The 55,273-nt window shown below is 64.3% G+C and carries 55 protein-coding genes and 3 tRNA genes (1 of these 58 cut by a window edge); 37 read left to right on the top strand and 21 right to left on the bottom strand.

The window, feature by feature from the left end; all coding sequences use genetic code 11:
• The 4 genes from Q2M23_RS02870 to Q2M23_RS02885 form a co-directional block, all read right to left on the bottom strand.
• Nucleotides 1-266: transposase (locus Q2M23_RS02870; RefSeq protein WP_316394138.1), on the bottom strand; the 266-nt coding region annotated here is incomplete at its 3' end.
• Between the two features lie 208 nt (nt 267-474).
• Nucleotides 475-1,185, bottom strand: a complete 711-nt coding sequence (locus Q2M23_RS02875) for a hypothetical protein (protein ID WP_057016449.1) — start codon at nt 1,183-1,185, stop codon at nt 475-477.
• A 77-nt stretch (nt 1,186-1,262) separates the two neighbouring features.
• Entirely contained in the window at nt 1,263-2,348 is a 1,086-nt protein-coding gene (locus Q2M23_RS02880) for an enolase C-terminal domain-like protein (protein WP_168855912.1), read from the bottom strand.
• Between the two features lie 18 nt (nt 2,349-2,366).
• Complete coding sequence (locus tag Q2M23_RS02885; protein ID WP_316394371.1) at nt 2,367-3,716, bottom strand: multicopper oxidase family protein; 1,350 nt, start codon at nt 3,714-3,716, stop codon at nt 2,367-2,369.
• Between the two features lie 136 nt (nt 3,717-3,852).
• Here Q2M23_RS02885 and Q2M23_RS02890 point away from each other — a divergent pair.
• The 5 genes from Q2M23_RS02890 (at nt 3,853) to lon (ending at nt 10,805) form a co-directional block, all read left to right on the top strand.
• A tRNA-Leu gene (locus Q2M23_RS02890) sits at nt 3,853-3,937 on the top strand.
• Nucleotides 3,938-4,101: 164 nt separating this feature from the next.
• On the top strand, nt 4,102-5,460 hold the full coding sequence (gene tig, locus Q2M23_RS02895; RefSeq protein WP_316394139.1) for a trigger factor: 1,359 nt from the start codon (nt 4,102-4,104) through the stop codon (nt 5,458-5,460).
• A 240-nt stretch (nt 5,461-5,700) separates the two neighbouring features.
• A complete protein-coding gene (locus tag Q2M23_RS02900; protein ID WP_016847729.1) occupies nt 5,701-6,336 on the top strand; it encodes an ATP-dependent Clp protease proteolytic subunit in 636 nt (211 codons plus the stop codon).
• A gap of 442 nt (nt 6,337-6,778) precedes the next feature.
• Nucleotides 6,779-8,053: an ATP-dependent Clp protease ATP-binding subunit ClpX gene (gene clpX, locus Q2M23_RS02905; RefSeq protein WP_018271869.1), complete on the top strand. Its 1,275-nt coding sequence runs from the start codon at nt 6,779-6,781 to the stop codon at nt 8,051-8,053.
• Between the two features lie 322 nt (nt 8,054-8,375).
• Entirely contained in the window at nt 8,376-10,805 is a 2,430-nt protein-coding gene (gene lon / locus Q2M23_RS02910) for an endopeptidase La (protein WP_028333951.1), read from the top strand.
• 65 nt (nt 10,806-10,870) lie between these two features.
• Here the strand turns inward: lon and Q2M23_RS02915 are convergent, their stop codons facing one another.
• From Q2M23_RS02915 to Q2M23_RS02925, 3 genes are all read right to left on the bottom strand, one after another.
• Nucleotides 10,871-11,530 (bottom strand): glutathione S-transferase family protein, encoded by a 660-nt coding sequence (locus Q2M23_RS02915; RefSeq protein WP_316394141.1) that lies wholly within the window; start codon nt 11,528-11,530, stop codon nt 10,871-10,873.
• 133 nt (nt 11,531-11,663) lie between these two features.
• A complete protein-coding gene (locus Q2M23_RS02920) occupies nt 11,664-12,875 on the bottom strand; it encodes an MFS transporter (RefSeq protein WP_316394142.1) in 1,212 nt (403 codons plus the stop codon).
• A gap of 1 nt (nt 12,876) precedes the next feature.
• Nucleotides 12,877-13,545 carry a GntR family transcriptional regulator gene (locus Q2M23_RS02925; RefSeq protein ID WP_028340149.1) on the bottom strand — a complete coding sequence of 223 codons (669 nt, stop codon included), beginning with the start codon at nt 13,543-13,545 and terminating at the stop codon, nt 12,877-12,879.
• A 197-nt stretch (nt 13,546-13,742) separates the two neighbouring features.
• Between Q2M23_RS02925 and Q2M23_RS02930 the strand changes: the two genes are divergently transcribed.
• Together Q2M23_RS02930 and Q2M23_RS02935 are read left to right on the top strand one after the other, a co-directional pair.
• Nucleotides 13,743-14,153 (top strand): GFA family protein, encoded by a 411-nt coding sequence (locus tag Q2M23_RS02930; RefSeq protein ID WP_057016455.1) that lies wholly within the window; start codon nt 13,743-13,745, stop codon nt 14,151-14,153.
• Between the two features lie 63 nt (nt 14,154-14,216).
• Nucleotides 14,217-14,293 (top strand) — tRNA-Val (locus tag Q2M23_RS02935).
• 163 nt (nt 14,294-14,456) lie between these two features.
• On the opposite strand, the gene Q2M23_RS02940 is transcribed toward Q2M23_RS02935, so the two are convergent.
• Nucleotides 14,457-14,666 (bottom strand): hypothetical protein, encoded by a 210-nt coding sequence (locus Q2M23_RS02940; protein WP_016847733.1) that lies wholly within the window; start codon nt 14,664-14,666, stop codon nt 14,457-14,459.
• 248 nt (nt 14,667-14,914) lie between these two features.
• On the opposite strand from Q2M23_RS02940, the gene Q2M23_RS02945 reads away from it, so the two are divergent.
• The 3 genes from Q2M23_RS02945 (at nt 14,915) to Q2M23_RS02955 (ending at nt 16,468) form a co-directional block, all read left to right on the top strand.
• A complete protein-coding gene (locus tag Q2M23_RS02945; protein ID WP_038385060.1) occupies nt 14,915-15,196 on the top strand; it encodes a hypothetical protein in 282 nt (93 codons plus the stop codon).
• Nucleotides 15,197-15,219: 23 nt separating this feature from the next.
• Nucleotides 15,220-15,525, top strand: coding sequence for a YciI family protein (locus tag Q2M23_RS02950; RefSeq protein ID WP_141341002.1), 306 nt, complete (start codon nt 15,220-15,222; stop codon nt 15,523-15,525).
• A gap of 91 nt (nt 15,526-15,616) precedes the next feature.
• On the top strand, nt 15,617-16,468 hold the full coding sequence (locus Q2M23_RS02955) for a class I SAM-dependent methyltransferase (RefSeq protein WP_141341001.1): 852 nt from the start codon (nt 15,617-15,619) through the stop codon (nt 16,466-16,468).
• 161 nt (nt 16,469-16,629) lie between these two features.
• Here Q2M23_RS02955 and pepT read toward each other — a convergent pair whose 3' ends face one another.
• Together pepT and Q2M23_RS02965 are read right to left on the bottom strand one after the other, a co-directional pair.
• The gene (gene pepT, locus Q2M23_RS02960) at nt 16,630-17,886 is read right to left on the bottom strand and encodes a peptidase T (RefSeq protein ID WP_316394144.1); all 1,257 of its coding nucleotides are present in this window, start codon (nt 17,884-17,886) and stop codon (nt 16,630-16,632) included.
• A 171-nt stretch (nt 17,887-18,057) separates the two neighbouring features.
• Nucleotides 18,058-18,381, bottom strand: a complete 324-nt coding sequence (locus Q2M23_RS02965) for an HU family DNA-binding protein (protein ID WP_259171327.1) — start codon at nt 18,379-18,381, stop codon at nt 18,058-18,060.
• Between the two features lie 308 nt (nt 18,382-18,689).
• On the opposite strand from Q2M23_RS02965, the gene Q2M23_RS02970 reads away from it, so the two are divergent.
• A tRNA-Asp gene (locus Q2M23_RS02970) sits at nt 18,690-18,766 on the top strand.
• A 116-nt stretch (nt 18,767-18,882) separates the two neighbouring features.
• On the opposite strand, the gene Q2M23_RS02975 is transcribed toward Q2M23_RS02970, so the two are convergent.
• The 5 genes from Q2M23_RS02975 to Q2M23_RS02995 all read right to left on the bottom strand — a co-directional run bounded on the left by Q2M23_RS02975 (nt 18,883) and on the right by Q2M23_RS02995 (nt 21,888).
• Complete coding sequence (locus Q2M23_RS02975) at nt 18,883-20,187, bottom strand: hypothetical protein (protein ID WP_316394145.1); 1,305 nt, start codon at nt 20,185-20,187, stop codon at nt 18,883-18,885.
• A gap of 156 nt (nt 20,188-20,343) precedes the next feature.
• The gene (locus tag Q2M23_RS02980; RefSeq protein ID WP_076825345.1) at nt 20,344-20,535 is read right to left on the bottom strand and encodes a hypothetical protein; all 192 of its coding nucleotides are present in this window, start codon (nt 20,533-20,535) and stop codon (nt 20,344-20,346) included.
• A gap of 14 nt (nt 20,536-20,549) precedes the next feature.
• Nucleotides 20,550-20,750 (bottom strand): hypothetical protein, encoded by a 201-nt coding sequence (locus Q2M23_RS02985; RefSeq protein WP_028333962.1) that lies wholly within the window; start codon nt 20,748-20,750, stop codon nt 20,550-20,552.
• Between the two features lie 98 nt (nt 20,751-20,848).
• Nucleotides 20,849-21,493, bottom strand: coding sequence for a haloacid dehalogenase-like hydrolase (locus tag Q2M23_RS02990; RefSeq protein WP_057016462.1), 645 nt, complete (start codon nt 21,491-21,493; stop codon nt 20,849-20,851).
• Between the two features lie 191 nt (nt 21,494-21,684).
• The gene (locus Q2M23_RS02995; RefSeq protein ID WP_057016463.1) at nt 21,685-21,888 is read right to left on the bottom strand and encodes a hypothetical protein; all 204 of its coding nucleotides are present in this window, start codon (nt 21,886-21,888) and stop codon (nt 21,685-21,687) included.
• Nucleotides 21,889-22,087: 199 nt separating this feature from the next.
• Between Q2M23_RS02995 and Q2M23_RS03000 the strand changes: the two genes are divergently transcribed.
• Complete coding sequence (locus Q2M23_RS03000) at nt 22,088-23,101, top strand: TRAP transporter substrate-binding protein (protein ID WP_076825348.1); 1,014 nt, start codon at nt 22,088-22,090, stop codon at nt 23,099-23,101.
• A gap of 41 nt (nt 23,102-23,142) precedes the next feature.
• Here the strand turns inward: Q2M23_RS03000 and Q2M23_RS03005 are convergent, their stop codons facing one another.
• Complete coding sequence (locus Q2M23_RS03005; protein ID WP_316394147.1) at nt 23,143-24,354, bottom strand: MFS transporter; 1,212 nt, start codon at nt 24,352-24,354, stop codon at nt 23,143-23,145.
• A gap of 127 nt (nt 24,355-24,481) precedes the next feature.
• A complete protein-coding gene (locus Q2M23_RS03010; protein WP_253639750.1) occupies nt 24,482-25,672 on the bottom strand; it encodes an aromatic ring-hydroxylating dioxygenase subunit alpha in 1,191 nt (396 codons plus the stop codon).
• A gap of 130 nt (nt 25,673-25,802) precedes the next feature.
• On the opposite strand from Q2M23_RS03010, the gene Q2M23_RS03015 reads away from it, so the two are divergent.
• The 22 genes from Q2M23_RS03015 (at nt 25,803) to mtnK (ending at nt 46,482) form a co-directional block, all read left to right on the top strand.
• Entirely contained in the window at nt 25,803-26,318 is a 516-nt protein-coding gene (locus Q2M23_RS03015) for a MarR family winged helix-turn-helix transcriptional regulator (protein WP_057016467.1), read from the top strand.
• 214 nt (nt 26,319-26,532) lie between these two features.
• Complete coding sequence (locus tag Q2M23_RS03020; RefSeq protein ID WP_018271860.1) at nt 26,533-26,898, top strand: NADH-quinone oxidoreductase subunit A; 366 nt, start codon at nt 26,533-26,535, stop codon at nt 26,896-26,898.
• 50 nt (nt 26,899-26,948) lie between these two features.
• Nucleotides 26,949-27,494 (top strand): NuoB/complex I 20 kDa subunit family protein, encoded by a 546-nt coding sequence (locus Q2M23_RS03025; RefSeq protein WP_176936700.1) that lies wholly within the window; start codon nt 26,949-26,951, stop codon nt 27,492-27,494.
• A 10-nt stretch (nt 27,495-27,504) separates the two neighbouring features.
• Nucleotides 27,505-28,122 carry an NADH-quinone oxidoreductase subunit C gene (locus Q2M23_RS03030; protein WP_253639752.1) on the top strand — a complete coding sequence of 206 codons (618 nt, stop codon included), beginning with the start codon at nt 27,505-27,507 and terminating at the stop codon, nt 28,120-28,122.
• Nucleotides 28,119-29,315 (top strand): NADH-quinone oxidoreductase subunit D, encoded by a 1,197-nt coding sequence (locus Q2M23_RS03035; RefSeq protein ID WP_076825356.1) that lies wholly within the window; start codon nt 28,119-28,121, stop codon nt 29,313-29,315. The genes Q2M23_RS03030 and Q2M23_RS03035 overlap by 4 nt, the downstream gene beginning before the upstream one ends.
• Before the next feature lie 41 nt (nt 29,316-29,356).
• Nucleotides 29,357-29,968 (top strand): NADH-quinone oxidoreductase subunit NuoE, encoded by a 612-nt coding sequence (gene nuoE / locus Q2M23_RS03040; protein WP_029080758.1) that lies wholly within the window; start codon nt 29,357-29,359, stop codon nt 29,966-29,968.
• Nucleotides 29,968-30,180 carry a hypothetical protein gene (locus Q2M23_RS03045; protein WP_035631350.1) on the top strand — a complete coding sequence of 71 codons (213 nt, stop codon included), beginning with the start codon at nt 29,968-29,970 and terminating at the stop codon, nt 30,178-30,180. The genes nuoE and Q2M23_RS03045 overlap by 1 nt, the downstream gene beginning before the upstream one ends.
• 19 nt (nt 30,181-30,199) lie before the next feature.
• The gene (nuoF, locus tag Q2M23_RS03050; RefSeq protein WP_057016471.1) at nt 30,200-31,525 is read left to right on the top strand and encodes an NADH-quinone oxidoreductase subunit NuoF; all 1,326 of its coding nucleotides are present in this window, start codon (nt 30,200-30,202) and stop codon (nt 31,523-31,525) included.
• A gap of 5 nt (nt 31,526-31,530) precedes the next feature.
• A complete protein-coding gene (locus Q2M23_RS03055; RefSeq protein WP_143270708.1) occupies nt 31,531-32,022 on the top strand; it encodes a hypothetical protein in 492 nt (163 codons plus the stop codon).
• Between the two features lie 7 nt (nt 32,023-32,029).
• Complete coding sequence (gene nuoG, locus Q2M23_RS03060; RefSeq protein WP_316394153.1) at nt 32,030-34,105, top strand: NADH-quinone oxidoreductase subunit NuoG; 2,076 nt, start codon at nt 32,030-32,032, stop codon at nt 34,103-34,105.
• Nucleotides 34,106-34,115: 10 nt separating this feature from the next.
• Complete coding sequence (nuoH, locus tag Q2M23_RS03065) at nt 34,116-35,186, top strand: NADH-quinone oxidoreductase subunit NuoH (RefSeq protein WP_018271855.1); 1,071 nt, start codon at nt 34,116-34,118, stop codon at nt 35,184-35,186.
• A gap of 7 nt (nt 35,187-35,193) precedes the next feature.
• Nucleotides 35,194-35,688, top strand: a complete 495-nt coding sequence (nuoI, locus tag Q2M23_RS03070; RefSeq protein ID WP_018271854.1) for an NADH-quinone oxidoreductase subunit NuoI — start codon at nt 35,194-35,196, stop codon at nt 35,686-35,688.
• A 9-nt stretch (nt 35,689-35,697) separates the two neighbouring features.
• On the top strand, nt 35,698-36,336 hold the full coding sequence (locus Q2M23_RS03075) for an NADH-quinone oxidoreductase subunit J (RefSeq protein WP_028333975.1): 639 nt from the start codon (nt 35,698-35,700) through the stop codon (nt 36,334-36,336).
• Complete coding sequence (gene nuoK / locus Q2M23_RS03080; protein WP_016841823.1) at nt 36,333-36,641, top strand: NADH-quinone oxidoreductase subunit NuoK; 309 nt, start codon at nt 36,333-36,335, stop codon at nt 36,639-36,641. The genes Q2M23_RS03075 and nuoK overlap by 4 nt, the downstream gene beginning before the upstream one ends.
• 8 nt (nt 36,642-36,649) lie before the next feature.
• Nucleotides 36,650-38,722 carry an NADH-quinone oxidoreductase subunit L gene (gene nuoL / locus Q2M23_RS03085; RefSeq protein WP_076825360.1) on the top strand — a complete coding sequence of 691 codons (2,073 nt, stop codon included), beginning with the start codon at nt 36,650-36,652 and terminating at the stop codon, nt 38,720-38,722.
• Nucleotides 38,723-40,237: an NADH-quinone oxidoreductase subunit M gene (locus Q2M23_RS03090; RefSeq protein WP_016841819.1), complete on the top strand. Its 1,515-nt coding sequence runs from the start codon at nt 38,723-38,725 to the stop codon at nt 40,235-40,237. It begins immediately after the preceding gene.
• Between the two features lie 10 nt (nt 40,238-40,247).
• Nucleotides 40,248-41,684, top strand: a complete 1,437-nt coding sequence (nuoN, locus tag Q2M23_RS03095; RefSeq protein ID WP_057016475.1) for an NADH-quinone oxidoreductase subunit NuoN — start codon at nt 40,248-40,250, stop codon at nt 41,682-41,684.
• Between the two features lie 61 nt (nt 41,685-41,745).
• Complete coding sequence (locus Q2M23_RS03100) at nt 41,746-42,552, top strand: biotin--[acetyl-CoA-carboxylase] ligase (RefSeq protein WP_076825413.1); 807 nt, start codon at nt 41,746-41,748, stop codon at nt 42,550-42,552.
• A complete protein-coding gene (locus Q2M23_RS03105; RefSeq protein ID WP_316394163.1) occupies nt 42,552-44,222 on the top strand; it encodes a ribonuclease J in 1,671 nt (556 codons plus the stop codon). The genes Q2M23_RS03100 and Q2M23_RS03105 overlap by 1 nt, the downstream gene beginning before the upstream one ends.
• Before the next feature lie 71 nt (nt 44,223-44,293).
• Nucleotides 44,294-44,698, top strand: coding sequence for a methylmalonyl-CoA epimerase (mce, locus tag Q2M23_RS03110; RefSeq protein ID WP_057016476.1), 405 nt, complete (start codon nt 44,294-44,296; stop codon nt 44,696-44,698).
• Between the two features lie 6 nt (nt 44,699-44,704).
• Nucleotides 44,705-44,980: a DUF1467 family protein gene (locus tag Q2M23_RS03115; RefSeq protein WP_057016477.1), complete on the top strand. Its 276-nt coding sequence runs from the start codon at nt 44,705-44,707 to the stop codon at nt 44,978-44,980.
• A gap of 197 nt (nt 44,981-45,177) precedes the next feature.
• Nucleotides 45,178-46,482: an S-methyl-5-thioribose kinase gene (mtnK, locus tag Q2M23_RS03120; protein ID WP_253590128.1), complete on the top strand. Its 1,305-nt coding sequence runs from the start codon at nt 45,178-45,180 to the stop codon at nt 46,480-46,482.
• A 365-nt stretch (nt 46,483-46,847) separates the two neighbouring features.
• On the opposite strand, the gene Q2M23_RS03125 is transcribed toward mtnK, so the two are convergent.
• From Q2M23_RS03125 to Q2M23_RS03140, 4 genes are all read right to left on the bottom strand, one after another.
• Nucleotides 46,848-47,882 (bottom strand): ABC transporter permease, encoded by a 1,035-nt coding sequence (locus Q2M23_RS03125; RefSeq protein ID WP_038385101.1) that lies wholly within the window; start codon nt 47,880-47,882, stop codon nt 46,848-46,850.
• 94 nt (nt 47,883-47,976) lie between these two features.
• Entirely contained in the window at nt 47,977-49,479 is a 1,503-nt protein-coding gene (locus tag Q2M23_RS03130) for a sugar ABC transporter ATP-binding protein (RefSeq protein ID WP_057016479.1), read from the bottom strand.
• 9 nt (nt 49,480-49,488) lie between these two features.
• A complete protein-coding gene (locus Q2M23_RS03135) occupies nt 49,489-50,526 on the bottom strand; it encodes a sugar ABC transporter substrate-binding protein (RefSeq protein ID WP_253590132.1) in 1,038 nt (345 codons plus the stop codon).
• Nucleotides 50,527-50,614: 88 nt separating this feature from the next.
• The gene (locus tag Q2M23_RS03140; RefSeq protein ID WP_253590133.1) at nt 50,615-51,040 is read right to left on the bottom strand and encodes a globin; all 426 of its coding nucleotides are present in this window, start codon (nt 51,038-51,040) and stop codon (nt 50,615-50,617) included.
• A 457-nt stretch (nt 51,041-51,497) separates the two neighbouring features.
• On the opposite strand from Q2M23_RS03140, the gene Q2M23_RS03145 reads away from it, so the two are divergent.
• The 3 genes from Q2M23_RS03145 to Q2M23_RS03155 all read left to right on the top strand — a co-directional run.
• Nucleotides 51,498-51,869, top strand: coding sequence for a DUF2946 domain-containing protein (locus Q2M23_RS03145; RefSeq protein WP_283071450.1), 372 nt, complete (start codon nt 51,498-51,500; stop codon nt 51,867-51,869).
• An 82-nt stretch (nt 51,870-51,951) separates the two neighbouring features.
• Nucleotides 51,952-54,360, top strand: coding sequence for a TonB-dependent receptor (locus Q2M23_RS03150; RefSeq protein ID WP_316394174.1), 2,409 nt, complete (start codon nt 51,952-51,954; stop codon nt 54,358-54,360).
• Nucleotides 54,361-54,371: 11 nt separating this feature from the next.
• Nucleotides 54,372-55,273, top strand: the 5' portion of a protein-coding gene (locus Q2M23_RS03155; RefSeq protein WP_316394175.1) for a sialidase family protein. 325 nt of this gene lie beyond the right edge of the window; the window shows 902 of its 1,227 coding nt (coding positions 1-902); it begins with the start codon at nt 54,372-54,374; its stop codon lies off the right edge, out of view.

The raw sequence follows: 55,273 nt of genomic DNA on the forward strand, positions 1-55,273 counted from the left end.
TGGTAATAGGGGTTCTCGATCCAGCGAGCGCACAGCACCTCATCTGACAGGTTGTGCATGTGCTTCAAAATGAACAGCCCGGCGACTAGCCGCGTCGGCAAGCCCGGCTGTCCCGACCCTGCTTGGCACACCGAACTGAAGCGCTCATTCAGGATGTTCCAGTCGATCAGCGCTGCCAACCGCACCAGCGGATGACCCATGTCGATGATCTGATCAAGCGCCGGAAGCAACAGGTCTTTCTGGCGATCATCCCGCGGCTTGCTCATCGCATTCCCCAATGTCGACGACGCTGTCAGGGAATCACGAATCACCCAAAAGCAAAACCTAAAACGCAAGAAAGCGAGGTCCAATACCCCGCTTTCCTGCAAAATCGAATACTACATCAAGACCAATTCTGCTTATTTCTCAAGTCAATCCGCATTCTTCACGGACGACGACTGAGATTGCGCGCGGCGGACGGCATTCCGCCATGCCTTACGCCCTGAAGTTTCTCCGGTAGAGGTTCGGCTGCCGTCTGAGCTCGGTGCGGAGTTCGCCGACCCGCTTGGCGTCTTCCGCGGTGAACGGCGATGCCTGCGCGGTCCAGTCGTCTCGCTTGACGGGAATACATTGCGCGATCGGAGTCCCCTTGGGGAGGACGCCTCTGAAATTCCTGTCGTGCCAGTACGCCGGAAAGTGCACCCAATTGTCGGCATAGAGGTCGGAATTGACCAGGCCGCTGAGTGTGGTGAATGGCAGATCGAAGCGGTTGACGGGATGGGTGAAGTAGATCGCGTAGCCTTCCGGGGCTTCGACGGTCCACAAATTGTGGAATTTGAGAAAGAAGCGGCCCTCTTCAAACAGCGGAGTGCCGGTGACCTGACCCGGGTCGTGGAAGCCGATCGGTGAGCGTGGGAATTCCGGCGTGCCTCCCGGCGGCAGGTCCTGGTCCCAGGTGATTTCGCCGTCCTCGACCTTGAGATCGCAAACCAGCGGCAGCAAGAACCCGCAGGTCATCGCATCCACGAACGGCGGGCAGCGCTTGATGGTATCCTCGTCGTGCAGGTTGATCGAGGAGAAGGCCGTCGCCGGCATCGCCCTGAGCCAGTCGGGAACGCCCTGCGCCGCCGGTATCGGGGCCGGTATCAGTCCGTCAAGCTCCGTCGGGCAACGGAATTTGAGCGTCAGCTTGCTATTGGTCGACATTGGGCGCTCCGATTTCGGATCGACCTACATGAATGCGTCGCAAAGGTGAAGCGTGCGCTCACCGGCCAGGATCGCCGCTAGCTGACGAGATACTTCGCGACCGCCGGCTCGTTCCATTCGATGCCGAGCCCGGGACCCTTGGCGGTCACCGCGCCGTCGACGATTTCGGCGGGCCTTGTGAGGATCGCGCCGGCGAAGTCGAGGAACTCGAGCCAGTGCGCGGTCGGCGTCACCGCGAGCAGATGCGCGCTGACTTCCGCGAACAGATGGCTCGACATCGGGATCGAGGCGGCGTCGGCTTGTCCCGCGACTTGCATCCAGCCGGTGACGCCGCCGACCTTCATCACGTCGGGCATGATGAAGTCGGATGCGCCGGCCGCGATCGCTTCGGCAAAGCCGCGCGGAAACCACCAGTTCTCGCCGGCCTGGATCGGCGTCGGCGAGGTCTCGCGGACTTTTGCGTGGCCGGACAGGCTCTCCTGCGGCACCGGCTCCTCGATCCAGTGCAAATCGTAGGGCGCAAGGCGGGCGATGCGGCGGGTCGCCTCCGCCGGATCGAGCGACTGGTTGAAGTCGATCATCAACGCGATGTCGGGGCCGAGCAGGGCGCGCACGCCCTTCACGACGCGCTCGTCATTGGCGGCATCACCGTCGCCGCCTTTGATTTTTATACCGCGAAAACCCTGGTCGAGCGAGCAGCGCAGCGCGCGCTCATCGGCAACGGGATCGACCACGCCGTAGCTGTCATAGGCCTTGATCGGCTTCGCCGAGCCGCCAAGCAGTTCGACCAGCGGCCGGCCGGCGAGCTGGCCGAGCACATCCCAGTACGCCATGTCGAGTCCGGATACCGCCATGCCGACCAGGCCCTGCCAGCCGAGCAGCCGAAACTTGGCGTCCATTGCCTTGATCAGGTCGAACGGCGCGACCGGCTTGCCGATGAGCTCGCGGCCGATCTCCTCGATCAGATAGGCAAGAGGTTTAAGCGTGAGCTTGCTGTAGGCGAAGATGTAGGTGCGGCCGGTAACGCCTTGGTCAGTCTCGACATCGATCAGAACCAGCGGGCCGGAATCGATCACGCCGAAGGCGTTCTTCACAGGGCGCTTGAGCGGCACCACGACGCTTCGCGCCTTGACTGCGCGGATCGCTGCAACTGTCTGGCTCATGGACGTTTCCTCTTCTTGTTATTGGACACTGTACCATCGGACGAGCCGCGGCGCGGCCCAGTCGGTCGCGACCTGCTCGATCAGATAGCGGCCCGGATATTCGGCGAGGAAGGCGATGCGCTGGGTCTGGCCTGGCTCGATCGCGAGCGTGTCGAGCCAGAACGGCTTCCAGCCGTCGTCGAGCCGGTCGAGCAGACGGAAGTGATGGCCGTGCAGATGAAAGACGCTGGCGATCGGGCCGCGGTTGGTCAGCGCCAGCACCACCGGCCGGCCGGCTTTGGCCTGAAAGGCCGGCGCGGCCGATGGCTTGAAGTCCGCCGTGCGGAACCATTCGGTCGGCGTGCCGAGGGTTAGCTCGAACCTTGCGGCGCTCTTGAGATCGAGCTGGGCGGGCATGTCGTTGCCGGGCAGCGGCGGAGCCGGCGGGAACGGCGCCGGCCGCAGCGGCGGGTCGTTCGAGATGGCCAGCTTGCCGACCGGGCGGGCCTGCGTGCCGTCGTGCAGCAGGATCGGAAAGCTGGTTCCGGCCGGTCCGGCCGCGTCGACGAACACATCGGTGCGGCCGCCGGGAGCCAGTACCAGCGCACCGTTGCGGGCCGGAAACGGTTCGGCCGGCTGGCCGTCGATGGCCATCACACGGACATCGAGGTTCTCCAGCTTGATCGCCAGCACGCTGCGTTGGCTGCCATTGATGAAGCGGAGTCTGAGGCGGGCATTGGCCGGTGCCGAGATGTCGTATGAGGTTTTGCCGTTAATCGTATGAATTTGCGTCGAATCTTTTGGATCATTGCCGGCCGGGATTGCGCTTCCGTCCGGTCGCAGGCGCCACTCCTCGATCAGCAAGACCTCGTCGCGATCGACCGCAACCGGCGAGGTGCCGGTCACGATCAGCGGCCGCGGCCGTGCCGGCGCCGTGCTGCCATCGCCGATCAGCGGCTCGCACAGGAAGGTGCCGGCATGCCGAAGCGGCAGCTGGAAGCTATCCTTTGCCCCGGCGGCAAGCCGCGCCCGGGAGGCCAGTGGCTCCGCCGCCGCGACGCCGTCGAGCCCGCGGCAATCCAGCGCGGCCGCGACCGGCAGTTCATTGCCAAAGGTCACGTCGAGGACCTCGCCGCGCTTGAAGCGGAGGTCGCCGCTGCCGAGCGACCAGACCGGTATCTCCGGTCCGCCAGGACCCGGTCCGTCCGGACGAAGCGAGATGCGGTCAGGTTTGGCCTGGAGCGCGACCGCGATCCGGCCCTGCGCCGCGACGGTGGCCGGCAGAGCGGGGCAAAACGCCGCGGCGCCGAGGGCGGCGATCAGATCGCGCCGGGTGAGGGAAAATTCGGGACTTGCGGGAGGACTTGCCATCCAGCCGATGCGGACCATTTTCAAGAGTACCTGTCCAGTCGCGATCGGTCGCAGGGCGGGCTCAACAGCGGCCATTTTTTTACTGCGAACCGGTGGGCGCATGTTATAAGCCCGGCCGCCCGCGGCATCGCGGCCGGACTGGGATGCTTTTCGCGCGGGCGTGGCGGAACTGGTAGACGCGCTGGATTTAGGTTCCAGTGACGAAAGTTGTGGGGGTTCGAGTCCCTCCGCCCGCACCAAGCGCTTACAGCGTTTGCATGACGAATTCTTGGAGAACCTTTGGCCCCGATGGGGTGAGGGTTCGCCGAACCCACAGACGTTAGGCCGCAAGGCCCATCGTCGAACAGATTGAACACTGCCACGGCCGCTCGGGCCGCGGCAAAAGCGGAAGAAGATTGATACCATGCAGGTCACCGAGACCCTCAACGAGGGATTGAAGCACGAATTCAAGATCAGCGTCCCGGCATCCGATCTCGATGCCAAGGCGGACGCCAAGCTGGTCGACCTCAAGGACAAGGTCCGTCTCAACGGCTTCCGTCCCGGCAAGGTGCCGGTGGCGCATCTCAAGAAGATCTACGGCCGCTCGGTGATGGCCGAGACCATCGACCAGACCATCAGCGACACCAACCGGCAGATCTTCGAGGATCGCGGCTTCCGTCTCGCCGGCGAGCCGAAGATCACGATGCCGACCGAGAAGGACCAGGTCGAGGAATTGCTGTCGGGCAAGACCGACCTGACCTACACCGTCGCGATCGAGGTCGTGCCGCCGATCCAGCTCGCCGATTTCAAGTCGTTCTCGGTCGAGAAGCCGGTGGTCGACGTCTCCGACGCCGATGTCGACGATGCCATCAAGCGGATCGCGGAAGGCAGCCGCCCGTACAATGCCAAGACCGAGGGCGGGGCGGAGAAGGGCGACCGCGTCACCATCAGCTTCAAGGGCACCATCAACGGTGAAGCCTTCGAGGGCGGCACCAGCGAGGGCATCCAGGTCGTGATCGGCGCCGGCCAGTTCATCCCGGGCTTCGAGGAGCAGCTCATCGGCATCGGCACCAATGAGACTCGCACGCTGAAGGTCTCGTTCCCGAAGAACTATCTGAACGAGAAGCTCGCCGGCCAGCCGGCCGAGTTCGAGACCACCGCGACGCTGATCGAGGCGCCCGGTGAGACCACGATCGACGACGAGTTCGCCAAGACGCTTGGTCTGGAGTCGCTCGACAAGCTGAAGGAAGCCGCCCGCGAGCGTCTGACGGCCGAGTTCGCCGGCGCCACCCGCCAGAAGGTCAAGCGCGCGCTGCTCGACCGGCTCGACGAGAGCCACAAATTCGAGGCGCCGCCGTCGCTTGTCACCGAAGAGTTCAATCTGATGTGGAACTCGATCAAGGCCGAGATGGACTCGTCCGGCAAGACCTTCGCCGACGAGAACACCACCGAGGAAGCGGCAAAGGAGGAGTACCACAAGATCGCCGACCGCCGCGTCCGCCTCGGCCTCGTGCTGTCGGAGATCGGCGAGAAGAACAAGATTACCGTGACCGACGACGAGGTGTCGCGCGCCGTGATCGAGCGCGCGCGCCAGATGCCCGGCCGCGAGAAGGAAGTTTGGGACTACTACCGCAGCAACGCCCAGGCGTTGGCCCAGCTCCGCGCCCCGATTTACGAGGACAAGGTTGTCGACTTCGTCCTGGAGCTCGCCAATGTGACCGAGAAGAAGGTCACCAAGGAGGAGCTGTTCAAGGATGAAGACGCCGAGAAAACTGCCGCTTAATTTCGGCACCTCGCGTTAATGATGAACCGCGAAAGCGCGCCTCGCGACGGGTCCCGTCGCTAGGCGCGAAGACGCGAATCAGCTTGAAGGTCTGCGACCTGCCCAGGTGGCTAGTGCGGCGAGTTGACGGCCTTGTCGGCCGGAAATTGGCCCATATCTGGGTTAAGCCTTGAGGCAGTAGTCTTGAGCCAAGTAGTCTTGAGCAAAGTTCTGCATCACCCCTAACCCTTGGGTTCTTTCATGCGCGATCCCGTTGAAACCTACATGAACCTCGTGCCGATGGTCGTCGAGCAGACCAATCGCGGCGAACGCGCCTACGACATTTTCTCGCGCCTGCTGAAAGAGCGCATCATCTTCGTCACCGGTCCGGTGGAAGACGGCATGTCGACGCTGATCGTCGCGCAGTTGCTGTTCCTCGAGGCCGAGAATCCGAAGAAGGAAATCTCGATGTACATCAACTCGCCGGGTGGCGTGGTGACGTCGGGTCTTGCGATCTACGACACGATGCAGTTCATCCGTCCGCCGGTATCGACGCTGTGCACCGGGCAGGCGGCCTCGATGGGCTCGCTGCTGCTGGCTGCGGGCGAGAAGGACATGCGCTTCACGCTGCCGAATTCCCGCATCATGGTGCACCAACCCTCCGGCGGCTTCCAGGGTCAGGCCACCGACATCATGCTGCACGCGCAGGAGATCCTGAATCTCAAGAAGCGCCTCAACGAAATCTACGTGAAGCATACCGGTCAGACCTACAAGGCGATCGAGGACGCGCTGGAGCGCGACAAGTTCCTCACCGCCGAGGACGCCAAGGCGTTCGGCCTCGTCGACAAGGTCATCGACAAGCGTCCGGACGATCCGGCCGCCGCGAAGGCGGCCTGATCTGGGCAGGCATCTCGAGGCGTCGGTGTGATCTCCACATTGACGCCTCACATAACCGGCAAAAGCAGGGTGCTGGACCCGCCGGCGGGTGCATGCGCACAGCGGAAAGTTCCGCTTTCGTGCTCATATACCGACGTGGTAATCCCGCAACGTTCCGTGGATTTCGACGCGTATTCCACGTGCGATCGTTGAAAATCACGGTATTGTCACGGTCTTGAGCCGGCCATCCGATTAGCGAATTCTTGATAGTCGGGTGCCAGCATGGTTGGCTGTGATGCATCGGCTATGATCGCGGAGATTCGAATAAACCGTGATCCACACGGTCAGTATTGCGTAAGGGTCTTTTTTGGTACGGAATTTGCTCTATCTACCCAACAGCCCGGTTGTGTGCCGGATTGGGTCGATCTGGCAAACAAGATCGAACGGCGGACGGAGATAATGAATGAGTAAGGTCGGCACGAGCGACGCCAAGAACACGCTATATTGCTCGTTCTGCGGCAAGAGCCAGCATGAAGTTCGCAAGCTGATTGCCGGACCGACTGTCTTCATTTGCGACGAGTGTGTCGAACTGTGCATGGACATCATTCGCGAGGAGAACAAGTCCTCGCTGGTGAAGTCGCGCGACGGCATCCCGACGCCGAAGGAAATCTGCAAGGTCCTGGACGACTACGTGATCGGCCAGAGCCATGCCAAGAAGGTGCTGTCGGTCGCCGTCCACAACCACTACAAGCGGCTCAACCATCAGACCAAGCACAACGACGTCGAACTGGCGAAGTCGAACATTTTGCTGATCGGTCCGACCGGTTCGGGCAAGACGCTGCTCGCGCAGACGCTGGCCCGCATCCTCGACGTGCCCTTCACCATGGCTGACGCGACGACGCTGACTGAAGCCGGCTATGTCGGCGAGGACGTCGAGAACATCATCCTGAAGCTGCTGCAGGCCGCCGACTACAACGTCGAGCGTGCGCAGCGCGGCATCGTCTATATCGACGAAATCGACAAGATCAGCCGCAAATCGGACAACCCCTCGATCACCCGCGATGTGTCGGGCGAGGGCGTCCAGCAGGCGCTGCTGAAGATCATGGAAGGCACTGTGGCCTCGGTCCCGCCGCAGGGCGGCCGCAAGCATCCGCAGCAGGAGTTCCTGCAGGTAGATACCACCAATATCCTGTTCATCTGCGGCGGTGCGTTCTCGGGCCTCGAGAAGATCATCTCCGCGCGCGGCCGCTCGACCTCGATCGGCTTCGCGGCGCAGGTGCTCGCGCCGGAGGACCGCCGCACCGGCGAGATCTTCCGTCACGTCGAGCCGGAAGATCTGCTGAAGTATGGCCTGATCCCGGAATTCGTCGGCCGTCTGCCCGTCGTTGCGACGCTGGAGGACCTCGACGAGACCTCGCTGAAGAAGATCCTGACCGATCCGAAGAACGCGCTGGTGAAGCAGTACCAGCGGCTGTTCGAGATGGAGAACATCGAGCTGACCTTCGCCGACGAGGCGCTTGGCGCGGTCGCCCGCAAGGCGATCGAGCGCAAGACCGGCGCGCGCGGCCTGCGGTCGATCCTGGAGAGCATCCTGCTCGAAACCATGTTCGATCTCCCGGGCCTGGAAGGCGTCGAGGAAGTCGTGATCTCGCGCGAGGTCGTCGAGGGAACGGCGCGTCCACTCTACATCTACGCGGATCGTTCCGACCGCGCCGTCGAGAGCAGCGCGAGCGCCTAAACGGCGCTCGTCTCGACCCGCCAAAAATGCACGGCTGCCGGACGCTCCGGCGGCCGCCGTGGCGCAGCAGCGGCGCCCTTACGGCGTAGCAGCAAATGCTTGTTTAGCCTATATTTCCCGACACTTCTGAGACTTGACACCCCCCCGCCTGATAGCCACCTAATGCTATCGGTGAGGGATCTCATCCGTTGAGATTCGTCGCTTCACGATGCGGAATAAGCGGCTGCCGACGGCATTCTCATTCCGCATCACCAAGGCACCTTGTGGCGGTTGCGCAAGCAGGCGGACTGCGTGCAAGGGGGCACAACAAAAGGATTAGGCCATGACGACCTCAAAACCCCGGCCAACGATCGTCCACGGCGAAAGCCACTCCTATCCGGTGCTGCCGCTCCGCGACATCGTCGTCTTCCCGCACATGATCGTGCCGCTCTTCGTCGGCCGCGAGAAATCGATCCGCGCGCTCGAAGAGGTGATGAAGAACGACGCGCTGATCATGCTCGCGACGCAGAAGAACGCGTCCGATGACGATCCGGCACCCGATTCAATTTACGAGACCGGTACGCTCGCCAGCGTCCTGCAGCTCCTGAAACTGCCCGACGGCACCGTCAAGGTGCTGGTCGAGGGCCTCGAGCGCGCGCGCGTCGAGAAGTATTCCGACCGCAGCGAATATTATGAGGCGACCGCGGTCGCGCTCGCCGACACTGACGCCAACTCGGTCGAAGCCGAGGCCCTGGCGCGGTCGGTCGTGTCCGACTTCGAAAGCTATGTGAAGCTGAACAAGAAGATCTCCGCCGAAGTCGTCGGCGTGGTTCAGGCGATCACCGATTTCGCCAAGCTCGGCGATACCGTTGCCTCGCATCTCGCGGTCAAGATTGCCGATCGGCAAGCGATCCTGGAGACGTTGTCCGTCACGCAGCGCCTGGAGAAGGTGCTGGGCCTGATGGAGAGCGAGATCTCGGTGTTGCAGGTCGAGAAGCGCATCCGCTCGCGCGTCAAGCGCCAGATGGAGAAGACCCAGCGCGAGTATTACCTGAACGAGCAGATGAAGGCGATCCAGAAGGAGCTCGGCGACGACGAAGGTCGCGACGAGCTGGCCGATCTGGAGGAGAAGATCTCCAAGACCAAGCTGTCCAAGGAAGCGCGCGAGAAGGCCCAGCACGAGCTGAAGAAGCTGCGCCAGATGTCGCCGATGTCCGCGGAAGCGACCGTCGTGCGCAACTATCTGGACTGGCTGCTGTCGATCCCGTGGGGCAAGAAGTCCAAGGTCAAGAAGGACCTCGAGGCCGCGCAGGCGGTGCTGGACTCCGATCACTACGGACTCGAGAAGGTCAAGGACCGTATCGTCGAGTATCTCGCGGTGCAGTCGCGCGCCAACAAGCTGACCGGACCGATCCTGTGCCTGGTCGGGCCTCCCGGCGTCGGCAAGACCTCGCTCGGCAAGTCGATCGCGAAGGCCACGGGGCGCGAATTCGTGCGCGTGTCGCTCGGCGGCGTGCGTGACGAGGCCGAGATCCGCGGTCACCGCCGCACCTATATCGGCTCGATGCCCGGCAAGATCATCCAGTCGATGCGCAAGGCGAAGACCTCGAACCCGCTGTTCCTGCTGGACGAGATCGACAAGATGGGCGCCGATTTCCGCGGCGATCCGTCGTCGGCGCTGCTTGAGGTCTTGGACCCCGAGCAGAACTCGACCTTCAACGACCACTACCTGGAGGTCGACTACGACCTGTCCAACGTGATGTTCATCACGACCGCGAATACGCTGAATATTCCGGGCCCGCTGATGGACCGCATGGAGATCATCCGGATCGCCGGCTACACGGAGAACGAGAAGGTCGAGATCGCGCGCAAGCATCTGATCCCGAGCGCGCTCTCCAAGCACGGTCTGGACTCCAAGGAATGGTCGATCGACGACGCGGCCTTGCTCTTGATGATCCGCCGCTACACCCGCGAAGCGGGCGTGCGTAACCTGGAGCGTGAGCTCTCCACACTCGCCCGCAAGGCGGTGAAGGAGCTGATGATCTCCAAGAAGAAGTCGGTGAAGGTCACCGAGGCGAACATCGAAGAGTTCCTCGGCGTTCCGAAGTATCGCTTCGGCGAGATCGACGACGAGGATCAGGTCGGTATCGTCACCGGTCTGGCCTGGACCGATGTCGGCGGCGAGTTGCTCACCATTGAAGGCGTCATGATGCCCGGCAAGGGCAAGATGACCGTCACGGGCAATCTGCGCGATGTGATGAAGGAGTCGATCTCGGCGGCGGCGTCCTACGTCCGCTCGCGTGCGATCGTCTACGGCATCGAACCGCCGATGTTCGACCGCCGCGACATCCACGTTCACGTGCCGGAGGGCGCGACGCCGAAGGACGGTCCGTCTGCCGGCGTTGCGATGGCCACCGCGATCATCTCGGTCATGACCGGCATTCCGGTCCGCCACGATGTCGCGATGACCGGCGAGATCACGCTGCGTGGTCGCGTGCTGCCGATCGGCGGTCTGAAGGAGAAGCTCCTGGCCGCCGCCCGCGGCGGCATCAAGACGGTGCTGATCCCGGAGGACAACGCCAAGGATCTCACGGAGATTTCCGATGCGATCAAGGGCGGCATGGACATTATTCCGGTCTCGCGGCTGGATGAGGTCGTCGCCAAGGCGCTGGTCCGCGTGCCCGCGCCGATCGTCTGGGAAGAGGAGACCAGCAAGGTCGACGTCAAGCCCGATGCTTCCGATGAAGCGTCCGGCGGCCTGACGGCGCACTGAGCGAGCTCAGATCGACATAAGAAAACGGCGCCTTCGGGCGCCGTTTTTGTTTTCGCTGTTCGCGATCAGGTCGGGAAGGCTGCGGCTCTGTCCGCGGCGGCAAAGTGCGCCATCTGATCGGCATGCGCTTTTGCGAAAGCCGGCCGGGCCGTGGCGCGCGCAACGTAGTCGCGACACGCGGGATATTCCGCCAGTCCGTCGAAGCGGTCGACCAGGCGCAGCACATCCGCCATGAGAATGTCGGCGACGGAGAATGCCCCGGCCAGCCATTTGCGGCCCGCGAGCACCGGCTCCATGTGCCTGAGCCGGGATTGCAGGAAGCCGTCGAAGCGTGTCCATGCCGACGTGCCGCCGCTCTCGCCCGAGAATACCAGGAGCGACCAGGGCAGGCTCGCCATCTCGACCGAGTTGAGCGCTGCGAACAGCCATTTCAAAGAATCGTTGCGTTGGTGCGGATCGGTCGGCAGCAGCGCGTCGCTGCGCTCGCCGAGATGCAGCAGGATCGCGCCGCTCTCGAAGATCGAGATGTCGCCGTCGGTCAGCCACGGCACCTGGCCGAACGGCTGGTGCGCGAAGTGCTCGGCGCTCCGATCGCGAAATGGCACGCTCACGACGCGATACGGCAAGCGCGCCACTTCCAGTGCCCAGCGCACCCGGAGGTCGCGCACAAATCCCCGCGGCATCTCCGGAACCCAATCGAAGGTGGTCAGGGTCAGGTCGGCCATTGGGTATCTCCATTTGCTGGCTTCACAGGCAAAAGGACGAACGAATGGCGCGCGTTCCGACACCCCGACGGGCTTTTTCGTCGTTGCGGTACGGAACGATCGAGTTGCCGACGTGGGTACGCCGGCGCCGGAACTAGTCTTTCCTCTCGACGACGAAATTGCCGATCGCGCCGAGTGCCATCAGCACGCTGGTGCCGAGGAACACTGCGGGCATGCCGATATGGCCGCCGATGAAGCCGCCGCCGAGCGGGCCGATAACCTGGCCGGCATATTGCGCCGAGATCGAATAGCCGAGCATGCTGCCGGTGACCGCATCGGGCACGTTGTGCCGGATCACGCTCGCGATGCAGGGCAGGAGGCCGCCGAGCGCGAGCCCCATCAGGAAGCGCAGCAGGATCAACTGCCAGCCGCTGACCACGAAGGCCTGCGGGATCAACAGCAGCGCGGAGACAGCAAGGCAGATGGTGATGATCCGCCAGTGGCCGACCCGATCGGCCAGCTTGCCGAGATGCGAGGACGACAAGAGGCTGCCGAACGCCGCCGCCGACATCACGAGGCCCGCGACGAACGTCACCTGCGGTGCTTCGACCAATTGCGCGACATAGACCGTGATGATCGGCTCGATCGACATGTTGGCGGCCATCAGCAGCAGGCCGGTTCCCCACATCGCGACGACGGGGCGCTTGTCCGGGACCAGCGACCAGCCGCCACGCGCCTTGCCGCCTTTCGCGGTCTTCGGGCGTGCTTCCTCGCGGATCAAAAAGGTCGTGCCGAGGAAGGTGAAGAAGATGACGCCGCCGATCAGGAAGAATGTCGCGCGGATGCCGATCAGGCCCGGCAGCACGCCGCCGATCAAGGGACCGACCAGGCTGCCGGCCATGATGCCGGCCGACAGCACGCCGATCGCCCAGCCGGACCGCGCTTTCGGCGTCTGCGCCGCGACCAGCACGGTCGAACCCGACGCGTAGCCGCCGAGCAGGCCGGTCAGCAGCCGCAGGCCGACCAGCTCATAGACGTTGTGCGCCATGCCGATCAGCGACATCGCGATCGCCATGCCGAGGCTGGCGCGGATCAGCATCAGCTTGCGGCCGTAGCGATCGGCGAGCCGTCCCCACAGCGGCGCCGTCAGCGCCGCGCTGAAGAAGGTTGCGCCATAGGCGACGCCCGACCATTGCACGATCGCGGCATGATCGGTCACTCCGAGCTGCTCGACATAGAGCGGCAGGAACGGCAGCAGCAGTGTCATCCCCACGATTGTCGTGAAGGAGCCGAACACGCAGACGATCAAATTGCGTTTCCAGGGGCCCGCGTCGAGCAGGGCTTCGCGATCGACTTCGATGTTCATGTCAGCGCAGCCCGATCACGGCGAAGCCGCGCGCTCGCAGGCCGCGGCGATCCTCGTTCAGCGAACGCAGCAGGCGATCACGGGTATCGGTGATGTGGTCGGCGGCCTCGCGCGCGGCGGCCTCCGGATCGTTGGCCTTGATGAAGCCGAGGATGCGCCGGTGCTCGCGCCAGGCCTGCTCACGCGAGGGCTCGGTCCACACTTCCAGCCAGCGCGCCCGCGACAGCCTCGTCATGGCGCCGGCGATCGCCTTGACGATGAAGGGATTGCCGGAGAGCCGCGCGATCTCGACATGGAAATCGGTGCCGACCCGATGCCATTCCTCGCGCGGTGCGCCGGACTGGCAGGCATCCAGCATCTCCTCGACGCCGGCGATATCGGCTGCGCTCGCCCGCGCGCAGGCGAGGCGCACCGCCGTCGTCTCCAGCGGAATCCGGAACTCGGCCAGCGCCTCCAGCTCACCGAGGTCGATCGGTGCGACGATCCAGTTGCGGCCGTCGCGGCGCACCAGCTCTTCGCCTTCGAGCCGGACCAGCGCGGCACGGATCGGCGTGCGCGACCCCTCGAACCGGCTCTCCAGCCAGCGCTCGGTCAGTCGCTCGCCGGGCCCCAGGTCGAGCGACAGGATCATCTCCCGGAGCTGGTCATGAATCTGAAGCATCTGCGACATGGCGCCGTCCTTTGGCCGCTCGTTGGCGGCGCGGAATCTACATCAGGCGGCTTTCGTATCCCGATTTGGTATCCCAAACAAGGCGCCTATGGGATACCACGTTGCTCCGTTAAAGGAGGTGGGCCGAGAGCCAGGCCCTGGACGATGGAACCGCGCCCACGGCGGTTGCTTTGTTTGACGGAATTGGAGAGCGCTACATGCGTATCGACGGGCAATGCCATTGCGGGGCTATCACCTATCAGGCCGAGATCGACCCCGAATGCGTCTCGATCTGTCATTGCACGGACTGCCAGGCGCTGACCGGCTCGCCCTACCGCGTCACGGTGATCTGCGACGCCGAACAGGTGCGGCTGATCGGAGGTGCGCCGAAGGTCTACGGCAAGCGGGGCGATAACGGCCGAATCCGCTTCCAGCACTTTTGCGGCGATTGCGGTTCGCCGCTGTTTACGAGCGGCGAGGACGGCGGGCCCGACGACTGGGGCATCCGCTGGGGCAGCATTCGCCAACGCGGCCAATTGAGCCCGCGACGCCAGGTCTGGTGCCGCTCCGCTGCGCCATGGATCAATGATCTCAAGGAATTGCCAGCGCACCCCAAGGACTGGAGCTGACGGATTGAGGTTTTGCGGCCTTGCGCCTCGGGGGCAGGCGAGGCTAAAGAGGCGCGCAGGTAAGGGCGGCTAGCTCAGCTGGTTAGAGCATCTCGTTTACACCGAGAGGGTCGGGAGTTCGAATCTCTCGCCGCCTACCAGCCTTCGCACCTCACGGGCTACGGCTGGGCAAGCCAGCCTGTGAGCACGAATTCATCCGCTTGTTCGGTTCGCAGGGCGAAGGCTGTCGCACCGAAGCTCGAAGAGCGCAGGCGGACCGGCTGCCTGAATGTGCGGGCGTGCTTCCCCGTTTTGGATCCAGCCCTATGGCTGAAGCATCCTGATGGTCGCGATCGGCCACTTCCCGATGTGGCCCTTGATCGAGATGCGCAACCCATGAGATTCGTCGAGAAACACGCCCTCGACGGTCCCTGCGGTTCCATCGGTGAGAACCGCGGCTCGTCCGACCAGCTCGGCCTCCGCTTGCACATGCTCGCGCAGGATGACGGTGGCGCGGTGTTTCACGAGCTGCAAAGCGGCCTCTGGTTGATGAGCCCTACGGAGTAAGGCCATTGCATCGCTCTCGGTGAACGCGCGGAGAGGGCGCGATCCCGGCCGTGGAGTAGTCTCATGGGGATGGCCGGGACCGCGCTTGCTCCGCGCTGGCGTGCCGAATGTCATTCGATCCCCGATGGTGCGAAAGGTGCCGAAAGTCACGCGCTCCGATTTGATGCCGACGCTGCAGCGATGCTATTCTGTCCGCCTAACCGGGAACTTGATGCATGCGCAAACTCGCCGCGATTTTTCTTCTCACCATGATTGCCGGACCCGCATTCGCACAGTCGGATCACGTTCAGCGCTATCGCGAAGAGGTCGAGAAGTCGCCGGCCGATGCGGCCAACGAGGCGCGCCAGCAGCGCGCCTATCAGCGGGCGCTCAGTGGTGTGCCGGATCAGAAGCCGACCGATCCCTGGGGCATCGCGCGCAGCGACGGGCAGGGCGCGCCCAAGGCGAATGCCGCGAAGCCGAAACCGGCCAAGCCCACGAGCGCAGCCGCCAAATAGAGCTCCGAGCGCGGATCAGGTCGATGAAATACTACGTCTGCAAATTGACCGGACCGCGCCCGACCTTTCCTCAGGATATGGCGCCGCAGGAAGCCGCCATCATGCAGGCGCACGTCGCCTATTGCGGCGAACTGCTGCAGGCCGGCAAGGCGCTGGTGTTCGGACCGGTCGCCGATCCCGCCGGGGTCTGGGGACTCGGCGTGCTGCAGTTGCCTGACGATGCCGATCCGCAGGAGATCGTCGCCAACGATCCCGTCACCAAGGCCGATGCCGGATTCACCTATCAGCTGATGCCGATGCTGCGCGCCGCGACGCGCGAGACTTGCTAGGGCATGATCCGGAAAAGTGCGAAGCGGTATTCCGAAAAGGATCATGCCCAAGCATGAGACGACAGAAGCTTCCTAACGAGGTTTGGATCGCATGAACGCTGGCCATCCGCAGAACGCCGACCAGATTGCTTATTGGAACGGGCCGGGCGGTCAGCGCTGGGCCACACGGCAGGCCGCGCAGGATATCGTGCTGCAGCCGGTGCTCGACCTCCTGATCGATCGTGCCGCGCCGAAAGCCGGCGAACGCGTCGTCGATGTCGGCTGTGGCAGCGGCGCCTCGAGCTTCGCGCTGGCGGCCAAGGTCGCGCCCACAGGTCACGTGCTCGGCGTCGATGTCTCGGAGCCGATGCTGACGCGGGCGCGGCAGAGCGCGCCGCAGGGTTTGCCGGTCGAGTTCGCGCTGGCCGACGCGACCATCTATCCGTTTGTCAGCGAGAGCTTCGATCTGTTGGCCTCGCGCTTTGGCGTGATGTTCTTTGCCGATCCCGTGACGTCGTTCGCCAATCTGCGCAAGGCGATGAAGCCGACCGGCCGTCTCGCCTTCGTCTGCTGGCAGGAGCCGCGCGAAAATCCGTTCTTCATGACGCCGCTTGCTGCCGTCTACAAGCACGTGCCGAAACTGCCGCCGCTAGGGCCCGAGGATCCCGGCCCGTTCGCGTTCGCCTCCGAGGCCCGGGTGAAGCGGATCCTGGGCGAAGCCGGCTTCTCCGGCATTGCCATGGAGCCGTGCCGGGTTGAGCTTGATGTCGCGACCGGGCGCGGCATCGATGCCGCGATACAGGGCGCGCTCGAGATCGGGCCGGCCAGCCGCGCGCTGGAAGGGCACCCTGATGAGGTGCGCGCTGCGGCGATCGCCTCGATGCGCGAGGCGCTGGCGCCTTTCTTGAAGGGCGATGCGGTGCTGCTGCCCGGCGCGATCTGGATCGTGACCGCGCGGGCATAGAACTCTCGGGACCAAGCACTCCGTCATTGTGCGCGCGAGCAAGCAATCCATCGCGCCGCATATGTGCCAACATGGATTGCTTCGTCGCTTCAGTGCAAAATTGCTTCGCAATTTTGTCGCCGAGCTCCTCGCAATGACGGAAGAAAAAGGAGCCGCGACTCCTACGCCCGCTCTTCCCAGATCATCGCCAGGTGCACGATGGTCTGCACGGCTTTCTCCATGTCCTGCCGGCTGACCCATTCGAGCCGCGAATGGAACGCGTGCTCGCCGGCGAAGATGTTCGGGCAGGGCAGTCCCATGAAGGACAGCCGCGAGCCGTCAGTGCCGCCGCGGATCGAGGTCTTCACCGGCGTGAGGCCGGCGCGCTCGATCGCCTCGATCGCATAGGCCACGATCTGGGGGTGGCGATCGATCACGTCTTTCATGTTGCGGTACTGCTGCTTGACCTCCATGCGGTAGGTCGAGCGCGGATAGCCCTTCATGACATCGTTCACGATGTCCTCCAGCAGCGCTTCCTTCTGCTTCAGGCCGGCCTCGGTGAAATCGCGCACGATGAAGTCGATCCGCGCGTTCTCCAGCGCGCCGGAGATCGCGACCGGATGCAGGAAGCCTTCCTTGCCCTCGGTGGTCTCGGGCGAGCAGGTGTCCTTCGGCAGGCGATCGACGATCGCGGCGGCGATCTTGATCGCGTGCTCCATCTTGCCCTTGGCGAATCCCGGATGGGTCGCGACGCCTTCGATGATGATGCTGGCGCCGTCGGCCGAGAAGGTCTCGTCCTCGATATGGCCAGCGGTCTCGCCATCCATGGTGTAGCCGAAATCGGCGCCAAGCTTCTTGATGTCGACCTTGTCGACGCCGCGGCCGATCTCCTCGTCCGGCGTGAACAGGATCTTGACGGTGCCGTGCTTCACCTGCGGATTGGTGATCAGGAAATGCGCGGCATCCATGATCTCGGCAAGGCCCGCCTTGTTGTCGGCGCCGAGCAGGGTGGTGCCGTCGGTGGTGATGATGTCGTTGCCGATCTGGTCGGCCAGCGCTTCGTGCTCGGCGGCGCGGATCACCTGCGAGGCATCGGCGGGCAGCACGATATCGCCACCGCGGTAGTTGTTCACGACCTGCGGTTTGACGTTCTTGCCGGTGCAGTCGGGAGAGGTGTCCATGTGCGAGCAGAAGCAGATCACCGGCACTGTCTTGTCGGTGTTGGCCGGGATCGTCGCGTAGACGTATCCGTGCGGGTCAAGATGCGCGTCGGATATCCCCATCGCCTGCAGCTCGGCGACCAGCAGGCGCCCGAGATTCTTCTGCTTCTCGGTGGAAGGCGTGGTGGGTGAATCCGGATCGGACTGGGTGTCGATCACGACATAGCGCAGGAAGCGCTCGGTGACGGTGTGCTTGAAGTCGAGAGCCGGTGCCAGCATGAAAACCGCGCAAAAAACTGGAGAAAGGAACAATGCGCTTTGGCGAAGTTGGTTCGCGCGAGCAAACCGCGTCAAGGCGAGTTTCGAAGGACAATCCTATAACAGAAAAGCGCCACCCGGGGCCGCGTCACGAGCCGGAATGGCGCTTTGCCTTAACGGAGAGAGTAGGCGCTAGACGGCTTCCTTCAGCTCCTTGGCGGCGCGGAAGGCGACCTTCTTGCTGGCCTTGATGTGGATCTGTTCGCCGGTCGCCGGGTTACGGCCCATGCGGGCGGCGCGCTTGCGGACCTGGAGGATGCCGAGGCCGACGATCCTGATGCGCTCGCCCTTCTTGAGGTGCTTGGTGATCCTGGTGACCATGTCGGTCAGAATCGCCTCGGCCTGCTTCTTGGACAGCTCCTGCTCCTCGGCGATGGCCGCCGCCAAATGCTTCAGCGTGATCGTCGCCGGTGTCGCTGCTTTCTTCGCCATGTCTGGCCCTCCTCGTTGCTGAATGGCTGGATTGCTGCTTTTCACGCGAATGGCGCGCCGTTCGCGTCGGGAAAATGCGTCCGGAAAAGTCCTGAAAACCGCCGGTTCCGGGAACGGGCAGCGCCGGGCCGGCCACAGGAAACCCAGACGTATCAGGCCTTATTTGATTCGGGGCTTCGCTGACTACGCCGTTTCCCCTGAAAACAGGCGACAACCCGCGTACGCGCCGCGAAAATGCCGACGCTGTGCAGGAATCCGCAACGTCCTTGACTAACCGGATGCGGGCCTTTATGCCCTCGGTCCTGCGCGGATCAATCCGACGATCGGCATCCGCGGGAGTAGCTCAGTTGGTTAGAGCGCCGCCCTGTCACGGCGGAGGCCGCGGGTTCGAGTCCCGTCTCTCGCGCCATTTATTTCAATGACTTAGCAGCGTGTTTGGCCCGAAACCATTGGTCCCTCTGGACCGGTGCCATAACGAGTTGCCTGCCCTCCTGTTCACTGCACCTGGCGAACTGCCGCGACAGCTCAGGACGCCGCGAGGCCGACAACGCTGACGGGTTGAGCGGCCTGCTCGAGCCTGACTGATAATGCCACGCGCTGTTCGGGCGTCAGCCACCACAGCAGGAACAGCAGTGCTATCCCGTTCGACAGCAGGCCTGTCGTGAGCGGCACGTTCATGATCGCCTGAACTGCGATGCCGGACGAAACCGCGATGAAGCGCGGCGACAGGTGCTTTGAGACCATCGATCCCACCGACAGGATCAGGCCGCAGACGAAAGCCGACACCGGGGCGAGCGCAAGACCGACCGATGCGATGCCCTCGGTGGCGAGGAAGGACGCGTTGAAATTGCCGTCCTGATAAATCGCTCCGAGGGTCGGGCCGAGCTCGCCGTACGGGCAGGCGGTTATGTATCGCAGGACGGTGATCTGGCAGAACCGGGTGAGTTCGCGGTGCGCAAAGAAGTCGGCGTATTGATCGAGCGCGAGTGACGGGATCGCGACGAAGCGCAGATTGATGGTGCTGAACACGATGTAGGTCTTGTCGGACACGAGGACGGCGAAAGCCAAAAGGCCGACGATCATCGGGATCAGAAATGCGAGCACCGTGGCCAGCCGCGGGTCGAACCGGCCGTACAGCCAGAACAGAAACGGCAGCCAGATCGGCAGCAACAGGACGGTCTTGTTGTTGACGACGGGATAGAAGCAAAGCGCAAGCAGCAGCACCCCGGCTGCCGGCATCCATCGGCTGCGCGATGCGAAATGCGCGAACAAATAGGGCAGGACCGCGCCGGTCATGATTCCGGTGAGATAGTTCAACAGCGCCGGGCGCACGACGGCGGTGCGGGCTGCGCCATAGGGATTGCCAAGATTGGCCCCGTAGGAGATGTCGCCGATCAGCACGGCAAGGCACGACGCCAGCAGCAGAATCGCGATGCGCTTGACGGCCGCCTCGGACAAATCGGGCCGCCAAACCGGGATATTTTGTAACATCAGAGGGATCATCGCGGCGGCCAGCGCGGCGATCATGGCCCAGCGGGCGATGGCGTGCGGATAGTCGAAGGCGCTGAAGAAGCTGAGCCAGACGAAGCCGAACACGGCTGACAGCAGCGAGAAGCCGACCAGATAACCGAAGCTGAATCGTGCCGCGACGAACGCCGGGACGAACGCGACCATGATGGTGATGCCGAGGACGGCCTGCGCGGTGATGCCGGATCGCCAGACATGCATCGCCGGGAATGCGTGCCCACAGGCGATCATCGAGGCGACGCTGAGGACGAAGAACCCGGGGATCGTGACCCCGACAACCAGGTCACCGCGCGTCAATGTCATCGGTCCGTCCGCATCCGAAAGCTGCCAGGCAGCTAGCCGGTCGGCCCTGGACGAAGCAAGTTAAGCAATATCCCGGTCTGTGTTGTTATGTTTCTGCCTGGCCATTCGTCTCCGCGATGCCCTACGAATTCACACAACGGCAACGCCCTGCCTTGATCAGGCAAAGAATGCGGCGACCGCGTTGAGGTCGGATTGTCCCGGTGCATCGCCGCGCAAATTGGCGTCGATGATGCGGCGGCAGGCGTCAACCGTGTGGGTGTCGCCCAATTCGTTGGCGGCCTCGAGGATCGACCAGACCGTGTCCAAGGGAACGTCGCTCTGCGTGGTCGCCTTCGGGTCTGACAGCATTGGCGGGGCCGCGGTTAGAATTCGAACAGGTCGCGGCCGCGCCGCGCCAAATTGTGCAGGTCCGCCACCGTGCCGCGCACCGCGTTGCAGCGGCGGCATTCGATGATGGTGTCGCCGGATGCATGCGCCGGATCGGCGACCTTGATCGCCAGGCTGCCGCAATCCGTGCAGATGATCTTGAAGCCGGTTGAAATTACTTGCTGCTGCAAATTCATTGTGGCCTGCGCCTTTGTTGACGCCGACCTTAGCCGGGCAACTTTTAAGACTGGGGTCGCGGAGCGGATTGCAATCGAACAACCGCGTTAGGGCGCGGTTAAGATTTCGCTGCGGCCGCGCGGCCCTGCAAATGCAGCGTCGGCCTGCCGAGCCCGGTCGCGGCGGCGCGCACGGCATCGCGGGCATTGACGGTGATGATGCCGGCGGCGTGGGCCCAGACCGCGAGGTCGGAGGCGCTGTCGCCGGCGTAGATGAAGCCCCCGGGAAATGTCCTTTGCAACAGGTCGGCCTTGTTGGCGCCCTTGAGATTATGTTCGCCGTCGGAGGCAAGCACCTGGTCGATCCAAGGCAGACGCGACGCCAGCTTCTGAGCGAGCAGCGCGTCGGCCGCGGTTGCCAGCACGATGCGGCGGCCGGCCGCGTTCTCGCGCTCGGCCAATGCGACGACGTCCTGGTGCAGTTCGATCCGGCTCCAGTCGATGCGCTGGCGCTGTGCGAGCCGGCGCTTCAGCGCCGCGCGGCCGCGCGTCAGCCAGGCGGCGCATGACACGACGATCAGCGGATTGCGGCGCAGGATCGAGACGAAGCTCAGATAGAGCAGGTCGCCCGTGATCAGCGTGCCGTCGAGGTCGAGCACCAGCGGCAGCGATGCCGGGAGGCCGAGCAAAGGGGGCGACCCGTCAGTGCGGGAAGCATGCTGCGGCTTCGCAATGTTGTCGCCGGCGAGGCGAGGTTCAGTCATTCGCTGCGCTCAGCCGGGTTGCGACCTTGCACACGTCGATCGCGCGCACTCCGGTCTCGGTGGTCCACAATCGCCGTAGCCGAACCTGCTCGCAAAGGCCACACCGTCCTGGTCCGAGCTTGAGACGATCAGGACCAACAAGAAAGGCCGCCCAGGGGCGGCCGTTGTGTCTGCCGAGGCTTGAAAGCGTCTTAGCGGACCGTGGAGGTGCCCGACGAGGTGATCGCCACCGGCTTGCCAGCCTTGATGACCTGCGTGGACTGGGCAGTCTGGGTGAAATCCGCGTTGTTCCGGGCCGAAATGCCGAGCGCCGCGATCCCGATCCCCGCAATAAGGGCAACCACCACAATCTTGAGATGGGTCGCGCGGTCAGCTGAATGGATCGAGTGGTTCATGGTCGCCTCCGGGCGTCTGTGCGCCGTCTATGGCAGGTACTGGTAAGGCCCATCTGTTTCCGGATCGTTTCGTGAGTTCCGGGAAATGGTTTCGTGCCACGGGCGGATTGGTTTCACCGTGCCTTGCGTCACACTGCCGGCCGGCTAAAACTACCCCAGGCGCGGAAATGCGCTTGGGAGAAAAACAATAATGAAAACAATGAGACTAACCCGGCGCCGCGTCCTTGGAACCGGCTCCGCGGCACTCGCCGCCACGATGTTTGGTAAGCGCGCCGTTGCGGCGGCCGAGTTCGACTTCAAGCTCGGCGTCAACACTCCGGAAACCCATCCGCTAACAATCCGCCTGACTGAGGCCGCCAAGGCGGTCGGCGCGCAGTCGTCCGGCCGGGTCAACATCACGGTGTTCGCCAACAGCCAGCTCGGAGGCGATCCGGAGATGCTGTCGCAGGTCCGCGCCGGCGGGATCGAGCTGCTGGCCGCGCCCAGCATGACGCTGTCGACGCTGGTGCCGCTATCGGGGCTGCCCAGCATCGGTTTCGCCTTTCAGTCCTACGACCAGGTCTGGGCGGCGATGGACGGCGGCGTCGGCGACCTCGTGCGCGAGGCGATCACGAAGACCGGCGTCGTGCCGCTGAAGAAGGTCTGGGACAACGGCTTCCGTCAGATCACCTCGTCGTCGAGCCGGCAGCTCAACAGCGTCGACGATCTCAAGGGTTTCAAGATCCGCGTGCCGGTGACGGCATTGCTGACGTCGCTGTTCTCAGGGCTTGGCGCGCTGCCGTCGAGCATCTCCTACAGCGAACTCTATTCGGCGCTGCAGACCCACATCGTCGAAGGGCAGGAGAACCCGCTGGCGCAGGTCTCGACCGGCAAGCTCTACGAGGTGCAGAAATTCTGCGCGCTCTCGAACCATTGCTGGAGCGGTTACTGGATCCTCGGCAACCGCCGCGCGATGGCGGCCCTGCCGCCCGATCTGCTCGAGCTCATCAATGCCGCGTTCGACGCCGCGGCGGTGAAGGAGCGCACCGATCTGGTCGAGATGGACCGCTCGCTGCAGGCCGAGCTGACCGAGAAGGGCATGACCTTCAACAAGCCCGATCCCGTGCAGTTCAGGGCCGCGTTGGTGAAGGCCGGCTTCTACACGCAGTGGCAGAAGACCTACGGCGCGGACGCCTGGGCGGCGCTGGAGAAATACACCGGCAAGCTGACGTGAGCGCAGCCTGACATCACGCGCCGGCTCGGCTGAGACGGGTGCTAGCTCGCGCGCGCGATGTCGGCGCGGATCGCGCGTGCCGCCAACACGAACAGCAGGGCACCGAGCGTCGTCGTGAGCGCGGCCGACAGCAGCGAGTAGCGAACCGCATCGACGCCGTAGGTGCCTTTCAGCGCGTCATTGATCATGCCGACGGCGAGGGGGCCGACGCCCTGGCCGAAGCAGGTCGCGGTCAGCAGCACGATCGCCGAGGCCAGCGCGCGCATGCTGGGTTTTGCCACCGTCTGCGCAATCGCGAAGATCGGGCCGAGATGAAAGCCGACCATGAACGAGGTCAGCGCCAGCGTCGCGACCATCAGCGTGAAGCTTTGCGTCAGCATGCACAGCGCGAACACCGGGCCGGCGAGACCGGACATGATCGCGGGCGCCCACAGCTTCCAGCGGTCGTCGCGACGGCCGATCTGCGCCACCACGAGGCCACCGATCAGCGTGCCCGCCATGCCGGCGAGACCCTTGAAGGTGCCGGCATAGGTGCCGATCTCGGCGCTGGTGAGGTGATGGATCCGCGCCAGGAACGGCGGGATCCACACCGCGGTGGCGTAGTTGGTGTAGGTCGTCAGACAAGAGCCGATCAGCACGATGACGAAGCTCGGCTGCGATACCAGGAAACGCAGCGTCGGCCCCAGCGGCTCGGCCTTGAAGGTCTCGGCCATCGCGCCGCGCTTCGGCTCGGCGATCGTCAGCCACAAGACGGCGGCGAGCGCGATGCCGGGCAGGCCGGCGGTGAAGAACGCCATCCGCCAGCCATAGTGCTGGTTGACATAGCCGCCGATGAAATAGCCGAGGAAGACGCCGAGATAGGTGCCGATCGCGTAGATGCCGAGCGCGCGCGGTCGTTCGTTCTTGTCGAAGAGATCGGCGATCATCGATTGCGAGGCCGGCGTGCCCGCCGACTCCCCGATGCCGACGCCGACCCGGGCCAATGCCAGCGTCGTGAAGCTGGAGGCGAGGCCGCAGAGATAGGTCATCGCGCTCCAGAACGCGAAGGCGACCGCGACGATGTTGCGGCGGTTGAGGCGATCGGCCATCCGCGCGATCGGAATGCCGAGCAGCGAATAGAACAGCACGAAACCGAACCCGGCGAGCAGGCCCATCGTGGTGTCGCTGAGCGTGAACTCCTTCTTGATCGGTTCGATCAGCACGTTGAAGATGGTGCGGTCGAGGAAGTTGAGGGCGTAGATGATCGTGAGCAAGGCGAGGACGTAGTAGCGGCGCGCCGAGGCGCGGCCGCAGCTTGCGTTGGCGCGGCCGCCTGCGGTGCGACATCGACCATCACTTCCTCCCCCGATCTTCTTTGTTGTTGTTGCTTGCGCGCGGGCCTTACGCCTCGCGGATGTAATTCCCTGCCTCGAATTCGACCGGCCTCGTGTCGGCGTCGAACGACACCCCGATCGGGTCGCGGCCGGTGGCCATGGCCTCGAGCTGGTCAGCGAGCATCCGGCGGATCATCAGGATGCCGCGGTCGCTCTGGCCAAAATGCTCTTCGGAATGGATCGTCACCGCTCCCTGGCCGACCTGGGCCTCGTAGTCGCCGGGAAATTGCTGGTGCTCGGCCTCGGTCATGTCCCACCAGAACTTGCCGTTGAACTTCGAGCGCATCCGCCCGATATCGCCCGCGTTCTTGACCCGGCCGGCGACGTAGATGCGGAACGAGGTGTCGTCGATCGGCAAGGTCCAGCCGATCGATTCGACGCGCGCGAACTGCGCGACGCGCGGATTGGGCACGACGCGGAGTGTGGGGAGGGCGGCCTCGGTGACGCGATAGAACACCTTGCCGTCGTCCTGCCTGCGGATCGAACGCACCGTGATGCCGCGCGGCGACATCTCGAACTTCACGTCGGGCATCGAGGCCATCATGTTGGTGAACTGCGGCCCTGAGAACGAGCCGTGCAGCACCGGCACATGGTAGGGGTCGGCGACGTTCTCGAAATGCTGCAGCCAGTTGCAGGGGATCACGGCAGGGCCGCCGCCGCCGATCGAGGAATCGTCGGCCTCGACGAACTCGCCGTCGTCCATGTTTTCCAGGCACTCGTAGCGCGGCAGCACCGGCCTTTTCTCGGCCGGCCCCATATAGGCGAAGATCAGGCCGTAGCGTTCCTGCACCGGATACCAGGGCTGGCGCACCTTGTCCTTGAACAGGCCGCCGTCGGGCTCGCAGGGTTGTTCGAGGCAGCGGCCCTCGGTGTCGAATTTCCAGCCGTGATAGCAGCAGCGGATACCGTCTTCCTCGACCTTGCCGTAATAGAGCGTGGTGCCGCGGTGGCAGCAGCGCGCATGTAGCAGGCCGGCCCGGCCATGCCGGTCGCGGAACAGGATCAGGTCTTCGCCAAGTGCGCGGACTTTTCTGGGGATATCGGAGGCGTCACCGGTGAGGCCGACCGGGTGCCAATACCGGCGCAACAGCTCGCCCATCGGCGTGCCGCGGCCGACCGAGGTGAGCTCGGTCCGGGTGCTCGACGGCTTCATCGCATAGGCCGTGCCGAGATCGCGGTCCCGGTGGGTGATCGTCATGTTGTCCTCCCCGCCGCTGGTCGGGCGCCGGCGGCTGATCTATCGTTGACCAAGTCAACGATAGATAGATGACAATGTCAACGATATCGTTGAGCTTGGCAGCGCGCGGCTTTGTTGGCAGAGGTTGGTGATGACCGAGAAGCTCAGGACTGAGAGGGCCTTGCCGCCGGAGGCCGTTGTCGATTCCGAACTGGCGCCGATCACCGCGATGATGTCGTCGCGGCTGATGGTGCTGGCGAACCTGCTCAGGCGCGGCGCGATGCTGCGCTACAAGCGCCTGACCGGCCTGTCCTCGGTCGAGTTCGGTCTGGTCGCCTCGCTCGGTCGGCGGCCGCCGATGAGTGTGGTGCGGCTCGCCGAGGCCGTCGGCATGGACAAGGGGCAGATCAGCCGGGCGCTCGCCGAGCTCGTGGCGCGCAAGCTGGTGGCGAAGGCGGCCAATCCGCGCGACAACCGGGAGACCCTGGTCTCTCTCACCAAGGCCGGCCTGGCAGCCCATGATGCCATCGTGGCCGGCGCGCAGGAGCGAAACCGGCACCTGCTGGAACAGCTTGCGCCGGGGGATCTTGAGCTGCTGCTCGGACACATCGATCGGCTCACCCTGACCGCCGCCGAGATGCTCGCTGCCGAGCGGGGGCTGGGCTGATATGGGGAGAGCGCAGGGCACCGGATGGCCGCCGCGGCGTTGCCCATGGAGGCAAGCGCATCCGCCTGATGAGGCCAAGAGCCCGCGGGAAGGACGGTAAAAGCGTCAAAATAGCTTGTCTTGCGCCCCCTGTTGCGCTGCGCTAAAGCCTCAAGAACAATTCCAATCAACGAATCTGCGGCATGTCCGAAACCGCAGCAAGAAGGCCTCGCCGATGACCGGCATCCTGCAGAATTATCTCCCACTTGTGGTCTTTATCGGAGTCGCGAGCCTGATCGGTCTGGCACTCCTGATCGCGCCGTTCCTGGTCGCGTTCCAATCGCCGGACCCGGAAAAGCTGTCCGCCTATGAATGCGGATTCAACGCTTTTGACGACGCCCGCATGAAGTTCGACGTCCGGTTCTATCTGGTGGCGATCCTCTTCATCATCTTCGACCTCGAAGTGGCGTTCCTGTTCCCCTGGGCCGTGGCGTTCGGAAAGCTCGGCGCCACCGGGTTCTGGTCGATGATGGTGTTCCTGGCCGTGCTGACGGTCGGATTTGCGTATGAATGGAAGAAAGGCGCGCTCGAATGGGATTGAGCCCCACCGCCGCAACCTCCCAGCCGGCGATTGCCAAATCTGAGATCGCCATGGCTCCGAGGGGTATCCTTGATCCGTCGACCGGTAAGCCGGTCGGCGCCAATGATCCGTTTTTCCTCGAGGTCAATCACGAGCTGTCCGACAAGGGCTTCTTCGTCGCTGCAGCCGATGACCTCATCACCTGGGCGCGCACCGGCTCCCTGATGTGGATGACCTTCGGTCTCGCCTGCTGTGCGGTCGAGATGATGCAGGTCTCGATGCCGCGCTATGACGTCGAACGCTTCGGCTTCGCACCGCGCGCCTCGCCGCGGCAGTCCGACGTGATGATCGTTGCGGGCACCCTGACCAACAAGATGGCGCCCGCGCTGCGCAAGGTCTACGACCAGATGCCGGAGCCGCGCTACGTGATCTCGATGGGCTCCTGCGCCAATGGCGGCGGCTACTATCACTACTCCTATTCGGTGGTGCGTGGCTGCGATCGCATCGTGCCGATCGACATCTACGTGCCCGGCTGCCCGCCCACGGCGGAAGCGCTGCTCTACGGTGTGCTGCTGCTGCAGAAGAAGATCCGCCGTATCGGCACTATTGAACGCTAAGGTTTCAGGTATGGACGACGGCAAGCTCGACGCCCTTGGGCAGACGATCGTGAGCGCGCTTCCGGGCGCGGCCACGGCGCACTCGGTCGCGTTCAATCAGCTCACTATCGACGTCGAGATTGGCAGAATCGTGGAGGTCGCCAGGTTTCTGCGTGACGATCCCGGCTGCCGTTTCGTCAACGTCACCGACGTGACCGCGGTCGACTATCCGAGCCGCGAGAAGCGCTTCGACGTCGTCTACCATCTGCTGTCGCCGACGCTGAACGCGCGCGTCCGTTTGCGCGGGCAGGCCGACGAGACCACGCAGGTGCCGTCGATCATCGGCGTCTTCCCGGGCGCCGACTGGTTCGAGCGCGAGACCTACGACCTCTATGGCGTGATCTTCACCGGCCATCCCGACATGCGCCGCCTGCTGACGGACTACGGCTTCGACGGCCATCCGCTGCGCAAGGATTTCCCGCTCACCGGCTTCGTCGAGGTCCGCTACGACGACCAGGAGAAGCGGGTGCTGTATGAGCCGGTCCGGCTCAACCAGGAATTCCGCAAGTTCGATTTCCTTTCGCCCTGGGAAGGCGCGGACTATCCGCTGCCCGGCGATGAGAAGGTCAAGGCGGAGCCGAAGCCATGAATGAACAACCGCAAAACCTTCGTAACTTCACCATCAACTTTGGGCCGCAGCATCCGGCGGCGCACGGCGTGCTTCGTCTTGTGTTGGAGCTTGACGGCGAAGTCGTCGAACGCGTCGATCCGCATATCGGCCTGCTTCACCGCGGCACCGAGAAGCTGATCGAGCACAAGACCTATCTGCAGGCGATTCCCTATTTCGACCGGCTCGACTATGTCGCGCCGATGAACCAGGAGCATGCGTTCTGCCTCGCGGCGGAAAAGCTGCTCGGCATTACGGTGCCGCGCCGCGGCCAGTTGATCCGCGTGCTCTATTGCGAGATCGGCCGCATCCTGTCGCATCTGCTCAACGTCACCACCCAGGCGATGGACGTCGGCGCGCTGACCCCGCCGCTGTGGGGCTTCGAAGAGCGCGAGAAGCTGATGGTGTTCTATGAGCGCGCCTCGGGCTCGCGCATGCACGCGGCGTTCTTCCGCGTCGGCGGCGTGCATCAGGACCTGCCGCCGAAGCTGATCGACGACATCGAGGCGTGGTGCGATCCGTTCCTCAAGGTCGTCGACGACCTCGATCGGCTGCTCACCGGCAACCGCATCTTCAAGCAGCGCAACGTCGATATCGGCGTGGTGCCGCTCAAGGAAGCCTGGGAGTGGGGCTTCTCCGGCGTGATGGTGCGCGGCTCGGGCGCGGCCTGGGACCTGCGCAAGTCGCAGCCCTACGAGTGCTACGCCGAGATGGATTTCGACATTCCGATCGGAAAGAACGGCGACTGCTACGACCGCTATCTGATCCGCATGGAAGAGATGCGCCAGTCGGTGCGCATCATGAAGCAGTGCATCCAGAAGCTCAAGGCACCCGACGGGCAGGGCCCGGTCGTGGTCGAGGACAACAAGATCGCGCCGCCGCGCCGCGGTGAGATGAAGCGCTCGATGGAAGCGCTGATCCATCACTTCAAGCTCTACACCGAAGGCGTGCACGTGCCGGCCGGCGAAATCTATGCCGCGGTCGAGGCGCCGAAGGGCGAGTTCGGCGTCTACCTCGTCGCCGACGGCTCCAACAAGCCCTACAAGTGCAAGATCCGCGCGCCGGGCTTCGCCCATCTGCAGGCGATGGATCACATCTGCAGGGGCCATCTGCTGGCCGACGTTTCCGCCATTCTGGGCTCGCTGGACATCGTGTTCGGCGAAGTCGACCGGTGACGATGTCCGCATCCGAACCGCGCGCAATGAGAGTTTGATCGATGTCTGTCCGCCGCCTTGCCCCGAAGGAATTGCAGCCCGCGAGCTTCACGTTCACGGACGAGAATCTTGCCTGGGCCAAGAAGCAGATCGAGAAATATCCGCCGGGACGGCAGGCTTCGGCCGCGATCGCGATCCTGTGGCGCGTGCAGGAGCAGCATGACGGCTGGGTCTCGGAAGCCGCGATCCGCGCTGTCGCCGACCTGCTCGAGATGCCGCATATCCGCATGCTTGAGATCGCGACGTTCTACACCATGTTCCAGCTCTCGCCGGTCGGCAAGAAGGCGCATGTGCAGGTGTGCGGCACCACGCCGTGCCGGCTGCGCGGCGCCGCCGACCTGATCGAGGTCTGCCAGCACCGCATCCATCACGATCCCTTCCAGCTGTCGAAGGACGGCAACTTCTCCTGGGAAGAAGTCGAGTGCTTAGGGGCCTGCGTGAACGCGCCGATGGTGCTGATCTGGAAGGACACCTATGAGGACCTGACCAAGGAAAGCTTCGGCAAGGTGCTCGACGGCTTTGCCGCCGGCAATCCGCCGAAGCCGGGCCCGCAGGTCGACCGTCAGTTCTCGGCGCCCGCGGGCGGGCCGACGACGCTGAAGGAAACCACCTGATGCGGAGCTTTCAGGTGCTAGCAGATGAGACGGGAAGGGGCGCTGCGATGAAGGCCTGGCGCACGATCGCCCTGCATACCGTTGTCGCGGCGGGCTTCATGTTCCTGCTGCAACGCTACGGCCTGAGCGCCACGCTGGAATCCAGCCTGTTGTGGGCCATCGTGTTCGGCGGCTGCGCTGCCGGGCTCGCTTATTCGCAAGCCAATCGGTGATGTTCGGAAAGTTTTGAGCATGCTCGACGACAAGGACCGCATCTTCAAGAACCTCTACGGCCTGCATGATTGGGGCCTCGAGGGCGCGCGCCGCAGAGGCGCCTGGGATGGCACCAAGGGGATCATCGACAAGGGTCGCGACTGGATCATCAACGAGATGAAGGCGTCGGGTCTGCGCGGCCGCGGCGGCGCCGGCTTCCCGACCGGGATGAAGTGGTCCTTCATGCCGAAGGAATCCAAGGACGGCCGTCCGAGCTATCTCGTCGTCAACGCCGACGAGTCGGAGCCCGGCACCTGCAAGGACCGCGAGATCATGCGGCACGATCCGCATCTTTTGGTCGAGGGCTGCCTGCTCGCGAGCTTCGCGATGGGCGCGCATGCCTGCTACGTCTATATCCGCGGCGAGTTCATCCGCGAACGCGAGCGGCTGCAGGCGGCGATCGACCAGGCCTATGAGGCCAAGCTGGTCGGCAAGGACAATATCAACGGCTGGCCGTTCGACATCTATGTCGCGCATGGCGCCGGCGCCTATATCTGCGGCGAGGAGACCGCGCTGCTCGAGAGCCTTGAGGGCAAGAAGGGGCAGCCGCGGCTGAAGCCGCCGTTCCCGGCCAATGTCGGCCTCTATGGCTGCCCGACCACCGTCAACAACGTCGAGTCGATCGCGGTCGCACCGGACATCCTGCGCCGCGGCGCCGCCTGGTTCGCCGGCATCGGCCGGCCGAACAATGTCGGCACCAAGCTGTTCTGCATCTCCGGCCACGTCGAGCGGCCCTGCAACGTCGAAGAGGCGATGGGGATTCCGTTCCGCGAGCTGATCGAGAAGCATTGCGGCGGCATCCGCGGCGGCTGGGGCAATCTGAAGGCCGTGATCCCCGGCGGTTCGTCGGTGCGCATGGTGCCGGCCGAGCAGATCATCGACACGCCGATGGATTTCGACAGCCTGAGCAAGCTGCGCTCGGGCCTCGGCACCGCGGCGGTGATCGTGATGGACAAGTCGACCGACCTGATCCGGGCGATCGCGCGCATCTCCTATTTCTACAAGCATGAGAGCTGCGGCCAGTGCACGCCGTGCCGCGAGGGCACGGGGTGGATGTGGCGCGTCCTGACCCGGATGGCCGACGGCCGTGCCCACAAGCGCGAGATCGACATGTTGCTCGAGGTCACCAAGCAGGTCGAGGGCCACACTATCTGCGCGCTCGGCGACGCCGCCGCCTGGCCGATCCAGGGCCTGATCGCGCATTTCCGTCACGAGATCGAAGAGCGCATCGACCAATATTCGCACAAGGCCGATCTCGACGACCAGGGCATTCGCGATCCCATGCACATGGTAGCCGCGGAGTAATGTTGGTGATGACGCAACAGGCCGCATGGTGGCAGAAGTACGGGACGCTTGCGCAGATGGCGCAGGCGACCGTGGCGCTGCTCGGCTTTGTTGCAATCCTGCTGCAGATCAACGAAATCCGTACCTCGAACCGTGCTTCCAGCGCGCGTTCGGCGTTTCTCGGCTACACCGATCTCGCATTCCAGAATCCGAAATTCGCTCAGCCGGACTACGAGACCATCAAGGCCGCCGGTCGCGAAGAGCGGTCCCAATATGAGAGTTTTGTCTCGTATTTCCTCTATGCCTGCGAGGAGACCTTTGCCGCCTTCGCGGATAAGCGCGAATGGCAGGCATCGTGTGACTACGACCTGAAACCGCATCTGCCGTTCCTCTGCGAGAAGAACCAGGCGCAGCCTGCCTATCTCGCGACCTACGGCGCCGACACCCAGCAATGGGTGAAGACCTCATTGAAAACCGCGAGCGTCGCACCGCCCGACTGCAAGCTCGGAAAGACTTGAGACAGACATGAGCAAGATCATCGTCGATGGCAAAGAGATCGATGTGCCGCCGGAGTACACGCTGCTGCAGGCATGCGAGGCGGCCGGCGCAGAGATTCCGCGCTTCTGCTATCACGAGCGGCTGTCGATCGCCGGCAATTGCCGGATGTGCCTGGTCGAGGTGAAGGGCGGCCCGAAGCCGGTCGCGAGCTGCGCCTGGGCCGTGCGCGACTGCCGGCCGGGCCCGAAGGGCGAGCCGCCGGAAATCTCGACCCGTTCGCCGATGGTGAAGAAGGCGCGCGAAGGCGTGATGGAGTTCCTGCTGATCAACCATCCGCTGGACTGCCCGATCTGCGACCAGGGCGGCGAGTGCGATCTGCAGGACCAGGCGATGGGCTACGGCGTCGACACCAGCCGTTTCGCCGAGAACAAGCGCGCGGTCGAGGACAAGTATCTCGGCGCGCTGGTCAAGACCTCGATGAACCGCTGCATCCAGTGCACGCGCTGCGTCCGCTTCTCCGCCGAAGTCTGCGGCGCGCCGGAAATGGGCGCGACCGGCCGCGGCGAGGACATGGAGATCACCACCTATCTCGAGCAGGCGCTGAGCTCGGAGCTGCAGGGCAACCTCGTCGATATCTGCCCGGTCGGCGCGCTGACCTCGAAGCCCTACGCCTTCGCGGCGCGGCCCTGGGAGCTCGGCAAGACCCAGTCGGTCGACGTCATGGACGGCGTGGGATCTGCGATCCGCGTCGACACCCGCGGCCGCGAGGTGATGCGCATCCTACCGCGCATCAACGAGGCGGTGAACGAGGAGTGGATCTCCGACAAGACCCGCCACATCGTCGACGGCCTGCGTACGCAGCGCCTCGACCGGCCCTATGTGCGCGAGAACGGCCAGCTCCGGCCGGCGACCTGGCAGGAAGCCTTCGCCGCCATCGCTGCCAAGGCCAGCCGCAGCGACGGCAAGCGGATCGGCGCGATCGCCGGCGATCTGGCCGCGGTCGACGAAATGTATGCGCTGAAGGAAATGCTCGCGAAGTTCGGCTCGGTCAATCTCGCCGTGCAGGGCGGCGATGCGTTCGACGCCAAGGCCGGCCGCGGCTCCTACATCTTCAATCCGACCATTGCCGGCATCGACCAGGCCGACGCGATCCTGATCATCGGCTCGCATCCGCGCAAGGAAGCCGCGGTGCTGAACGCGCGGATCCGCAAGCGCTGGCGCACCGGCGGGCTCAAGGTCGGCATGATCGGCGCCAAGGCCGATTTCACCTATGACCATGAGTATCTCGGTGCGGGTACTGACACGCTGGCCGATCTCGTGGCGGGCAAGCACTCCTTTGCCGACGTGCTGAAGAATGCGCAGCACCCGATCATCCTGGTCGGCGCCGGCGCCTACACCAGGCATGACGGCGCTGCGGTGCTGGCGCAGGCCGCCAAGCTCGCCGTTAATGTCGGCGCGCTGAAGGACGGCTGGAACGGCTTTGCCGTGTTGCAGGATACCGCCTCGCGCGCCGGCGCGCTCGATATCGGCTTCTCGCCGGCGGCTGGTGGCCTGACCTCAGCGCAGATGACGACCTTCGGCACGCTCGACGTGCTGTTCCTGCTCGGCGCCGACGAGATCAAGGTGCCGGACGGTACCTTCGTGGTCTATATCGGCACCCATGGCGACCAGGGCGCGCATCGCGCCGACGTCATCCTGCCGGGCGCGGCCTATACCGAGAAGTCCGGCATCTACGTCAACACCGAAGGCCGGGCGCAGATCGCCAACCGCGCCGCATTCCCGCCGGGCGAGGCCCGCGAGGACTGGGCGATCATCCGCGCGCTGTCCGACGTGCTCGGCAAGAAGCTGCCGTTCGACTCGCTGCAGGCGCTGCGCCAGGCTATGTTCAAGGCCTACCCGCATCTGATGCGGCTCGACCAGATCGAGGCCGGCAAGCCCGACGACGTCAAGGCGCTGGCAGGCAAGGGCGGCAGCGTCGACAAGGCGGCATTCAAGCCGACCGTCGAGGACTTCTATCTGACCAACCCGATCGCGCGGGCCTCTGCCGTGATGGCGGAGTGCTCGCGGCTGGCGTCGGGCCGAATGCTGACGGCAGCGGAGTGAGCGTGACCTGATGGCTGAATTCTTCGCAAGCTCGTTCTGGACCGGCTTCCTCTGGCCGCTGATCATCATGGTCGCGGAGAGCCTGTTGCTGCTGGTCGTGCTCCTGATCGCGATCGCCTACATCCTGCTCGCCGACCGCAAGATCTGGGCGGCGGTGCAGATCCGCCGCGGCCCCAACGTGGTCGGGCCGTTCGGATTGCTGCAATCCTTCGCCGACCTCCTGAAATTCGTGCTGAAGGAGCCGGTGATTCCGTCCGGCTCCAACAAGGGCGTGTTCCTGCTCGCGCCGCTGGTGTCGTGCATCCTGGCGCTGGCCGCCTGGGCGGTGATCCCGTTCGATCTCGGCTGGGTGATCTCCGACATCAATGTCGGCGTTCTCTACATCTTCGCGATCTCGTCGCTGTCGATCTACGGCATCATCATGGCCGGCTGGTCGTCGAACTCGAAATATCCGTTCCTGGCCGCGCTGCGCTCGGCGGCGCAGATGGTGTCCTACGAGGTCTCGATCGGCTTCGTCATCATCACCGTGCTGCTCTGCGTCGGCTCGCTGAACCTGTCGGCTGTGGTCGAGGCGCAGAACACCCGCGGGCTTGCGCACCTGATCGGCCTGCCGCAGCTCACTATCCTGAACTGGTATGTGTGGCCGCTGTTCCCGATGTTCGTCGTGTTCTACGTCTCGGCGCTGGCCGAAACCAATCGTCCGCCGTTCGATCTAGTCGAGGCCGAATCCGAGTTGGTCGCCGGCTTCATGACCGAATACGGCTCGACCCCGTATCTTTTGTTCATGCTCGGCGAGTATGTCGCGATCACCACGATGTGCGCGCTGGCGTCGATCCTGTTCCTGGGCGGCTGGCTGCCGCCGGTCAATCTGCCGCCGTTCACCTGGATTCCGGGCATCGTCTGGTTCGCCCTGAAGGTGTTCTTCATGTTCTTCATGTTCGCGATGGCGAAGGCGATCGTGCCGCGCTACCGCTACGATCAACTGATGCGGCTCGGCTGGAAGGTGTTCCTGCCGCTGTCGCTGGCGATGGTGGTGATCGTGGCCGGCGTGCTGCAGTTCGCCGGCATCGCGCCGAAGTGAGGCCGTCATGAGTGTCAATGTCAACGCAACCGCCCGCTCGCTTCTGCTGTCGGAATTCGTCTCGGCGTTCTTCCTCGCGATGCGCTATTTCTTCCAGCCGAAGCCGACGCTGAACTATCCCTTCGAGAAGGGCCCGATCTCGCCGCGCTTCCGCGGCGAGCACGCGCTGCGCCGCTATCCGAACGGCGAGGAACGCTGCATCGCCTGCAAGCTGTGCGAGGCGATCTGCCCGGCGCAGGCGATCACGATCGAGGCCGGCCCGCGCCGCAACGACGGCACCCGCCGCACGGTGCGGTACGACATCGACATGGTGAAGTGCATCTATTGCGGCCTGTGCCAGGAGGCATGCCCGGTGGACGCCATCGTCGAGGGACCGAATTTCGAATTCGCGACCGAGACCCGCGAGGAACTGTACTATGACAAGGCCAAGCTGCTCGCCAATGGCGACCGCTGGGAGCGCGAGATCGCGAAGTCGATCGCGCTCGACGCGCCATACCGGTGAGGTGAGGGCATGATCCTTCCGGCGCTGTTCTTCTACCTGTTTGCTGCGGCCTGCGTGGCCTCGGCGGTGATGGTGATTGTCTCGCGCAATCCCGTGCACTCCGTGCTGTTCCTGATCCTGGCCTTCGTCAACGCGGCCGGGCTGTTCATCCTGATGGGCGCCGAGTTCCTCGGGATGATGCTGATCGTGGTCTATGTCGGCGCGGTCGCGGTGCTGTTCCTGTTCGTGATCATGATGCTCGACGTCGACTTCGTCGAGCTACGCGAGGGCTTCATCCAGTATCTGCCGATTGGCATCGTGATCGGCGGCATCTTCATGTTCGAGCTGCTGCTCGTCGTCGGCGCCTGGGTGATCAACCCGGCCGTGACCAAGACGATCACCGCGGCGATCCCGACCAATGTCAGCAACACCGAGGCGCTCGGCCTCGTGCTCTATACGAAGTACATCCATTACTTCCAGCTCGCCGGCATGGTGTTGCTGGTCGCGATGATCGGCGCCATCGTGCTGACGCTGCGCCACAAGGCCAAGGTCAAGCGGCAGAACATCAACGTGCAGAACGCGCGCACGCCCGAGATGGCGATGGCGATGCGCAAGGTGGCGTCGGGGCAGGGCCTGCAGGATGCCGACGCGGCGGAGTGGGTGAAATGACGATCGGGCTCGGACACTATCTCGCGGTCGCCGCGATCCTGTTCACGCTCGGGATCCTCGGCATCTTCCTCAACCGCAAGAACATCATCGTCATCCTGATGTCGATCGAGCTGATCCTGCTGTCGGTCAACATCAACCTGGTGGCGTTCTCGACCTTCCTCGGCGACATCGTCGGCCAGGTGTTCGCGCTCTTGGTGCTGACGGTGGCCGCCGCCGAGGCTGCGATCGGTCTCGCCGTGCTGGTGGTGTATTTCCGCAACCGCGGTTCGATCGCGGTTGAAGACGTCAATCTGATGAAGGGCTAGGCGCAGTTATGGTTCAGGCAATCGTATTCCTGCCTCTGCTGGGCGCCATCCTCGCAGGCATTATCTCGCTGGTCGGTGCCCATGCGCGCTGCCCGAGCGGCGATACCGTCGACCATCACGACGATGCGCATGGCGACGCCCATGCCTCCGCGGCCCATGACGATCACGGCCATGATGACCATGGCCATGACGATCACCATGTCTCCGAGCCGGCGGCCGCCGGCTCGCGCCTTGCCGAGCTGATCACCACGGGCCTCTTGTTCGTGTCGGCGGCGCTGTCGTGGTTCACGCTGGTCGATGTCGGCTTCATGCACCATGACGCGCGCGTCGTGCTGCTGCCCTGGATCAACTCGGGCGACCTGCAGGTGGCCTGGACGCTGCGGGTCGACACCCTGACCGCGGTGATGCTGGTCGTGGTCAACACGGTGTCCGCGCTCGTCCACCTCTATTCCATCGGCTACATGGACGAGGATCCGAACCGGCCGCGCTTCTTCGGCTATCTCTCGCTGTTCACCTTCGCGATGTTGATGCTGGTGACGTCGGACAACCTCGTTCAGCTGTTCTTCGGCTGGGAGGGCGTCGGCCTCGCGAGCTACTTGCTGATCGGGTTCTGGTACCAGAAGCCGTCGGCCAATGCCGCGGCGATCAAGGCCTTCGTGGTCAACCGCGTCGGCGACTTCGGCTTCGCGCTCGGCATCTTCGCGATCTACGCGCTGGTCGGCTCGACCGATTTCGAGACCATCTTCCATGCCGCGCCCGGTCTGACCGGCAAGACCATCAACTTCTTCGGCTGGCAGGCCGACGCGCTGACCTTGACCTGCCTGTTGCTGTTCATGGGCGCGATGGGCAAGTCGGCCCAGTTCCTGCTGCACACCTGGTTGCCGGACGCGATGGAAGGTCCGACCCCGGTGTCGGCACTGATCCATGCCGCGACCATGGTCACCGCCGGCGTGTTCATGGTGGCGCGGCTGTCGCCGCTGTTCGAGCTGTCGCCGACCGCGCAGGCGGTGGTGATGTTCTTCGGCGCGACCACGGCGTTCTTCGCCGCCACGATCGGCCTCGTGCAGAACGACATCAAGCGCATCGTCGCGTATTCGACCTGTTCGCAGCTCGGCTACATGTTCGTGGCGATGGGAGCGGGGGCCTATTCGGTCGGCATGTTCCATTTGTTCACGCACGCCTTCTTCAAGGCGCTGCTGTTCTTAGGGTCAGGCTCGGTGATCTACGCGATGCATCACGAGCAGGACATCCGCAACATGGGCGGCCTGTGGCGCAAGATCCCGTACACCTTCGCGGTGATGTGCATTGGCACCCTGGCGCTGACCGGCTTCCCGCTGTTCGCCGGCTACTTCTCCAAGGACGCGATCATCGAGGCGGCCTATGCGGCGCATAATCCGTTCGCGACCTACGCCTATCTCTTGACCATCGTGGCCGCCGGCCTGACCTCGTTCTACTCCTGGCGCCTGATCTTCAAGACGTTCTTCGGCGAGCCGCACGACCAGAAGCACTACGACGCGGCGCATGAGAGCCCGGTGTGGATGCTGGTGCCGATCGGCGTGCTCGCCGCCGGCTCGATCCTGGCGGGCCTGCCGTTCAAGGAGCTGTTCGTCAACCCGCACGGCGTGGAAGAGTTCTTCCGCGAGTCCGTGAAGATGAACCCGCACATCCTCGAGGACATGGAGCACATGCCGGGCTGGCTTGCGCCGCTGCCCACCGTGATGATGGCGCTCGGCCTGTTCATCTCGTATCTGTTCTACATCCGCAGGCCGTACCTACCGGTCGAGCTCGCGCAGCAGCAGCCGATGCTGTACCAGTTCCTGCTCAACAAATGGTACTTCGACGAGCTGTACGACTGGATCTTCGTGCGCCCGGCGAAGTGGCTCGGCTACACGCTGTGGAAGAAGGGCGACGGCTTCATCATCGACGGCTTCGGTCCCGATGGCGTCTCCGCCCGCGTGCTCGACGTCACCCGCAACGTCGTGAAATTGCAGACCGGCTACCTCTATCACTACGCATTCGCGATGCTGATCGGGGCCGCCGGATTGATCACCTGGTTCATGTTCGGCTTGGGAGGCCAGTAGATGACAACCTGGCCCATCCTTTCGGTCACGACCTTCCTGCCGGCGGTCGGTGCGATCCTGGTCTATCTGCTGGCGCGGGGCGGTGACGAGACCGCGAGCCGCACGGCGCGCTGGATCGCGCTGTGGACCACGCTGATCACCTTCGCGATCTCGCTGATCCTGGTGGCGCGCTTCGATCCGGCCTCGACCGACTTCCAGTTTGTCGAGAAGGCGTCCTGGCTCGCCACCGGCATCACCTATCACATGGGCGTCGACGGCATCTCGCTGCCGCTGATCATCCTGACCACCGCGATCATGCCGCTCTGCATCATCGCGAGCTGGAAGTCGGTGACGCAGCGCGTCGGCGAATACATGATGGCGTTTCTGATCCTGGAAACGCTGATGGTCGGCACCTTCTCGGCGCTCGACCTCGTGCTGTTCTATTTGTTCTTCGAGGGCGGCCTGATCCCGATGTTCCTGATCATCGGCGTCTGGGGCGGCCCGCGCCGGGTCTATGCGTCGTTCAAGTTCTTCCTCTACACCTTCCTCGGCTCGGTCCTGATGCTGCTCGCCATCATGGCGCTGTACTGGAACGCCGGCACGACCGACATCCCGACCCTGATGCACACCGCGGTGCCGCGGTCGATGCAGACCTGGGCATGGCTGGCCTTCTTCGCCTCGTTCGCGGTGAAGATGCCGATGTGGCCGGTGCACACCTGGCTGCCCGACGCGCACGTCGAGGCGCCGACGGCGGGCTCGGTGATCCTGGCCGCGATCCTGCTGAAGATGGGCGGCTACGGCTTCCTGCGCTTCTCGCTGCCGATGTTTCCGCTGGCCTCGCACGACTTCGCGCCGTTCGTGTTCGTGCTGTCCGTCATTGCCATCATCTACACCTCGCTGGTGGCGATGATGCAGGAGGACATGAAGAAGCTGATCGCGTATTCTTCCGTCGCGCATATGGGCTTCGTCACCATGGGCATCTTCGCGGTGACCACGCAGGGCGTCGCCGGCGGCATGTTCCAGATGGTCTCGCACGGCATCGTCTCCGGCGCGCTGTTCCTTTGCGTCGGCGTCGTCTACGACCGCATGCACACCCGCGAGATCGCGGCCTATGGCGGTCTCGTCAACCGGATGCCGCTCTACGCGCTGACCTTCATGGTCTTCACCATGGCCAATGTCGGTCTGCCGGGCACCAGCGGATTCGTCGGCGAGTTCATGACGCTGCTCGGCACCTTCAAGATCTCGCTGCCGACGGCGTTCTTCGCCACCACCGGCGTGATCCTGTCGGCCTGCTACGCGCTCTGGCTCTACCGCAAGGTGGTGTTCGGGGCGCTGGTCAAGCCGTCGCTGATGTCGATCAAGGATCTCACCTTCCGCGAATGCGTGACGCTGTTCCCGCTGATCGCACTGACCATCCTGTTCGGCGTCTATCCGAAGCCGGTGCTCGACATGTCGGCGGCCTCGGTGCAGCAGCTCGTCAACAATTACCAAACCGCCGTGACTGCCGTGAAGGCAGCCGCGCTGACCGTCCAGTAAGGCCCTCGTCATGAGCTTTTCCAGTGCAGGTTATCAGTTGCAGCCGGTGCTGCCGGAGCTGGTGCTCGCGGTCGGCGCCATGGTGCTGTTGATGATCGGAGCCTATCGCGGGCAGGGGACGACGCGGCTCGTCACGGCGCTGGCGATCTGTCTCCTGGTGCTGACCGGCGTGCTGGAGCTTTGGTTGCCGGCCGGCAAGCTCGTGACCTTCGGCGGCAGCTTCATCGTCGATGATTTCGCGCGCTTCCTGAAGGTCCTCGCGCTGATCGCCTCGGCGGCAACCCTGATCCTGTCGACGGAGTACCTGTCACAGCCGTCGAGCCGCAACTTCGAGTTCTCGATCCTGGTGCTGCTGTCGACGCTCGGCATGATGGTGCTGATCTCGGCCGGCGACCTGATCTCGCTCTATCTCGGCCTCGAGCTGATGAGCCTTGCGCTCTACGTCGTCGCCGCCAGCCAGCGCGACAACGCCAAGTCGAGCGAGGCGGGCCTGAAGTATTTCGTGCTCGGGGCGCTGTCGTCGGGCATGCTGCTCTACGGCGCCTCGCTGATCTACGGCTTCACCGGCACCGTCAGCTTCGCCGGCATCGCGGCCGCCGCGACGACCGGCAGCATCGGCATCGTGTTCGGCCTGGTGTTCCTGCTCGCCGGCCTCTGCTTCAAGGTGTCGGCGGTGCCGTTCCACATGTGGACGCCCGACGTCTATGAGGGCGCGCCGACGCCGGTGACGGCGTTCTTCGCGTCCGCCCCGAAGGTCGCGGCGCTCGCGGTGTTCACCCGCGCGACGCTGACCGCGTTCCCGGGCATCGTCACCCAGTGGCAGCAGATCCTGGTGTTCGTGGCGATCGCCTCGATGGCGCTGGGCTCGTTTGCCGCGATCGGCCAGACCAACATCAAGCGGCTGATGGCCTATTCCTCGATCGGCCATATGGGCTTTGCGCTGGTCGGCCTCGCTTCCGGCACGGTCGAGGGCGCCCAGGGCGTCCTGATCTACATCACGATCTACGTCGCGATGACGCTCGGTTCCTTCAGCATCATCCTGGCGATGAAGCGCAATGGCCAGGCGCTGGAGCAGATCAGCGATTTCGCCGGCCTCTCCCGCACCAACCCGCTGCTCGCCTTCATCTTCGCGATGCTGCTGTTCTCGCTGGCCGGCGTGCCGCCGCTCGCCGGGTTCTTCGGCAAATGGTACGTGTTCGTCGCCGCGATCAAGGCCAATCTGTTCACGCTCGCCGTGATCGGCGTGCTGACCAGCGTGGTGGGTGCGTTCTACTATCTGTCGATCGTCAAGGTGATGTATTTCGACCAGCCGCTCGGCAAGCTCGACCCGGTCCGCGTCGAGCTGCGCACCGTGCTGGCGGTCGCCGGCATCTTCAATATCTTCTACTTCGCCTATCCGGGCCCGCTGGTGAGTGTGGCCACGGCGGCGGCAAAATCGCTATTTTGACGCGTGCGGTTCCGAAATCGGGATGCTGGCTTTCGGAACCAATCATGCGCATAACGCTGACATGACCTTCACGCTCGGGCCCCGGGCCATAGCGGCGGGCTATCGGCTCGCCGCCTTCGATCAGATCGGCTCGACCAATGCCGAGGCGATGCTGCGCGCCCGCGGCGGCGAGCGGGGGCCGATGTGGTTCGTGACGCCCGAACAGACCGCGGGCCGCGGGCGGCGGCAGCGGGTCTGGGTCGCGCCGCGCGGCAATCTCGCCAGCACGATCCTCGAGGTGACGGACGTCCAGCCGGCAGTCGCCGCTACCCTCGGCTTCGCCGCCGGGCTGTCGCTCGAAGCTGCGCTGCGGAAGGTCAGCATCGAGGCGGCGCTGCGGCTCGGGCCGGACAGCCCGAAGTTCACCCTGAAATGGCCGAACGACGTGCTGGCCAACGGCAGGAAGCTCTCGGGCATCCTGCTTGAGGCCGAAGCCATCGGGAGCCGGCTGGCGGTCGTCGTCGGCATCGGCACCAATGTCGTCGCAGCACCAGAGGGGACGCCGACGCCGGCCGTATCGCTCGCGGCGCTCGGCATCCAGATCGGGGCGGAGGAGCTGTTTGCCGCGCTGTCGGACGCCTGGGTCGAGTTTCGCGGCATCTGGGACGACGGCCGCGGCTTCCCCGAGATCCGCAGGCTGTGGCTGGAGCGCGCGGCCGGGCTCGGCGAGAAGGTCGCGGTCCAGACCGGCTCGGCGACCCTTGAGGGCACGTTCGACACCATCGATGATACCGGCTGCCTGATCGTCCGCACTGCTGATGGCGAGCGCCTGCCCGTGACCGCCGGCGAGGTCTATTTCGGCACCGCAGCCTCGGTGAGGGCGAACTGATGGCGCGTCCGGACGAGCTCACCTTTGCGCCGCTCGGCGGCGTCGGCGAGATCGGCATGAACCTGTCGATCTACGGCCTCGGCAACCGCCACCAGCGGTCCTTCCTCGCGGTCGATCTCGGCGTCTCCTTCGGCGACGAGGAGCATCTGCCGGGCATCGACCTGATCATGCCCGACGTCCGCTTCCTCGAGAAGGAGCGCAACAATCTGGTGGGCCTCGTGCTGACGCACGCCCATGAGGATCATTTCGGTGCCATCATCGATCTTTGGCCGAAGCTCGGCTGCAAGATCTACGCGACGCAATTCAGCGCGGCGCTGTTCGAGGCCAAATGCGCCGCCGAGCGCAACCCGCCAAAAATCCCGGTCACGGTGATCCCGTCGGGCGGGCGAGTCGATATCGGTCCGTTCAATGTCGAGTTCATCCCGGTCGCGCATTCGATTCCGGAATCGCACGCGCTGGCGATCAAGACCGATCTCGGCACCGTGCTGCATACCGGCGACTGGAAGATCGATCCGACCCCGATCATCGGCCAGCCGACCGACGAGCGGCGGCTGCGCGAGCTCGGCGATGAAGGCGTGCTGGCGCTGGTCGGCGATTCCACCAATGCGGTGCGCGACGGGCGCTCGCCGTCGGAGACCGAGGTCGCCGCCACAATCAAGAAGCTGGTCAAGGCGGCCAAGGGCCGGGTCGCGGTCACGACCTTCGCCTCCAATGTCGCCCGGGTGCGGGCGGTGGCGGACGCCGCCAACGCCGCCGACCGCGAGGTCGTCGTGGTCGGCCGTGCCATGGAGCGCGTGGTGCAGGTGGCGCGCGAATGCGGCTATCTCGATGGCTCGCATAAATTCCGCAGCGCCGACTATTACGGCCATTTCCCGGCCGACAGGGTGCTGGCGCTGTGCACCGGCAGCCAGGGCGAGCCGCGTGCGGCGCTGGCGCGGATCGCCAATGACGACCATCCGCAGGTCACCCTGAACAAGGGCGACACCGTGATCTTCTCCTCCCGCACCATTCCCGGCAACGAGAAGGCGGTCGGCTCGATCATCAACAACCTCGTCATGCAGGGCGTCGAGATCATCACCGACCGCGAGCATCTGGTGCACGTCTCCGGCCACCCGCGCCGCGACGAGCTGCGCGACATGATCTCCTGGGTGCGGCCGCAACTGCTGATCCCCGTCCATGGCGAGGCGCTGCATCTCGCCGAACACGCCAAGCTGGCGCGCGCCGCCGGCGTGCCCAAGGTCCTGACCTGCCGCAACGGCGACCTCGTCAAGCTCGGGCCCGGCGCGCCCGGCATCATCGGCGAGGTGCCGGCGGGGCGGCTCTACAAGGACGGAACCATCCTGGAGGACGCCAAGTCGCGCGCTGTGGTGGAGCGGCGGCGGATGGGCTTTGCCGGCTGCGCCTTCGTCGCCATCGCCATGACCGAGCAGGGCGAGCTCGTCGACGATCCCGAGGTTGATCTGGTCGGCATGCCGGAGAACAATGCGGCGGGCGAACTGCTCGACGACATCGTGTTCGATGTGGTGGTATCGACGATCGAGGGCCTGCCGAAGCCGCGGCGGCGCGATCCGGACGCGCTGGGGGAATCGGTGCGGCGCGCGGTGCGGGCGGCGCTGAACGAGCAATGGGGCAAGAAGCCGATCTGCGTCGTGCACGTTCTGACGGTTTGAGCCTAAGCATGATCCGGAAGAGTGTGAAGCGATTTTCCGAAAAGATCATGCTCAACTAAAGGGAGAGAGAGATGCTGGGCCGGCTCAATCACGTCGCGATCGCGGTCAAGGACGCCAAGCAGGCCGCGAAGATCTACGGCACTGCCTTCAATGCCGAGATTTCCGATGCGGTGCCGCTGCCGGAACACGGCGTGATTACCGTGTTCGTGACGCTGCCGAACACCAAGATCGAGTTCATCGAGCCGCTGGGCGAGACCTCGCCGATCGCGAAATTCGTCGAGCGCAATGCCGACGGCGGCATCCACCATGTCTGCTACGACGTGCCCGACATCATCGCGGCCCGTGACCGCATGATCGCCGAGGGTGCGCGGGTGCTGGGCGACGGCCAGCCGAAGATCGGCGCGCATGGCAAGCCGGTGCTGTTCTTCCACCCGAAGGACTTTTCCGGCGCCCTGGTCGAGATCGAACAGGCCTGAGGCCGCATGGCTTACCAGATCTCCACCGGACTTGCGATCTACTTCGTGCTTTGGTGGCTCGTGCTGTTCCTGACGCTGCCGTTCGGCGTGCGCAGCCAGCACGAGGACAATGTCGGCGCGCCCGGCACCGACCCCGGCGCGCCGATCCTGGCGCGGATGGGCCGCAAGCTGCTGTGGACCACGCTGATTTCCGCCGTGATCTTCGCGATCGCGATGTGGGCCTATCATTCCGGCTATCTCTCGATCGAGCGGCTGTCGAAGCTGATGGGGATGCCGTTCTGATACGCAGAAGTAGCCCGCATGAGCGAAGCGACATGCGGGATCACTTTCCCGGGTATCGCGGAGGCTGTCATCGGGCGCGCGTTCGCGCGACCCGTTGGCTCACCCGGGCTACGTACCGATGGGGATGCTGTTTTAGAAACTGATGCCAATGGAGCGGGGATCAACCTCGCCCTGGCATTGCGGAGGAGGCGACCACGATGAACCTGCAGTCCCAGCCGGGCTCCGGGCCGAGCGCATATCGAATCCTGCGGGAAGCCGATCTGCGGGATTATCTCGCGGGGCTGCCCGCCATCGTCGCGCAGCTCGGCGGCGCGCCGGCGGACTGGTCGATCAGCGAGGTCGGCGACGGCAATCTCAATCTCGTCTTCATCGTCAAGGGCGGAAGCGGCGGCCTCGCGGTCAAGCAGGCGCTGCCGTATGTGCGCCTCGTCGGCGAGAGCTGGCCGCTGCCGCTGTCGCGGGCGCATTACGAGCACATGGCGCTGGTGCATCAGGCGCGGCTGGCGCCGATGCTCGTGCCGGCGGTGCTGCATCATGATGCGCCGCTCGCGCTCACCGCGATGGAGCTACTCGAGCCGCACATCATCATGCGCAAGGGCCTGATCGAGGCCACGTGGTACCCGCGCTTTGTCGAGGATATCTCAACCTTCCTGGCGCAAACGCTGTTCTTCACGTCCGACCTTGCGTTGTCGGCCGCGGAGAAGAAGCAGGGCATCGCCGATTTCGCCGGCAACCACGCGCTCTGCAAGATCACAGAAGACCTGATCTTCACCGATCCCTACCGCATCGCCGAGCAGAACCGCTGGACCGCGCCGTATCTCGACGCCACGGCGGCGGCGTTCCGCGAGGACCTCGACCTGCATGTCGCGATCTCCAGGCTGAAGCTGAAATTCATGGCGAGCCCGCAGGCGCTGCTGCACGGCGATCTGCATACCGGCTCGATCATGGTTACAGACAGCGAGACCAGGGTAATCGATCCCGAGTTCGCCTTCTACGGCCCGATGGGCTTCGACATCGGCGCCGTCATCGGCAACCTCCTGATGGCCTATCTGGCCTCCGCCGGCCACGAGCGCACGCCGGGCGAGCGCGCCTCGTTCGAGGCCTGGCTACTCGCGACCATGGAGGGCGTCTGGAGCGAGTTTTCCCGAAAGTTCCTGGCGCTGTGGCGCAGCGAGGCGAACGGCGACGGCTATCCGGTGTCGCTATTTACCGGCGAGGCAGGTGCCGCGCGGTTGGAGGCAGAACGGCAGGCGTACATGGCGCGGCTGTTCGAGGACACCGTCGGCTTCGCCGCGGCCAAGACCATCCGGCGCATCCTTGGTCTCGCGCACAACATCGACTTCGAGTGGATCGCCGACGAGAAGCAGCGCGCGATCTGCGAGGCGCGGGCCCTCAAGCTCGCCCGCAATATGATGCTGGAGGCGCCGTCCTACACGACGATCGGCGCGGTCACCTACGCCGCCCGCGAGCTGCGCCACTGGCAGCCGGATTTTGCGAGGTAGCCGGGAAGCGTAGGATGGGTGGAGCGAAGCGGTACCCATCATTCTGACAGCGCGATAAGAGTTGATGGGTTTCGCTTCGCTCTACTCGTCCTACGCAGCGCGGCTTTCCCTGCGCCCTCTTCAACGCGAGGGCGGAACGAACAGCAAGCTCGGACAAATCATGTCGCGAGAATGCGGATGTTTGACTCACAAGCGATACACACTCGGCGTCGTCCCGGCAAAGGCCGGGACCCATAACCATCAACGATCATTGTTGAGCGACGCTGGAATGACGAGTTCCTTCAACAATACCCGCCGCGGCGTATGGGTCCCCGCTTTCGCAGGGACGACGAATGGAGAGAGCTGTGTGCTCAGCTCCTTCATCCTTAATCCGCCGCCTGTTCCCGCAGCCGCTGCGCGTACACGTTGATGATCAGCGCCGCGAGCAGGATCAACCCGCGGATCAGGATCTTCAGGAAGCTGTCGATATTGACGTGGTCGAGGCCGTTGTTGAGAACGCCGAGCACGAACAGGCCGACGATGGTGTTGCCGATGCCGCCGCGGCCGCCGAACAGGCTGGTGCCGCCGACCACCACGGCCGCGATCGAATCCAGCAGATAGGTATCGAACTCGTTCTGCTGGGCGCTGCCGAAATGGGCGACGCCGAGCATGCCGCCGATCCCCGAGCACACAGCCGAGATCACCATCACACTGCCGAGGATGAGCTTGACGTTGAGGCCGGCAAATTCCGCGGCCTCGCGGTTGCCGCCGACCATGTAGACGTAGCGGCCGAACCGTGTGTAGGTCAGCACCAGGTGGCCGCCGAGCAGCATCACCGCGGCGACGATCACGATCCAGGGGATGCCGCCGATCGAGCCGGAGCCGAGCGTCGTGATCAGGTCCGGCACCTTGTAGGCGATCTGGCCGCGCACCAGCAGCGCCGAGACGCCGGCCGCAATCTGCATCATGGCGAGCGTCATGATGAAGGAGGGGATGCCGATCATGGTCAACCCCAGCGCGTTGACGAGGCCGAGCAGCGCGCACAGCGCCAGCGCCAGCAGGATCGCGACGATGCCCGGCATCGGGACATTGGCGATGTTGACGTAGGATTCCTGCAGCGTGAAGTACGCCACCGCAATACCGGTGACGTTGGCGATGCTGGCGATCGACAGGTCGATCTCGGCGCACAGGATCACGAAGGTGAGGCCAACGGCGATGATGCCGGTGACCGACACTTGCGTGAGGATGTTGCCGACATTGTCGATGGTGGCAAACGACGGGCTCGCGATCGCGAAGAAGGCGCTGAGGAAGATCAGCGTCAGGAACGGCGCAATGTTGCGCATCTGCGAGCGCAGGAAGGGCGCCAGCCCGCGCGACCGCTGGTGATCCGCTCGCGCCGTGGCGCCGTCACTGCTTGCCATCATGTCTCTCCATCAAGCGCGATGAGGTGGTCATCGCGCTTTCTCTGTTTGTTTGAGCATCGGAAAACCGCTTCGCACTTTTCCGGATCATGCTCTAGGCCGCCTCCAGCAGCCGGTCCTTGCTGACCGCTTCGCCCGCGAATTCGCGCACCACCGCGCCGCGCTTCAGCACCAGGATCCGGTCGGCCAGCGACAGCACCGTCTCCGGCTCGGTCGACAGCACGATGATCGCCAGCCCCTTGGCGCGGAGATCGCGCACGATGTTGATCACGTCGTTCTTGGCGCCGACATCCATGCCGCGGGTCGGCTCGCACAGCACCAGGACGCGCGGCGGATAGGCTAGCCATTTCGCCAGCGCCACCTTCTGCTGATTGCCGCCGGACAGCATGCCGAGATCGAGGCCGACCACCGGCGGCCGGATCTGCAGTTGCTCGACCTGGCGCTGGGCGATCGCACGCTCGCGCACCGGCTTGAGCAGCAGCGCCGAGATCCGTTCGAGGATGCTGATCGAGATGTTCTTGTAGACCGGTTCCTGGTGGAACAGCATGGCGCGCCGGCTTTCCGGCACCAGGGCGACGCCGGCCCGTCGCGCCGCCGCGGTGCTGCGAAACGTCTTCGTGGCGCCGTCGACCGCAAGCGTTCCGCCGTCGGGTCGCAGCTTGCCGAACAGGATGCGCGACAGCTCCAGCTGCCCGCAGCCCATGAAGCCGTAGATACCGAGCACTTCGCCGGAGCGGGCCTCGAACGAGACGTCCCGCAGGCTGCGGCGCAGCGAGAGCTGATCCACCTTCAGCACCGCCGCGCCTCCGCTCGATTGCGGGAGCATCAGGTCATCGGTGTAGCTGTGTTCCAGCGCCTCGCCGCCGCGGCCGATCATGGCCTCGATCAGGGCGCCCTTGGTGGTGTCCGCGGACGCGGTCTCCGCGATCTTCCGCCCGTTGCGGAACACCGTCACCACGTCGGAGACCCGCAAAATGTCCTCGATGAAGTGCGAGATGAAGACGATGCTGGTGCCTTCGTCGCGCAGCCTGTGCAGCGTCGCAAAGAGGCGTTCGACCTCGGGCGGAGAGAGGGCGGAGGTCGGCTCGTCCAGGATGATGATGCGTGCGCCGGAAAACAGCACGCGAGCGATCTCGATCAGCTGCTGCAGGCCGATCGGCAAATCGCCGAGCCGCGTCATCGGGTTGACGTCGATGCCAAACCGGGCCAGCTGCTCGCCGGCCTCGCGCGCCATCCGCCGCCATTGCACGAAGCCGAGGCGGTTGGTCGGCTGGTTGCCGAGGAACACATTCTCAGCGACCGTGAGATCAGGCGCGACGCTGAGCTCCTGATGCACCATGCCGATGCCGGCGGCGTGCGCGTCACGGGTGGAGCGGAAGCGGGTCTCCTTGCCGTCCAGCATGAAGCGGCCGGAGAACTCCGGATGCACGCCGGCGATGATCTTCATCAGCGTACTTTTTCCGGCGCCGTTCTCGCCGACGAGACCATGGATCTCGCCGGCGTGCAGCGCGAAGTCGATCCCACGAAGGGCTTCGACGCCGCCGAAGGCCTTCGTGATCTGGTGCAATTCGAGGATCGCCGAGCGTCCCTGCGTCATGAGGCCCGCTCAGATCAGGAAATGATCCTCCATCCATTGCATGCCGGCGGCGTTGGCCTTGGTCACGACGGGACCGTCGGTCACGACATTCTTCGGAATGCCCTGGCCGCTCTTTTCGCCGCCGACCACGGCGGCGACGCCCGCGACGATCGCGCCGCCATGGATGCGGCAGGACGGATTGCGGACGGTCGCGAACATGCGGCCTTCGCTGACCGCCTGAATCGCCGGCGGCATGGCGTCGACACCGCCAATCAGGATGTTGGTGCGGTTGCGCGCCTTCATGATGTTGTAGGCGGCGAGCGCCATGTCGTCATTGTGGAAGAAGGCGGCGTCGATCTGCGAGTATTTGGTCAGATAGGTTTCCCAGAGCCGGGCGGTCTTCGAGACGTCCCAGTCGGCGGGCTGGGTATCCAGCACCTCGATGTTCGGGAACTGCTTGATGACCGAGTTGAAGCCCTTGGCGCGGCCCTGCGCGCCGGTATGGCCGAGCGCGCCCTGGGTCATGATGACCTTGCCCTTGCCGCCGATCGCGTTGCACAGCGCCTGCGTTACGGAGGCGCCCATGAACTCGTTGTCAGGTGCGAGGAACGAGTGGACGTTAATTTGATCGAGAGGAGCAATAAGCGTGTCCATGTCGATCACGGGGGTCCCGGCGTCGATCATCTTCTGCACCGGCTGGGTCAGCGTGCCGATGCCGAACGCCTGGATCGCGACGAAGTCCCATTTCTGCGACGCCATGTTGTCGATCGCGGCGCGCTGCTTGACGGCATCGAGCTGGCCGTCGAACCAGGTCACCTCGACGTTGAACAGCTTGCCCCAGAACTCGGCGGCCTGCTTGCCTTGCGCACACCATGTCGCCTGCAGTCCGGCGTTGGAGAATGCCGCCTTCAACGGCTTTTCCGAGCGTCCCATTTCGGCGGCGAGCGCGGACGTCGTCATGCCCATTCCGCCGAGCAGGCCGGCCGCAGCTCCACCTGCCGCCGCCATCTGCAGAAGGTCGCGCCGCGTCGTCGACGCCTTGTCCATCCCCTTGTCGGTCCCTGGCATTGCTTGCTCCCTCTTCGTTTTTCTGACCGTCGGCGTCAATTGCACGCGCCGCGGATAAAGCGAGTGTGTCACAATCGGAACGGTGATGCTACGGCCTCTCGTCCACGAGATGTTTCTGCTGCAGCACGATGGCTTCGATGTCGCCGAGCAGCTTGTGCCACGCAGCATCGATCTCCGCAGTCCACTGCTCGCCGAGAATTTCACGCAAGCTGTCGGCAATCACGGCGAAGAACGCGACGAACAGTTCGCGCGGCGTTCCGTAGGCGTCGTGTGAGAACACTTCCGATTCGATCAGGCGAAAATGTCCGCAGCGCTCCCCCGCGAAATCGAGGATGGCTTCGATCGTCAGCGCCAGCATCGAGCCTTTCACCGGCTCGCTGCCTTCGGTGCGAAACATCGCCTGCGTCTCGGGATGTTCGCGAAACAGGCGGCGATAGACTGAGGGTGTCAGATCATCGCAAGCCGCGGCTGCGAGTTCAAAGCTGCGTTCGATCGGATTCGATGATGGAGTCATAGCGGATTGCGATCATCACATAAAAAAAGAGCAGGGCTCAAAGCCCTGCTCCAAAAATTGTGTCGACCCTATTTGCCCCAAAAATTCGATTTGATCTTGATTGATGGGGTGACGCTGCTTGTGCGCGTCGGGCTCCTCCCGAGACTTGGACCACCAGGACACACCTCGCGGCTGGCCTGAGCCCGAATTGGTAGACTATCTTTCCAGGCTTGTCATCATTTTCGGCAACGATTGTTCAATTTTCGAGCAATTTGCGAAATGATTGGGATGGCGCCACCGGCGGTTGTGACGGGAGATGCAAAACACGTGGCAGGGTAAGGGGATACGACTGATTTCGGAGTTGCCGTGACGCAGGTGCCACGCTCGGTTATTTCCGTCGGCTGGAAGAAGAGGGACGCATTGGCGATCTCGACTTCCGGCGTTCATGGTGGTTAGTTCCGTCGTGGATGGTTTTGCGATGCGCCGGCGGCTGAAGAATTTTCTGCCCATCGTCCTGGTTGCCCTGCTGGTGCAGATTCTTGCACCGATCGGGGCCTGCTGGGCGGCGAGCCTTGCCGCGTCCGATCCGCTCGCGGCCGCCACCATCTGCCACGGCGATGCCGGCTCCGGAGCCGGGCAGGGCGACCAGACCGGTCACGACGCCCATGACGGCTGCTGCTCGGCGTGCAGCGTGCTGCAGACCGGTGCGCCCGTTGATGGCCCGCAAGTTACGGCCCAGGCCGTCGAACGCCTGCCGAGGCGGATCGCCTGGCTTGATTTCGCCTCCGAGTTCGATCGTTCGCGCGCCGGCCTCTCGGCGCAAGCCCGCGCGCCGCCGCTGTTTTCCTGACGACCTTGTCGCTGCCGGTGCGTCCCGCGCCAGCAAGTGCCCTTGAGCAAGCCGGCCGGAGCGCCGGTGTCAGGATTCATCCATGTTTCGCTATCATCCGCTGGAGGCGGCAAGCGTGCTCGCGCTGGGCGCGACGCTTTGCGCATTGCCGTCCGCTGCCGAAGCCCAGGCGCCCAGCACAGAGCTACCCTCCGTCACCGTCGAGGCGCCCCGGACGGCGGTGCGCGCCAAGCCGGCGGCGCAGAAGCCGCGCGTTCGTGCCGCGTCCGTGCGGCGGCCGCCGAAGCCGGCGACAGCGCCAGCCGTGACGGCGGCCCCAGCGGACGGCGCGAGGCCGGGGGAGACGCTTGCCGCGACCCGCGACGGTTTGAACCGGGCGCCGACAGGCCAAACGCAGACGACCATCGACCGCAGCCAGTTCGACAACCGACCGGCGTTCTCCGTCGCCGATGTGCTGCGCGACAGTCCGGGCATCTCGATCAAGCAGGGCAACGGCCCGCGTGATTTCGGCATCTCGATCCGCGGGTCGAATGCGCGGAACGGCTTCGGCATCCGCAACCTCGTCATCTTCGACGACGGTTTCCCGGTGACCCAGCCGGACGGCCTGTCGCGCAGCGACCTGATCGATCCGCATGCCTATGGCGCCATCGACGTGGTCCGCGGGCCGTCATCGGCGCTCTACGGCAATTATGCGACCGGCGGCGCGCTGAATTTCAGGACCCGGCCGGGCGGCAAGATCGACGGCGTCGAGTATGGCGTCGACGGCGGCAGCTTCGGTTACCTCAACAACTATCTCGCGGCGGGCAAGAAGGTCGGCAATTTCGAGGCCTCGCTGTTCGCGAGCGACGCGCGCGGCGACGGCTACATCGGCAACAGCTGGTTCAACACACAGACCGTTAATTTCCTCGGCACGCTGCAGGTCACGCCGGACGACCGCTTCACGGTGAAGCTGATCAACAACGACCTGACGACGCGCCTGCCGATCCGCTCCTCGCTCAACCAGTTCTACCAGAACCCGTTCCAGCAGGGCTGCACGACCGGCGCGACGGCCGCGCCGGGATGCGCCACCGTGACGTTGTTCAACAACGGATTCAACGCGGCGGCCGGGACCGACAGGGAGACCGCGGTTCAGGCCGGTCTCGGGCGCGACGACCGCCGTACCATCGTCGGCGGCCGCTGGGAGCACGACTTCGACAACCAGACCACCTGGCGCAACCAGTTCGTCTTCGACGACCGCAATATCAATCAACCGACGGGATCGACGAGCGCGATCGGCGACTTCCCGTCCTACAACTACATGAGCGACGTCGTCAGACGCGGCGATATTTTTGGGCTGGATTCGACGACCTATTTCGGCGGCTTCTACAATACGCTCACCGCGTCGAGCGACACGCGCAATGTAATGCCGGGCGGAAATGCGACGCTCGGAAGCCTGTCGAGCAATTTGTTCAGCACGACGACAAATTACGGTGTTCGCGCACGCGAGGAATTGAAGCTCACGTCTGCGCTGACGGCCGTTGCCGGCATTGGCTGGGAGGCCACCAGTCTGACGGGCCGGAACACCGCCTACAGCTACGCCGGCGCGGCCGGAACCACGACCACGGCGATCACGACGGCGGACCGGCAATTCCAGAATACCGCGCCCGAGCTCGCATTGCTGTACCGGCTGAGCAGCGAGTGGCAAGTCCGTGGACGAGTGGCAACCGGATACGGCACGCCGCAGGTCGGCAATTTGTTCGTCCTGCCGAGTGGCGCCTCGGGCAACAACACCCAGCTGCGGACGCAAAAGAATCTCGGTTACGATGTCGGTGCCGACTGGACACCGAACAACGCGCTCAAGCTCAGCGTCACGGGCTTCTACGAGTTCTTCAAGGACGAGCTCGTTTCTCAGGCCACGCCGCTTGCGGGCATCTCCTACACGTTCAACGCGCCGCGATCGGAGCATCGCGGCGTCGAGCTGGCCGCCGACTGGAAATTCCTGCCGGGCTGGCGGTTCTCGGCGGCCTACACTTATCTCGACGAGGTCTACACGGAATACGTCGAGAACATCACGAACGGCGCGGTGTTCAGCTTCAATCGCGCCGGCAACAAGATTCCCGGCATTTCGCCGAACGAGCTCACGGCGCGGTTGGGCTACGACCAGCTGTCGGGTCAGTTTCAGGGACTTGGCGGGTTCGTCGAAGTGCAGTGGAAGGACAGCTTCTACATGGACAACGCCAACCTCTTGAAGGCGCCGGGCTATGAGCTGGTCAATCTCAATCTGCACTACAAGACCGATCTCGTCTCCGATTATTTCAAGGCGCTGAACCTCTACATCGAGGTGAGGAACGTCTTCGACCGGACGTACGTGGCGTCGGCGAACAACATCTCAAATTCGGTGACCGCGGCAGGCATTCAAAATCCCGCGAGCGTACTGGCGAACTCGACCAACTCGATCTATGCCGGATCGCCGCGCGCCGTCGTGGCGGGCATGAAGATTGCGTTCAAATGAGGAGCGCATCGATGACCTATCGCAAACCGGTCGCCCTGACGCTGCTTGCATCGCTCATGCTCGCGGCCTTGCCGAGCCTTGCCGTCGCACAGATGAGCCATCAGCACGCCTCCGAAGCGGCCTGCGAAGAGACGGCCCTGCGCTGCGCGACCAAGGTCACGCCCGCCTTTGGGCGGGATGGGACATTGTGGCTGGTGTGGATGGCCGCAGGCCATATCTCCGTCGCGAGCTCAAAAGACCAGGGCAAGAGCTTTTCCACACCGGTGCAGGTCACACGGGAGCGGCTCAGTCTCGATTGGGGACCGGATGCGCGGCCGAAGCTTGCGATCGATGCCAAGGGCAACATCGCTGTGGCCTTCTCGATCTTCCGCGATCAGAATTTCAACGGTCAGGTGCTGACCACGCGATCGACCGATGGCGGGCGCAGCTTCGATGCGCCGAAGCCGATCACCACGAACAATGAGAGCCAACGGTTCGAGGCGATCGGTTTCGATCCTGCGGGGGCGATGTTTGCCGCGTGGCTCGACAAGCGCAACCGCGTGCCGGCGCAGCAGCGCGGCCAGAAATATGACGGTGCCGGATTGTTTTTCGCGTCATCGGGAGATGGCGGAGCAACCTATTCCGACGCGCGGCTCGTCGCCGACAACACCTGCGAGTGCTGCCGCCTCGCGCTGGCGTTCGATGGTGCGGGCCATCCTGTGGTCGTGTTCCGGAACATCTTTGAAGGCGGCGTGCGCGACCATGCGGTCGTGACGTTCTCCGATCTGGCTACGCCCGGCGAGATCCATCTGGTGAGCCGCGACGACTGGCAGATCGCGGCCTGTCCGCATCACGGTCCGAGCCTGACGATATCGCGCGAAGGAACCTACCATGTGACGTGGTACACCAACGGCAAGGCGCGCAAGGGATTGTT

Origin of the sequence: Bradyrhizobium sp. 33ap4, assembly GCF_032654765.1 — a bacterium.
Lineage (GTDB): Bacteria > Pseudomonadota > Alphaproteobacteria > Rhizobiales > Xanthobacteraceae > Bradyrhizobium > Bradyrhizobium australafricanum.

Excerpts from the sequence above, each read along its gene's own strand:
- Q2M23_RS02920 (WP_316394142.1), bottom strand. The coding sequence starts at position 12,875 with ATGAACATCGAAGTCGATCGCGAAGCCCTGCTCGACGCGGGCCCCTGG.
- nuoN (WP_057016475.1), top strand. The coding sequence starts at position 40,248 with ATGAGCTTTTCCAGTGCAGGTTATCAGTTGCAGCCGGTGCTGCCGGAG.
- Q2M23_RS03130 (WP_057016479.1), bottom strand. The coding sequence starts at position 49,479 with ATGACGCAGGGACGCTCGGCGATCCTCGAATTGCACCAGATCACGAAG.
- Q2M23_RS03030 (WP_253639752.1), top strand. The coding sequence starts at position 27,505 with ATGGACGACGGCAAGCTCGACGCCCTTGGGCAGACGATCGTGAGCGCG.
- Q2M23_RS03000 (WP_076825348.1), top strand. The coding sequence starts at position 22,088 with ATGAGACTAACCCGGCGCCGCGTCCTTGGAACCGGCTCCGCGGCACTC.
- tig (WP_316394139.1), top strand. The coding sequence starts at position 4,102 with ATGCAGGTCACCGAGACCCTCAACGAGGGATTGAAGCACGAATTCAAG.
- mtnK (WP_253590128.1), top strand. The coding sequence starts at position 45,178 with ATGAACCTGCAGTCCCAGCCGGGCTCCGGGCCGAGCGCATATCGAATC.
- Q2M23_RS03105 (WP_316394163.1), top strand. The coding sequence starts at position 42,552 with ATGGCGCGTCCGGACGAGCTCACCTTTGCGCCGCTCGGCGGCGTCGGC.
- nuoF (WP_057016471.1), top strand. The coding sequence starts at position 30,200 with ATGCTCGACGACAAGGACCGCATCTTCAAGAACCTCTACGGCCTGCAT.
- clpX (WP_018271869.1), top strand. The coding sequence starts at position 6,779 with ATGAGTAAGGTCGGCACGAGCGACGCCAAGAACACGCTATATTGCTCG.
- mce (WP_057016476.1), top strand. The coding sequence starts at position 44,294 with ATGCTGGGCCGGCTCAATCACGTCGCGATCGCGGTCAAGGACGCCAAG.
- nuoH (WP_018271855.1), top strand. The coding sequence starts at position 34,116 with ATGGCTGAATTCTTCGCAAGCTCGTTCTGGACCGGCTTCCTCTGGCCG.
- Q2M23_RS02990 (WP_057016462.1), bottom strand. The coding sequence starts at position 21,493 with ATGACTGAACCTCGCCTCGCCGGCGACAACATTGCGAAGCCGCAGCAT.
- Q2M23_RS03010 (WP_253639750.1), bottom strand. The coding sequence starts at position 25,672 with ATGACGATCACCCACCGGGACCGCGATCTCGGCACGGCCTATGCGATG.
- Q2M23_RS02900 (WP_016847729.1), top strand. The coding sequence starts at position 5,701 with ATGCGCGATCCCGTTGAAACCTACATGAACCTCGTGCCGATGGTCGTC.
- nuoI (WP_018271854.1), top strand. The coding sequence starts at position 35,194 with ATGAGTGTCAATGTCAACGCAACCGCCCGCTCGCTTCTGCTGTCGGAA.
- Q2M23_RS02975 (WP_316394145.1), bottom strand. The coding sequence starts at position 20,187 with ATGACATTGACGCGCGGTGACCTGGTTGTCGGGGTCACGATCCCCGGG.
- Q2M23_RS03135 (WP_253590132.1), bottom strand. The coding sequence starts at position 50,526 with ATGCCAGGGACCGACAAGGGGATGGACAAGGCGTCGACGACGCGGCGC.
- Q2M23_RS02995 (WP_057016463.1), bottom strand. The coding sequence starts at position 21,888 with ATGAACCACTCGATCCATTCAGCTGACCGCGCGACCCATCTCAAGATT.
- Q2M23_RS02980 (WP_076825345.1), bottom strand. The coding sequence starts at position 20,535 with ATGCTGTCAGACCCGAAGGCGACCACGCAGAGCGACGTTCCCTTGGAC.
- Q2M23_RS02875 (WP_057016449.1), bottom strand. The coding sequence starts at position 1,185 with ATGTCGACCAATAGCAAGCTGACGCTCAAATTCCGTTGCCCGACGGAG.
- Q2M23_RS03025 (WP_176936700.1), top strand. The coding sequence starts at position 26,949 with ATGGCTCCGAGGGGTATCCTTGATCCGTCGACCGGTAAGCCGGTCGGC.
- nuoL (WP_076825360.1), top strand. The coding sequence starts at position 36,650 with ATGGTTCAGGCAATCGTATTCCTGCCTCTGCTGGGCGCCATCCTCGCA.
- Q2M23_RS03075 (WP_028333975.1), top strand. The coding sequence starts at position 35,698 with ATGATCCTTCCGGCGCTGTTCTTCTACCTGTTTGCTGCGGCCTGCGTG.
- nuoE (WP_029080758.1), top strand. The coding sequence starts at position 29,357 with ATGTCTGTCCGCCGCCTTGCCCCGAAGGAATTGCAGCCCGCGAGCTTC.
- nuoK (WP_016841823.1), top strand. The coding sequence starts at position 36,333 with ATGACGATCGGGCTCGGACACTATCTCGCGGTCGCCGCGATCCTGTTC.
- lon (WP_028333951.1), top strand. The coding sequence starts at position 8,376 with ATGACGACCTCAAAACCCCGGCCAACGATCGTCCACGGCGAAAGCCAC.
- Q2M23_RS03150 (WP_316394174.1), top strand. The coding sequence starts at position 51,952 with ATGTTTCGCTATCATCCGCTGGAGGCGGCAAGCGTGCTCGCGCTGGGC.
- Q2M23_RS03015 (WP_057016467.1), top strand. The coding sequence starts at position 25,803 with ATGACCGAGAAGCTCAGGACTGAGAGGGCCTTGCCGCCGGAGGCCGTT.
- Q2M23_RS02930 (WP_057016455.1), top strand. The coding sequence starts at position 13,743 with ATGCGTATCGACGGGCAATGCCATTGCGGGGCTATCACCTATCAGGCC.
- Q2M23_RS03145 (WP_283071450.1), top strand. The coding sequence starts at position 51,498 with ATGCGCCGGCGGCTGAAGAATTTTCTGCCCATCGTCCTGGTTGCCCTG.
- Q2M23_RS02880 (WP_168855912.1), bottom strand. The coding sequence starts at position 2,348 with ATGAGCCAGACAGTTGCAGCGATCCGCGCAGTCAAGGCGCGAAGCGTC.
- Q2M23_RS02985 (WP_028333962.1), bottom strand. The coding sequence starts at position 20,750 with ATGAATTTGCAGCAGCAAGTAATTTCAACCGGCTTCAAGATCATCTGC.
- Q2M23_RS03125 (WP_038385101.1), bottom strand. The coding sequence starts at position 47,882 with ATGGCAAGCAGTGACGGCGCCACGGCGCGAGCGGATCACCAGCGGTCG.
- Q2M23_RS03100 (WP_076825413.1), top strand. The coding sequence starts at position 41,746 with ATGACCTTCACGCTCGGGCCCCGGGCCATAGCGGCGGGCTATCGGCTC.
- Q2M23_RS02915 (WP_316394141.1), bottom strand. The coding sequence starts at position 11,530 with ATGGCCGACCTGACCCTGACCACCTTCGATTGGGTTCCGGAGATGCCG.
- Q2M23_RS03045 (WP_035631350.1), top strand. The coding sequence starts at position 29,968 with ATGCGGAGCTTTCAGGTGCTAGCAGATGAGACGGGAAGGGGCGCTGCG.
- Q2M23_RS03140 (WP_253590133.1), bottom strand. The coding sequence starts at position 51,040 with ATGACTCCATCATCGAATCCGATCGAACGCAGCTTTGAACTCGCAGCC.
- Q2M23_RS03035 (WP_076825356.1), top strand. The coding sequence starts at position 28,119 with ATGAATGAACAACCGCAAAACCTTCGTAACTTCACCATCAACTTTGGG.
- Q2M23_RS03090 (WP_016841819.1), top strand. The coding sequence starts at position 38,723 with ATGACAACCTGGCCCATCCTTTCGGTCACGACCTTCCTGCCGGCGGTC.
- Q2M23_RS02955 (WP_141341001.1), top strand. The coding sequence starts at position 15,617 with ATGAACGCTGGCCATCCGCAGAACGCCGACCAGATTGCTTATTGGAAC.
- Q2M23_RS02885 (WP_316394371.1), bottom strand. The coding sequence starts at position 3,716 with ATGGTCCGCATCGGCTGGATGGCAAGTCCTCCCGCAAGTCCCGAATTT.
- Q2M23_RS03115 (WP_057016477.1), top strand. The coding sequence starts at position 44,705 with ATGGCTTACCAGATCTCCACCGGACTTGCGATCTACTTCGTGCTTTGG.
- Q2M23_RS02925 (WP_028340149.1), bottom strand. The coding sequence starts at position 13,545 with ATGTCGCAGATGCTTCAGATTCATGACCAGCTCCGGGAGATGATCCTG.
- Q2M23_RS02950 (WP_141341002.1), top strand. The coding sequence starts at position 15,220 with ATGAAATACTACGTCTGCAAATTGACCGGACCGCGCCCGACCTTTCCT.
- pepT (WP_316394144.1), bottom strand. The coding sequence starts at position 17,886 with ATGCTGGCACCGGCTCTCGACTTCAAGCACACCGTCACCGAGCGCTTC.
- Q2M23_RS02945 (WP_038385060.1), top strand. The coding sequence starts at position 14,915 with ATGCGCAAACTCGCCGCGATTTTTCTTCTCACCATGATTGCCGGACCC.
- Q2M23_RS03020 (WP_018271860.1), top strand. The coding sequence starts at position 26,533 with ATGACCGGCATCCTGCAGAATTATCTCCCACTTGTGGTCTTTATCGGA.
- nuoG (WP_316394153.1), top strand. The coding sequence starts at position 32,030 with ATGAGCAAGATCATCGTCGATGGCAAAGAGATCGATGTGCCGCCGGAG.